The sequence below is a fragment of the Clostridiaceae bacterium HFYG-1003 genome (genome assembly GCA_024579835.1).
Classification (GTDB): domain Bacteria; phylum Bacillota; class Clostridia; order Clostridiales; family Clostridiaceae; genus JG1575.
This window is the reverse complement of sequence record CP102060.1, coordinates 3,341,797-3,399,467: the sequence shown is the minus strand read 5'-3', so window position 1 is coordinate 3,399,467 and position 57,671 is coordinate 3,341,797. Positions and strand designations below refer to the sequence as shown.

At 50.9% G+C, this 57,671-nt stretch carries 53 protein-coding genes and 4 pseudogenes (1 of these 57 running past the window's edge); 10 read left to right on the top strand and 47 right to left on the bottom strand.

Translation table 11 applies throughout. The features are described from left to right. From NQU17_15315 to NQU17_15290, 6 genes are all read right to left on the bottom strand, one after another. Positions 1–275: the 5' portion of a hypothetical protein gene (locus NQU17_15315; GenBank protein UUM11957.1), read on the bottom strand. 37 nt of this gene lie to the left of the window's left edge; only the first 275 of its 312 coding nucleotides appear in the window; the start codon lies at positions 273–275; its stop codon lies off the left edge, out of view. After that, entirely contained in the window at positions 259–750 is a 492-nt protein-coding gene (locus NQU17_15310) for an RNA polymerase sigma factor (GenBank protein UUM11956.1), read from the bottom strand. Before NQU17_15310 ends, NQU17_15315 begins: the two co-directional genes overlap by 17 nt. Before the next feature lie 175 nt (positions 751–925). Next, positions 926–1,555: a hypothetical protein gene (locus NQU17_15305; protein UUM11955.1), complete on the bottom strand. Its 630-nt coding sequence runs from the start codon at positions 1,553–1,555 to the stop codon at positions 926–928. 292 nt (positions 1,556–1,847) lie between these two features. Beyond that, complete coding sequence (locus NQU17_15300) at positions 1,848–2,795, bottom strand: nucleotidyl transferase AbiEii/AbiGii toxin family protein (GenBank protein UUM11954.1); 948 nt, start codon at positions 2,793–2,795, stop codon at positions 1,848–1,850. Beyond that, positions 2,788–3,558, bottom strand: a complete 771-nt coding sequence (locus tag NQU17_15295) for a transcriptional regulator (GenBank protein ID UUM11953.1) — start codon at positions 3,556–3,558, stop codon at positions 2,788–2,790. Before NQU17_15295 ends, NQU17_15300 begins: the two co-directional genes overlap by 8 nt. 78 nt (positions 3,559–3,636) lie before the next feature. Beyond that, positions 3,637–4,056 carry a hypothetical protein gene (locus tag NQU17_15290; protein ID UUM11952.1) on the bottom strand — a complete coding sequence of 140 codons (420 nt, stop codon included), beginning with the start codon at positions 4,054–4,056 and terminating at the stop codon, positions 3,637–3,639. A gap of 348 nt (positions 4,057–4,404) precedes the next feature. Here NQU17_15290 and NQU17_15285 point away from each other — a divergent pair, with 348 nt between their 5' ends. After that, on the top strand, positions 4,405–4,701 hold the full coding sequence (locus NQU17_15285) for a nucleotidyl transferase AbiEii/AbiGii toxin family protein (GenBank protein ID UUM11951.1): 297 nt from the start codon (positions 4,405–4,407) through the stop codon (positions 4,699–4,701). 131 nt (positions 4,702–4,832) lie between these two features. Here NQU17_15285 and NQU17_15280 read toward each other — a convergent pair whose 3' ends face one another. From NQU17_15280 to NQU17_15240, 9 genes are all read right to left on the bottom strand, one after another. Then, a complete protein-coding gene (locus tag NQU17_15280; GenBank protein UUM11950.1) occupies positions 4,833–5,513 on the bottom strand; it encodes an AroM family protein in 681 nt (226 codons plus the stop codon). Continuing rightward, on the bottom strand, positions 5,510–6,457 hold the full coding sequence (locus NQU17_15275; GenBank protein UUM11949.1) for a DUF1177 domain-containing protein: 948 nt from the start codon (positions 6,455–6,457) through the stop codon (positions 5,510–5,512). The genes NQU17_15280 and NQU17_15275 overlap by 4 nt, the downstream gene beginning before the upstream one ends. A gap of 31 nt (positions 6,458–6,488) precedes the next feature. Next, positions 6,489–7,748 carry a M20 family metallopeptidase gene (locus NQU17_15270; protein UUM11948.1) on the bottom strand — a complete coding sequence of 420 codons (1,260 nt, stop codon included), beginning with the start codon at positions 7,746–7,748 and terminating at the stop codon, positions 6,489–6,491. A gap of 91 nt (positions 7,749–7,839) precedes the next feature. Continuing rightward, positions 7,840–8,835 carry a dipeptide ABC transporter ATP-binding protein gene (locus NQU17_15265; protein UUM11947.1) on the bottom strand — a complete coding sequence of 332 codons (996 nt, stop codon included), beginning with the start codon at positions 8,833–8,835 and terminating at the stop codon, positions 7,840–7,842. Next, positions 8,816–9,841, bottom strand: coding sequence for an ABC transporter ATP-binding protein (locus NQU17_15260; protein UUM11946.1), 1,026 nt, complete (start codon positions 9,839–9,841; stop codon positions 8,816–8,818). Before NQU17_15260 ends, NQU17_15265 begins: the two co-directional genes overlap by 20 nt. Positions 9,842–9,846: 5 nt before the next feature. Next, positions 9,847–11,031: a M20 family metallopeptidase gene (locus NQU17_15255; protein ID UUM11945.1), complete on the bottom strand. Its 1,185-nt coding sequence runs from the start codon at positions 11,029–11,031 to the stop codon at positions 9,847–9,849. 18 nt (positions 11,032–11,049) lie between these two features. Further along, positions 11,050–11,949 carry an ABC transporter permease gene (locus NQU17_15250; protein UUM11944.1) on the bottom strand — a complete coding sequence of 300 codons (900 nt, stop codon included), beginning with the start codon at positions 11,947–11,949 and terminating at the stop codon, positions 11,050–11,052. Next, positions 11,949–12,911, bottom strand: a complete 963-nt coding sequence (locus NQU17_15245; protein UUM11943.1) for an ABC transporter permease — start codon at positions 12,909–12,911, stop codon at positions 11,949–11,951. Before NQU17_15245 ends, NQU17_15250 begins: the two co-directional genes overlap by 1 nt. Positions 12,912–13,006: 95 nt before the next feature. Then, entirely contained in the window at positions 13,007–14,629 is a 1,623-nt protein-coding gene (locus tag NQU17_15240) for an ABC transporter substrate-binding protein (protein UUM11942.1), read from the bottom strand. A gap of 317 nt (positions 14,630–14,946) precedes the next feature. On the opposite strand from NQU17_15240, the gene NQU17_15235 reads away from it, so the two are divergent. Continuing rightward, positions 14,947–16,566: a PucR family transcriptional regulator ligand-binding domain-containing protein gene (locus tag NQU17_15235; protein UUM11941.1), complete on the top strand. Its 1,620-nt coding sequence runs from the start codon at positions 14,947–14,949 to the stop codon at positions 16,564–16,566. A 117-nt stretch (positions 16,567–16,683) separates the two neighbouring features. Here NQU17_15235 and NQU17_15230 read toward each other — a convergent pair whose 3' ends face one another. The 6 genes and pseudogenes from NQU17_15230 to NQU17_15205 all read right to left on the bottom strand — a co-directional run bounded on the left by NQU17_15230 (position 16,684) and on the right by NQU17_15205 (position 24,519). After that, the gene (locus NQU17_15230; protein UUM11940.1) at positions 16,684–18,453 is read right to left on the bottom strand and encodes an IS1634 family transposase; all 1,770 of its coding nucleotides are present in this window, start codon (positions 18,451–18,453) and stop codon (positions 16,684–16,686) included. A 262-nt stretch (positions 18,454–18,715) separates the two neighbouring features. Next, positions 18,716–20,419 carry a glucosyltransferase domain-containing protein gene (locus NQU17_15225; GenBank protein ID UUM11939.1) on the bottom strand — a complete coding sequence of 568 codons (1,704 nt, stop codon included), beginning with the start codon at positions 20,417–20,419 and terminating at the stop codon, positions 18,716–18,718. 787 nt (positions 20,420–21,206) lie between these two features. After that, entirely contained in the window at positions 21,207–22,049 is an 843-nt protein-coding gene (locus tag NQU17_15220) for a transposase (GenBank protein UUM11938.1), read from the bottom strand. Continuing rightward, on the bottom strand, positions 22,050–22,226 hold the full coding sequence (locus NQU17_15215) for a hypothetical protein (GenBank protein ID UUM11937.1): 177 nt from the start codon (positions 22,224–22,226) through the stop codon (positions 22,050–22,052). It abuts the gene before it with no gap. A gap of 122 nt (positions 22,227–22,348) precedes the next feature. Beyond that, positions 22,349–24,043, bottom strand: a pseudogene (locus NQU17_15210) (type IV secretory system conjugative DNA transfer family protein). Further along, positions 24,040–24,519: a PcfB family protein gene (locus NQU17_15205; GenBank protein ID UUM11936.1), complete on the bottom strand. Its 480-nt coding sequence runs from the start codon at positions 24,517–24,519 to the stop codon at positions 24,040–24,042. The pseudogene NQU17_15210 and the gene NQU17_15205 overlap by 4 nt, the downstream one beginning before the upstream one ends. A gap of 176 nt (positions 24,520–24,695) precedes the next feature. Here NQU17_15205 and NQU17_15200 point away from each other — a divergent pair, with 176 nt between their 5' ends. After that, positions 24,696–25,289, top strand: coding sequence for a type IV toxin-antitoxin system AbiEi family antitoxin domain-containing protein (locus NQU17_15200; GenBank protein ID UUM11935.1), 594 nt, complete (start codon positions 24,696–24,698; stop codon positions 25,287–25,289). Then, positions 25,286–26,116 carry a nucleotidyl transferase AbiEii/AbiGii toxin family protein gene (locus NQU17_15195; protein ID UUM11934.1) on the top strand — a complete coding sequence of 277 codons (831 nt, stop codon included), beginning with the start codon at positions 25,286–25,288 and terminating at the stop codon, positions 26,114–26,116. The genes NQU17_15200 and NQU17_15195 overlap by 4 nt, the downstream gene beginning before the upstream one ends. 115 nt (positions 26,117–26,231) lie before the next feature. On the opposite strand, the gene NQU17_15190 is transcribed toward NQU17_15195, so the two are convergent. The 5 genes and pseudogenes from NQU17_15190 to NQU17_15170 all read right to left on the bottom strand — a co-directional run bounded on the left by NQU17_15190 (position 26,232) and on the right by NQU17_15170 (position 30,083). Next, positions 26,232–26,636 carry a DUF3846 domain-containing protein gene (locus NQU17_15190; protein UUM11933.1) on the bottom strand — a complete coding sequence of 135 codons (405 nt, stop codon included), beginning with the start codon at positions 26,634–26,636 and terminating at the stop codon, positions 26,232–26,234. 80 nt (positions 26,637–26,716) lie between these two features. Beyond that, entirely contained in the window at positions 26,717–26,899 is a 183-nt protein-coding gene (locus tag NQU17_15185; protein UUM11932.1) for a hypothetical protein, read from the bottom strand. A gap of 433 nt (positions 26,900–27,332) precedes the next feature. Then, a pseudogene (tnpA, locus tag NQU17_15180) lies at positions 27,333–27,794 on the bottom strand (IS200/IS605 family transposase). 277 nt (positions 27,795–28,071) lie between these two features. Beyond that, positions 28,072–28,440 (bottom strand): annotated as a pseudogene (gene tnpA / locus NQU17_15175) (IS200/IS605 family transposase). 38 nt (positions 28,441–28,478) lie between these two features. Beyond that, positions 28,479–30,083 carry an IS3 family transposase gene (locus NQU17_15170; GenBank protein ID UUM11931.1) on the bottom strand — a complete coding sequence of 535 codons (1,605 nt, stop codon included), beginning with the start codon at positions 30,081–30,083 and terminating at the stop codon, positions 28,479–28,481. Between the two features lie 249 nt (positions 30,084–30,332). On the opposite strand from NQU17_15170, the gene NQU17_15165 reads away from it, so the two are divergent. From NQU17_15165 to NQU17_15155, 3 genes are read left to right on the top strand one after another with little or no spacing between them, the layout of a single operon-like run. Further along, positions 30,333–30,812, top strand: coding sequence for a DUF6431 domain-containing protein (locus tag NQU17_15165; GenBank protein UUM11930.1), 480 nt, complete (start codon positions 30,333–30,335; stop codon positions 30,810–30,812). 27 nt (positions 30,813–30,839) lie between these two features. Further along, positions 30,840–32,228, top strand: coding sequence for a DDE-type integrase/transposase/recombinase (locus NQU17_15160; protein UUM11929.1), 1,389 nt, complete (start codon positions 30,840–30,842; stop codon positions 32,226–32,228). Then, the gene (locus tag NQU17_15155) at positions 32,221–33,021 is read left to right on the top strand and encodes an AAA family ATPase (protein UUM11928.1); all 801 of its coding nucleotides are present in this window, start codon (positions 32,221–32,223) and stop codon (positions 33,019–33,021) included. The genes NQU17_15160 and NQU17_15155 overlap by 8 nt, the downstream gene beginning before the upstream one ends. Before the next feature lie 109 nt (positions 33,022–33,130). On the opposite strand, the pseudogene NQU17_15150 reads toward NQU17_15155, so the two are convergent. The 3 genes and pseudogenes from NQU17_15150 to NQU17_15140 all read right to left on the bottom strand — a co-directional run bounded on the left by NQU17_15150 (position 33,131) and on the right by NQU17_15140 (position 35,047). Further along, a pseudogene (locus NQU17_15150) lies at positions 33,131–33,253 on the bottom strand (transposase). 206 nt (positions 33,254–33,459) lie between these two features. Beyond that, positions 33,460–33,660, bottom strand: coding sequence for a DUF3006 domain-containing protein (locus NQU17_15145; GenBank protein UUM11927.1), 201 nt, complete (start codon positions 33,658–33,660; stop codon positions 33,460–33,462). 25 nt (positions 33,661–33,685) lie between these two features. Beyond that, the gene (locus tag NQU17_15140) at positions 33,686–35,047 is read right to left on the bottom strand and encodes an MBL fold metallo-hydrolase (protein UUM11926.1); all 1,362 of its coding nucleotides are present in this window, start codon (positions 35,045–35,047) and stop codon (positions 33,686–33,688) included. Between the two features lie 455 nt (positions 35,048–35,502). Here NQU17_15140 and NQU17_15135 point away from each other — a divergent pair, with 455 nt between their 5' ends. Beyond that, positions 35,503–35,976, top strand: a complete 474-nt coding sequence (locus tag NQU17_15135) for a pyridoxamine 5'-phosphate oxidase family protein (GenBank protein UUM11925.1) — start codon at positions 35,503–35,505, stop codon at positions 35,974–35,976. Between the two features lie 189 nt (positions 35,977–36,165). On the opposite strand, the gene NQU17_15130 is transcribed toward NQU17_15135, so the two are convergent. The 12 genes from NQU17_15130 to nadA form a co-directional block, all read right to left on the bottom strand. Continuing rightward, positions 36,166–36,369, bottom strand: coding sequence for a DUF2922 domain-containing protein (locus NQU17_15130; GenBank protein ID UUM11924.1), 204 nt, complete (start codon positions 36,367–36,369; stop codon positions 36,166–36,168). 10 nt (positions 36,370–36,379) lie between these two features. Next, positions 36,380–36,601: a DUF1659 domain-containing protein gene (locus tag NQU17_15125; protein ID UUM11923.1), complete on the bottom strand. Its 222-nt coding sequence runs from the start codon at positions 36,599–36,601 to the stop codon at positions 36,380–36,382. A gap of 125 nt (positions 36,602–36,726) precedes the next feature. After that, entirely contained in the window at positions 36,727–36,930 is a 204-nt protein-coding gene (locus NQU17_15120; GenBank protein ID UUM11922.1) for a DUF2922 domain-containing protein, read from the bottom strand. Positions 36,931–36,940: 10 nt separating this feature from the next. Further along, positions 36,941–37,162, bottom strand: coding sequence for a DUF1659 domain-containing protein (locus NQU17_15115; protein ID UUM11921.1), 222 nt, complete (start codon positions 37,160–37,162; stop codon positions 36,941–36,943). Between the two features lie 236 nt (positions 37,163–37,398). Then, positions 37,399–39,180: a DNA/RNA non-specific endonuclease gene (locus tag NQU17_15110; GenBank protein UUM11920.1), complete on the bottom strand. Its 1,782-nt coding sequence runs from the start codon at positions 39,178–39,180 to the stop codon at positions 37,399–37,401. An 18-nt stretch (positions 39,181–39,198) separates the two neighbouring features. Further along, the gene (locus NQU17_15105) at positions 39,199–39,999 is read right to left on the bottom strand and encodes a caspase family protein (protein ID UUM11919.1); all 801 of its coding nucleotides are present in this window, start codon (positions 39,997–39,999) and stop codon (positions 39,199–39,201) included. Positions 40,000–40,443: 444 nt separating this feature from the next. Then, a complete protein-coding gene (locus NQU17_15100; protein UUM11918.1) occupies positions 40,444–42,330 on the bottom strand; it encodes an alpha-glucosidase in 1,887 nt (628 codons plus the stop codon). Between the two features lie 17 nt (positions 42,331–42,347). Further along, positions 42,348–42,743: a hypothetical protein gene (locus NQU17_15095; protein UUM11917.1), complete on the bottom strand. Its 396-nt coding sequence runs from the start codon at positions 42,741–42,743 to the stop codon at positions 42,348–42,350. A gap of 379 nt (positions 42,744–43,122) precedes the next feature. Continuing rightward, positions 43,123–43,683 (bottom strand): transcription repressor NadR, encoded by a 561-nt coding sequence (locus NQU17_15090; protein UUM11916.1) that lies wholly within the window; start codon positions 43,681–43,683, stop codon positions 43,123–43,125. 13 nt (positions 43,684–43,696) lie between these two features. After that, positions 43,697–44,524, bottom strand: coding sequence for a carboxylating nicotinate-nucleotide diphosphorylase (gene nadC / locus NQU17_15085; GenBank protein UUM11915.1), 828 nt, complete (start codon positions 44,522–44,524; stop codon positions 43,697–43,699). Positions 44,525–44,543: 19 nt separating this feature from the next. After that, positions 44,544–45,839, bottom strand: coding sequence for an L-aspartate oxidase (locus NQU17_15080; GenBank protein UUM13536.1), 1,296 nt, complete (start codon positions 45,837–45,839; stop codon positions 44,544–44,546). 18 nt (positions 45,840–45,857) lie between these two features. Further along, positions 45,858–46,763, bottom strand: coding sequence for a quinolinate synthase NadA (nadA, locus tag NQU17_15075; GenBank protein ID UUM11914.1), 906 nt, complete (start codon positions 46,761–46,763; stop codon positions 45,858–45,860). Positions 46,764–47,275: 512 nt separating this feature from the next. Between nadA and NQU17_15070 the strand changes: the two genes are divergently transcribed. Continuing rightward, positions 47,276–48,601, top strand: a complete 1,326-nt coding sequence (locus NQU17_15070; protein ID UUM11913.1) for an SEC-C metal-binding domain-containing protein — start codon at positions 47,276–47,278, stop codon at positions 48,599–48,601. A 175-nt stretch (positions 48,602–48,776) separates the two neighbouring features. Here the strand turns inward: NQU17_15070 and NQU17_15065 are convergent, their stop codons facing one another. Next, positions 48,777–49,988 carry an NADP-dependent isocitrate dehydrogenase gene (locus NQU17_15065; protein ID UUM11912.1) on the bottom strand — a complete coding sequence of 404 codons (1,212 nt, stop codon included), beginning with the start codon at positions 49,986–49,988 and terminating at the stop codon, positions 48,777–48,779. Continuing rightward, complete coding sequence (locus tag NQU17_15060; protein ID UUM11911.1) at positions 49,985–52,249, bottom strand: hydratase; 2,265 nt, start codon at positions 52,247–52,249, stop codon at positions 49,985–49,987. The genes NQU17_15065 and NQU17_15060 overlap by 4 nt, the downstream gene beginning before the upstream one ends. A gap of 212 nt (positions 52,250–52,461) precedes the next feature. Here NQU17_15060 and NQU17_15055 point away from each other — a divergent pair, with 212 nt between their 5' ends. Beyond that, positions 52,462–53,859 carry a citrate synthase gene (locus NQU17_15055; protein ID UUM11910.1) on the top strand — a complete coding sequence of 466 codons (1,398 nt, stop codon included), beginning with the start codon at positions 52,462–52,464 and terminating at the stop codon, positions 53,857–53,859. 283 nt (positions 53,860–54,142) lie between these two features. Here the strand turns inward: NQU17_15055 and NQU17_15050 are convergent, their stop codons facing one another. The 4 genes from NQU17_15050 to NQU17_15035 all read right to left on the bottom strand — a co-directional run bounded on the left by NQU17_15050 (position 54,143) and on the right by NQU17_15035 (position 57,160). After that, the gene (locus NQU17_15050; GenBank protein ID UUM11909.1) at positions 54,143–54,520 is read right to left on the bottom strand and encodes an aspartate 1-decarboxylase; all 378 of its coding nucleotides are present in this window, start codon (positions 54,518–54,520) and stop codon (positions 54,143–54,145) included. Beyond that, complete coding sequence (panC, locus tag NQU17_15045; GenBank protein ID UUM11908.1) at positions 54,520–55,380, bottom strand: pantoate--beta-alanine ligase; 861 nt, start codon at positions 55,378–55,380, stop codon at positions 54,520–54,522. The genes NQU17_15050 and panC overlap by 1 nt, the downstream gene beginning before the upstream one ends. Before the next feature lie 62 nt (positions 55,381–55,442). Next, positions 55,443–56,270 carry a 3-methyl-2-oxobutanoate hydroxymethyltransferase gene (gene panB / locus NQU17_15040; protein ID UUM11907.1) on the bottom strand — a complete coding sequence of 276 codons (828 nt, stop codon included), beginning with the start codon at positions 56,268–56,270 and terminating at the stop codon, positions 55,443–55,445. Further along, a complete protein-coding gene (locus NQU17_15035) occupies positions 56,270–57,160 on the bottom strand; it encodes a DUF2520 domain-containing protein (protein UUM11906.1) in 891 nt (296 codons plus the stop codon). Before NQU17_15035 ends, panB begins: the two co-directional genes overlap by 1 nt. Between the last annotated feature and the right edge of the window lie 511 nt (positions 57,161–57,671).

The window sequence follows — 57,671 nt, the reverse complement described above, 5'->3', positions numbered from 1 at the left end:
CCGTAACGGTCAATGAGTTTTCTGGTAAGCAGGACAGTCAATAATCCACTTACCGACAGGTAAATTCCCAGGAATACGAGACAGATAACACTGGCTAGCATGGAGTATGGGGCCAGCGCAAGCGCCAGAAGAGCAAGGCTGATCAGAAATAGATTGGACGCCGCGGCAAAAAGGAACATGCGCCGAACTTCACGGCGTTTTTGAAAAACAGCATTGAGCATCTGTTCAGTGAGTCTTGGTGGCTGGTATTGTTCAAAATCATAGCTCAATTTCATCGTTGATCATCTCCTTCAACAGCAGTCTGGACTTACTCAATCTGGACTTGACGGTACCCGGGGGAATATTTAAAATCGCTGCGGTTTCACCGATGTCGAGCTCTCTGAAATAGTACAAGACTACTGTCAGTCGAAGTTTTTCAGGAAGTCTTTTCACCGCAGCATGAAGGTCACTTAAGTCCTCTTTTTCTTCTGTGGCAGCTTTTTCAAGTACTGCGTCCTTCGCCTCCTGAGAGTCAAACAGGTCGAAGATCAGGCTGAGCTTTTTCTTTCGCAACTGATCCTTGTAGGTGTTAACGCAGATCCGTGTCAGCCAACCTTCAAATTCATACTCAGGGTTGTAGTGGTCAAATTTTTGATGGACCTTCAGCCAGGTCTCCTGGTACAAATCATCGGCATCATCAGGGTTTTGGCACAGTGTCCGACATAGACCATAAAGGCGCCTTCCATGTTTTTCTATGTAATCATCGAGCACTTTACCACCTCCCTTACTAACATATACGAATGCCGACACCAAACGGTTCATTCATTTTTGATTTTTTGTTTATATTTTTTGTTCAGAAGATGGGTATCAGGATAAAAAAGAACTGCCGGCCTCTTTGCGGCAGTTCCTTAAGATGCATTAGCCCTTCCGTCTTAATCATTGATGATTACCTTAGATCAACCTCAGTGATATAGTAATCTTTTCCGTCATACACTCCAGCGCGGATTTTCAGCCCGCCAATGGATGTATCCAGACGCGCTGAGATCCGCTGCGTCATATCATTAAAAATGGTATCAACCTGCAAAGTATCAAGGACAGGCGGATCCCATGATAAATCAACAACATATTGGTTCTGGCTTAGGCGAGTGGTCATGTCACGTTCGAGAAGATCCGGTGAATTGTACTCCTCAAAGATGTTGACTTTGTATTGCAGATCATCAAAGTCATTACCAAATGCTTCAGATATGACTTTACGAAAATAATCTATACTGCGGGCAGCCGCATATCGATCGATACGGTCCGCTTCATCCAGAGTCGAAGTGAATATTATTTCAGGCTGACTCTGCGAAGATATCCTGAATGAAAATTCCTTGCGCTTATAGTCGTAGCTTGAACTTACAATCTTAAAATCTTCATCATAACTTGTTTCATATGCCTTAATGATTGCTCTTTGCTGGCTGAATCGCTCAATGATGTTACCTGAAAAAGTCATATAGAAATAGAGCGCAAAGGCAAGCACCGTTAGGAGAAGAAATCCAATAACACCAATAATTATTCGCTTCGATCTCTTTTTCATATTTCAGCGCTCCTTTCTAATTTGTTCACCTCACGGCAACATATTCTTCCGTATTTATAAGTATTATATTACACCCATTAAGGTATAGGTTAATATAGTTACAAATAGACTCATGACAGGCAAGCTGGAGATGTCACAAAGACTAAACGCAGAGCTATTTTGCGGTATTTTGACCGTGTCTCTTAAAGGTAAGAATGCCGCTTAGGGTGGTTGCCGGGATGCGATGGCAATGTCATTCTTCACAGCAACTTCGAATGAAGATGCTTCAATATTTGAATTCCTGAGTCAGTATTTATTTTTGTGAGCACTTCCAGAGTGCCATAGGGTGGTTCCGAATACGTTCTACGATTTCGGTTGATTCAAAAAGCAGCTCCGGCTGATATGTCTTATTCCTAAAGGCATCCAGGAATTCCTGTTCGTTGTCCTCAAGCTTTAGAAGCGATTCAAGCCAGGCCTTGACTTGCATCTGAGCAGTCTTAAGATCAAATTTGTCCTTGTTTCGTAATACAGGATAAAGGTCTGTCTTGATACGATTCTGAGTGACTTGATCGATCGTGTTAAATTGGAACTCAAAAGGCGGAGATTCCGCGCCTATCGCGCTGTAAAAAACAACACACTTTCTGAGCATGGGCTCCTCTGATTCATCAATCAACCCAAATTTCACCAGGTTATAAATGTCATAAAGATCTCGGGGTGCCGTTCGATTGATCAAAGCAACGATTTTGCTTGCAAATATTTCAATGGGGGCCACACTAAAAACAGAAACGCCGGTTGGTTCCCAGGAAGATACAAAATGTCTTTGTCCAGTTTCAAGAACATGACAGCGAAGCATATAGTTGATTTCAACCTTAATGTTATCCTTCATGCCTCCTGAATTTGAGTATTCATAAACAAAAGAATCAAGAGCATGATATTGCTTCGATTTGGGACTTAACAAATAGCCGTTAGCTTTCATAAATTTTTCGATTCGGTCATTGATGATTGATCTTGTCGCCATCATTTCATCCCGAGTGACGTTTTTTGAAAAATTCAGATCAATATCAACAGACAACCTTGGCAAATTGAAAATTGTCAGGTTGATGGCCGTTCCGCCCTTTAGAGCCAAAGAGTTCCCTAGCAAAGCGTCATTTTCGAAAAACTTCAGTATATCAGTCAATCTGCAAACTTTCTCATATGTATCTCGCACAAAACCAAGTTCCTTAGCTTGTTTCCCCGACAATAACTTGTTCCACTCAGGCATTGAGATCAACCCCCTTACTGAGGATTGATTTAATATTCTCAGGGGCAAAAATCATCCAATCTTTATGTAGGACAAAGTGCTTGGAAAGGGCATCTTTTTCTGAATACAGATAACTTTTTGATTTGGAGATTTTACTCCTGCAGTAATCAAAAAATAGTTTTGTAAGACCCAACTGTTCAGCAAATTCCTTGAGTAAGAAGCCGGATTTCTGATACAAATTCACCTGCCCATATTCATCAAGATAGGTTATCAGCTTATCAGCTTGTAGTGCAGGGACCAGCAACAGACAACGGAGTAGTTCTTCCAAACCGCCAATTTTCTGAAAAGAATAGATACTATCGATGACAGTCCTTTCAAGATCCGTGACTCTGATTTCTGTATTGGTTGTAATTACTCCAGAATCAATTTTCGGAGAAACCCTGGTAAAGGTAATACCATCAAAAGAAAACTCAGTGAATCTGCTGGTTGTCGATACATAGACCTCATGAAAAACTTGATTAGCATAACCATAGTATTCAAATGCACTGTGATGCGAAATATAAGCATCCTCAGCAATATGAGTTGCTATTAAAAATCGGTTTGCGACAGGCTGCTTCGTTTCAAGGCTGATTGCTGTATATAGATCTCTTCGAATTCGATCAATATATCCGTTTTTGACATAATCGTTTAGTATTGAGTGTGCTGCTTTTTCGGTTCCGATTAGGTCAACAACTTCTTGCCGTGAAAAACAACCCAACTCAATTAGTTTGTCTAAATATTTCATTACAACACCTCCGTTTCTATTATTGCACAAAACATTCCTTTTTTCCAATGTTTTGTGCAATTTCAGAAACGTCCATTTTTAAATATGCACGAAACATTCCTTTTTCCCAATGTTACGCGCAAAATCAGGAATGGATTCTTCTGTTATCTTGTAGGGTTTTTCTGACCGTGGTGTTTTAACGGTCAGGATACCGCTTAAGGTGGTTGCCGGGATTCGATAGCGTTCAGCGATGGCAAGGTCGTTTTTCACGACTTCGTCGATCCGAGAGCCCCAGACTACGAGGACGTTGGAGCGTCTGAGGTAATCGAGCTCGATGTCCTGTCTGTCCTTATGCTCCTGGGGGATGCCGTCATCCATGAAGTTTGAAAGCATCAGGATGGGACAGATGGGATTGTAGCCAGCGTCGAAAACCTTCCGGCTGTATTTGGTTGCAATCTCTGTATTCTCAGTTGGATCAACGCCCCAGGAAGCGGTGATATAGGAGAGAGGTCTCTTCATTTGAAGGAACTCCTTTAAAAAAACGACTTGAAGAAAATTTGATGATAATGCTGGTTTCGCTGATGAGATGTGCACTGAAATCATATTATTTTGATTTCAGTGCAAGTTTGGCATACGATATTAGCACAGAAATCAAATTGAAGGTGGTAGCATGACTATGCCCGATGAACTTCAATCAGTCCTGAAGCAAACTGGCGGAATCGTTACTACTGCCCAAGCAAACGAAGTCGGGGTCTCAAACGAAGGATTGCGCCTGCTTGCTCACTCAGGCGATTTGGAACGAGTGACTACCGGGATTAATGTTTTGCCTGATGAACTTACTGACAATCGAATGTTAAGGCCGCTGCGATGGTTGGCATTGATGCGCGCACCACAATGGATATGGATGCAACGATCAAAGGGCAGGCTCAATCTAAGACAGAATTAACGGTGATCATTGAGAACATCTTAAAAACTCAGATTGACGACGATGCTGTATTTTCATTTCAAGGGATTGAAGAGATCCGAGAGGAAGCGGACTATCCGGGGTATCGTGTATCGATCGGAGTCGTCTTTGATAAAACGCGACAGATGCTGAAGATAGACATCACAACTGACCAAACTCATTTCTCTCTCTGGGACCGACTAAAATCTACGCTGAAATAGCCAGGTTCGATGGGCGAACCTGGCTATTTCAGCGTAGATAGTTTTGCTTGGATCGATCATTTACCTGCATAATGACCATTTGATGATTCAATCCGACGTTTAATCGCTCAGAAATTAATCGCTAGCCGGCTTTAGCTATCCCCGAGTTCACCTAATATCCGGGCAACCAGTGTCCTGGCCAGGATCACTGGTTTATGGGTTTCCTGTAAGACCAGTTGCTTCATCCCTGCTGTATAGCCGATGCAGTCCATGATGATGAGATCAAGGGAGGGATCACTGAACCCGGTGAGATCCGGCAGAGTGCCAGTCACTTTTTTATCGTAGGGTGACCAGGGGATCACACGGGCTTCCAGTCCTGCGTCCTTCCATTTTATTCGGGTCTGCTCGATCTGCTCGGGATCAGGAATCACCACCCCGATTTTTTTCGTGCCGGAGAGTTCCGGAACGATCCGGTGCAGGATCACCTGGGGGTAAATCAAGGGAACGCTGGCCCGGAAGATATCCGGGAATTTCCCGGTACAGATAAAAGCAATGGCTTGGACTTTTTTCTCTTCCAATCGATCGATACAGTCCTGTAGCCGTCCTAGAATATGCTTTTCCGCAAATTTGACTTCACGTCCATCCCGCAGGGTCGACACCAGCACATAGTCTCCCTGTTCTGGCTTAAGTGTTTGAATTTCCTCATAGGACAGCCCATCCAGTGCGCCAGCCTCCAGGATTTCAACCCACGTTCCGAGATACGGAAGCATTTCCGGGATCACGTCCTGCCGGGGAGACTGACCGATGGTAATGGTGCCCAGCCGGAAGCTCAAGCCCGGACGAGACTCCGGCCTAGCGTCTGAAACTGGTGCAATTCGCCGTACAGTTCCAGTAAATGGCCAAACTCAGCCTCGTCGTAGAAATTGCAATTGTGCCGGCCGAATTCTTTGGCGACTTCCAGGACAAAGCGTCCGGCCTGCTCCAGGTCAAACGGATTGCTGGCACCGGTGGCACATCCCGGCACGGCCGATTCCGTGGTGATGGCGATCCCCACTACCGGGGCTTTGGTCGCCGTCGCCGGCTGGAGGATGCTGTTCAGGTGATACACCCCATTGCCGTAGGGGGTGATGTCCTGGATGCTCAGCGGGAAAACCACCGGGAACTTTCCCGTCGTCGTCTGCATGATGTCTAAGAGCTGGTCACTGACTTTTAAGATATACCCCTCTTTCACCGTGGGGGAGATGGCAAAGCCGCAGTGATTGATGACCCGGTTGCCCTTGGTCGTATCCACCGACAGAATGGCATCCAGATCGCCGTTGACTTCTTCCTGGTTTACCGTGGCCATATCCACCGGAGAATCCATGAACGCAACCGGTTTATGGGGCTGCGTCGGTGCATCCGGGCAAATGTGGGTTGAAACCACGACATCCCCGTCCAGGTGATCCCCTTTATTCTGCATATCCAGGAGCTTTGCCGCAACAGCCAGGGCAACCAGGGCCCCGTCACCATCAGAGACCATGCCGATGCGCTCCGGGCGGGCACCGATGCCGCCTAGCCGTCCCAGTACGCCTAAGGTCGGGGCGGAGCCGCCCTTGGACCGGCCGTTTTTCCCGGGGATCGCCACCCGGATAAAATCGGTCTTGCCTTTATCCCCCGTGATGGTCTTAACGACCACATTCTTCGCACCGTAACTCTCCAGATATTTTTTTAAATCGTTGCCGCTGGCCGTTGCCGTGTCCACCAGCTCATATACTTCCATGATCTGCTTAATAATCATCGATAACCTCACAAATTTTTATTCTCAAAAATTAATTCACACCTAACAGGTCACATAAGGACATTAAGTAGATTTGACTGGCGTTCAGAACGTCTTCGATATCCACTGTCTCGTTGTAGGAATGGATCCCTTCCGTGTTGGACGGTCCGTACTGGATGGTCTGGATCCCCATTTCACGATAATAGCGCGCATCACTGGACGCCCACTGATAAGCTGGCAGAACATCGATGTGCCAGAGTGCCTCGGCATGTTTTTTGACCGTCTGGACAATGGGGGCGTTGATTGGCGTATAGTTGCCCGTGGCCTTCCAGGTGATCTCATACTCCACATCCAGCGCTCCGCTCTGGGCGATGATGCTTTGGATCTTCGCTTCGACCTCGGCCTCATCGGCCCCGATGGGGAGCCGGATATCAACCCGGGCTTCACAGTAATCCGGCACGACGTTTAATTTAGTGCCGCCGCTGATAAGGCCGACACTGGCTGTGACATGGTCGATGACATTTTCGATCCCCGGGGTTTCCAGTTTGTCGGCGGCAATCAATCGCGAGTTTTTGAGGGCCTGGGCTTCTTCCTGGGGGAATTTACCCTGAATCTCATGGAGTTCGCCGATGTGAGAGAGAACCTTCCCCAGTTTCAGGATGGCATTGTCCCCCTTATAGTTGCCCAGGCTGCCGTGGGCCGGTGTGCCGTGAGCTTTTAAGATCAGTTCATTGGATCCCTTCTGGCCGATCTCAATGGTGTAATTCGATGTGGGCTCCGCCACGATACAGGCATCAGCGCCATCGGCATGACCCTCGGTCAGGAGCCATTTCGTACCATACTGCCCGCCCGACTCTTCATCGGAGACGATGTGCAGACGGACGTTCCCGGTCAGCTCGGCCCCCGATTCATTCAAGAGACGCATGGCAAAGAGGATCCCGGCTACCCCGGCTTTCATATCCGACGTCCCCCGGCCAAGGATCCGCTTCTCCGTGACTTCACCGCCGAAGGGATCAAACTCCCACTTCGATAAATCCCCGGCGGGGACCACATCGACATGACCGTTTAAAATAATGCTGTAGCCCTCGTCCGAACCAATTTTCGCAAGGATACAGGGGAATTCATCATTGGCAGCGATCTCGGTGGCCGCGATGCCGGAGTCTTCCAGATATTGTTTGACAAAGTCAATGACCGGCCGCTGAGATCCCGTTGGGTTCTCACTGTTGATCCGGATGAGCTGCGATGTCAATTCGATGAGTTCGCTGCTCCTTCGGCTGGCTTGTTCCATGATTTCAGTTTTAGTTATACTCACGATGTTCCTCCTAGATTTTTTCCTGGAATTTTCATTCGAGTTTATTTGATGAGTGATTCAAGCTGTTAAAGTTGGTTTGATTCTTAAATCGTTAGGATCCGCTTTCCCTGGCGCTCTGGCTGTCATAGAGGTAACAGGCGACCAGATGATCCTTGGCGACTTCCGTCAGTTTCGGGGTCACCCTGCGGCACTTCTCCATGACATAGGGACAGCGGCTGGCAAAGGGACAGCCGATCTGTTCGCCGATGGGACTTGGGATCTCTCCGGTCAGCTTGATCTGGCTGTTTTTTTCAAACGGGCTCTCCGGCGGGATGGCTGACAAGAGGGCCTTCGTATAGGGATGCCTGGCATCGGTATAAATCTCCTCGGCATTGCACTGTTCCACCACCCGCCCAAGGTACATGATGGCGATGCGGTCGCTGACGTGCTTGATGACACTTAAGTCATGGGAGATGAAGATCATCGTCAGTTCATGCTGCTTCTGTAGGCTGTTGAGAAGGTTCAGCACCTGCGCTTGAACCGATACATCCAGAGCGGACACCGGCTCGTCACAGACGAGGATCTCGGGATCCAGGGCCAGGGCCCGCGCGATATTGATGCGCTGCCGCTGACCGCCGGAAAATTCATGAGGAAAGCGATGGATGTGGGATTCACTTAAGCCTACTTCGTTCATCAGCGAACGGACCCTGGCCTTGCGTTCGGGTTTGGACAGGAGGCCGTGCACGATCATGGGCTCCTCGATGGTCTCCCCCGCTGTTTTTCGCGGGTTCAGGGAGGAGTAGGGATCCTGGAAGATCATTTGAATCTCCCGGCGCAGCCCCTTTAAATCCTTCCCGGTCAATTCATTGATATCCTGACCATGGAGGAGGATCTGACCGGAAGTCGCCTGATGAAGGCGTACCAGGCAGCGGCCCAGCGTGGACTTGCCACAGCCGGACTCGCCGATGATCCCCAGGGTCTCCCCCTTATAGAGTTCCAGGTTCACTTGGTTGACGGCATGCAGGATCTTATGCGGCTCCCGAAATTTTGATTTTCTAAGCTTAAACTCTTTGTTGAGTCCGACGACTCTAAGAATCGGTTCTGCCATGGGATGCCGCCTCCTTTCGTTTCAGTGTTTCAGTCTTCGTCTGCCGATGGCAGGCGACAAAGTGATTCTCCCCCACTTCCATGAGCTCTGGGACGACCTCGGAGCAGATGGGCAGGGCGTAGGGGCAGCGCTTGTAGAAATTACAGCAGCCCCCCGTCAGCCGGAGGTCCGGCGGGGCGCCGGGTATGGTCACGAGCTCAGATTTGGAGGCCTGTGACAGTTTCGGCATGGAATCCAAAAGGCCCCAGGTATAGGGATGCCGGGCTGCACTGTAAAGCGTCTTTGCCGAACAATGCTCCACGGTCTTCCCGGCATACATGACCATGACTTCATCGCACATATCCCAGACGATGCCCAGATTATGGGTGATGAGCAGGATCGCTGTCTCGGACTTTTTCTGCATTTCTTTTAACAGATCCAGGACCTGGGCCTGAACGGTGACATCCAGGGCCGTGGTGGGTTCATCGGCAATGACGAGCTTGGGCTTGGCACTGATGGCCATGGCGATGATCACCCGCTGACACATGCCGCCCGATAATTCATACGGGTAGGACTCCATGCGGCTTTCCGGGTTGGGGATCCCGACTTTTTTGAGCGATTCGATGGATAGCGCCCGGGCTTCGGCTGCCGTCATCGAGCTGTGGGTCCGCAGCATTTCCACCATCTGATAACCCACTTTGAAAACCGGATCCAGCGAGGTCATGGGATCCTGTGAAATCAGGACGACGTCTTTTCCGCGGTAATCCAGGAGCTGGGCCTGGTTAAACCCTAAAATGTCCCTGCCTTCAAAGTGGATCTCGCCGCCGACGATTTTTCCGGTGTTTTTGGGAAGCAGGCGCAGGATCGACGAAGCCGTCATGCTTTTTCCCGAGCCGGATTCACCGACAACGCCTAAGGTCTTCCCTCGCTTCAGATCAAAACTGACCCCATCGACGGCCTTGACGACACCGCTGGCCAGGTATAAATAAGTCTGTAGATTTTTTGCTTCCAGAATCACTTCTGCCATTTTGATCACTCCCATCCGTACTGAGTCTTCATGCGTTGAAATGACTCTTTTAATTCGGTCTGCAACCCGGGATCGCTCATCAGCTCCAGAGCTGTCAGCGCCATAGCCTGAGCCCCGGTCCGGATCACCTGGTGACCCAGGGGACCGCCCACGGTCTCTTCAAATTCTGGGGTGTGTCCCCGCATCCCCTGGGCCACCAGAATATAGGACTGCAGAGCCGGCACCCGATGGGTCACATTGCCCACATCGGTTGTGCCAATGCCCAGCTCCTTGCGCCGGGGTCCCACGACTTCGCCCAGGGCGGTAAATTTCTCTTCAAGTATCTTCTCCAGCACGGGATTATTGCGGATCTCCTCATAGGTCGGTCCGGTGAACCGGTATTCAAAGCGGGTCCCCGTCAAGGCCGCCAGGCCTTCGCCCATTTTAATGAGCTGGTCTACCAGCTGGATGCGATACTGATTGTCATAGGAACGGACGGTGAAGGACGCCTGACAGTGATCGGGGATCATGATGGCTTCCTCGCCCCCTTTGGTGATGACCCCCAGGATCTTGCCCCGGTCGGCCACTTCCAGCCGTTGGGCTGCGATGAGGTTAAACAGCGCAAGGATCGGGGTCAGAGCGCTGATCCCCTCCTCGGGCCAGGTGGCTGCATGTGCTTTTTTTCCAAAGAAGTCAACGAGGAGGTCAGTCTTGGAATAACTGATGTCATTTACCACCGTTTCATTGGCCGGATGAAGGATCAATAACGCGTCGTACTCATCGAAGACGCCGTGTTCCAGCATGATGACTTTGCCGCCGCCGCCTTCCTCGCCCGGTGTTCCGATGACGCTGACCTTCCCGCCCAGCTCCTGAATCACGCTTTTTAGAGCGGCACCCGCCCCCACCGCCATGGCGGCCATAAGATTGTGGCCACAGGCATGGCCCATTCCGGGAACGGCGTCATATTCGCCTAAAAAACCGATGTGGAGGCCCGGCCGGCCTGAATCAAAGACCGCCCGGACGGCTGTGTCAAGCCCGCCCACGCCCTGTTCCACTTGGAAGCCCAGACGGGTCAGGATCCCGGCAAAAGCGGCGCTGGATTTGACTTCCTTGAAGTTATATTCCGGATGCTGCCAGATGTAGTCGGAGAGTGCGATGAGCTCAGGCATGAGCGCATCGACGGTTTTTTGGATTTTCTTTTGATCAGCCATTTGAGCCATTGCATTTACCTACTTTTTCATTTTCGGGTCCAGGACATCACGGATGCCGTCCCCCAGAAGATTGAAGCCAAGTACAGTGAACAGGATGAACAGCCCCGAGATCGTGGCTACGTGGGGCGCCGTATTGAGCGTTTCCTTACCGGCCCGCAGGATATTGCCCCAAGAGGCGTCAGGCGGCATGATCCCCAAGCCCAGAAAGCTAAGCGCCGCCTCCGAGATGATGGATCCGGCCGTATTGAGCGTGGCATACACGATGATCGGTGAAACGATGTTGGGCAGGATGTGTGAAAAGACGATGCGGGCGTGGGATGCGCCGATCCCCTTCACGGCGTTGCAGTATTCTTCGTTTTTGACGACGTGGACCTGGCCGCGCACGACTCGGGCAAAATTAGGGATGTTGGCGATGCCGACAGCAAGAATGACGTTGAAGACCCCGGGACCCAGGATGGTCATGAGGATGATGGACAACAGGATGAAGGGAAAGGCCATCATGCCGTCCATGACGCGCATGATTAGGGTGTCAGTGGTCCCCCCGACATAACCCGACAGGAGCCCCAAAAGGATCCCGATGGCCGCGCCGACAAAGGTGGCGCCTACGGCGACAAACAGGGAGATGCGGGAGCCAAAGATGATCCGCGATAAGAGATCGCGGCCGAACTCATCGGTGCCAAAGAGGTGCCCGGGGCTGCCGGGCTTTAAAAAGGCACTACCCAGTTTCAGGGCATTGGGATCGTAGGGCGCAAGGACTCCGGCAAAAATGACCAGGATCATCATGAAAGAGACAATGACCAGACCAACCATGGCGGTTTTATTGCGCTTGATCTTGCTCCAGGCACTGTTGGCCCGTCGTTCCTTTTCCAGCATGCGGCTGTGTGCTTCACTGCCCAGGAGATCAGTTTTCTGTTCCATCAGCTTTTCCCTCCTTTGCCTTCATAGCTGACCTTGGGATTGACGACCATGAAGATGAGATCCACAAATAGGTTAACAAACACGAAGGCCATGGCTGTGATCAGGACGGCGCCCTGGACGAGCATGTAATCCCGGTTTTCAATCGCACCGGTGATCAGGGTGCCCATACCCGGCCAGGCGAAAATCGTTTCGGTGAGGATGGCTCCGGTAAAGGCACCGGCCAGCTGAATGCCCACCACCGTCACGATGGGGGGCAGGGCATTTTTAAGGGCATGCCGGAAGATGATGATCCGTTCGCTTAAGCCCCGAGAGCGCAGTGCTTTGATGTAGTCGCTGTTGATGGTCTCGAGCATGCTGGAGCGCGTTATGCGGGTAAAGGTCGCCGTCGGGATAGTCGACAGACAGATCACCGGCAGGATCATGTGACGGATCACGTCCCCCAGACCGTTGCTAATAGACCCCATCCCCATGGTGGGCAGCCAGCCCAGACCGACGCTGAAAATCAGGACAAGCATGAGTCCAAGCCAGAATATGGGCATGGATACGCCCACCAGGGCAAGGACCATGGCCGTGTAGTCAAACACGGAATACTGCTTGACGGCCGACACAATCCCCAGGGGAATGGATACCAGGATCGACAGGATCAGGCTGGTGATGGACAGGACCAGGGTATTGGGCAGCCTCTCCAGGATAAGGTTCAAGACCGATTCGCTGTAGGAATAAGAATGGCCAAAGTTTCCCCTGACGATGTCCCCCAGGTAATTCAGATACTGCTGACCCAGGCTGGCATTTAAACCCATCTCGGTGCGCAGTTTTGTAATCTCATCCAGCGAAGCCTGCGGGCCGAGCATAGCCGCCGCCGGGTCGCCGGGGATCATCCGCGTCAGGACAAACGTGATGGATACGACGATTAGCAGCGTCGGGATGATCTGTAGCAGTCGCTGCAGAACAGTTTTTAACATAGTCTCCTCCTTTGCAGTCCAAGGGATGCGATATAAAAAGGAAAGGCCTTAAAATGGCATCCGCACACTTTTGGGGCCTTTCACCGTTGCAAATACTACTGAGCGATCCAGACGTTTACTTCTTCATTGACGAGGAAAATGCTGCCATCGGCGCGCTGTATCAGATCCTGGACTTTCGGTGAAACACCCCAGGTCACATTTTCATTGGAGTAGAAAACACCCGGCCGCTTGGCAATGATCGCTTTCACCGCCTGACTGTACAGCTTGGCCCGTGCGGCCTGATCCGTGATCACCAGCGCTTCGTTGAGGAGGCGATCGACTTCCGGATCATTGAATCCCTGGCCATTGCCTAATGAACCGATGGCGGTGGAATGGAAAATCTTATTAAGGAAGAAGTAGGGATCGGGATACCAGGTCCAGGACATGGCGAAGATATCGGCATTGTTCTTGGACGCGATTTCACTGAAGGTGCCCCACTCGGAGGTCATGATCTCCACATCGATATTGAGGTTCATTTTCCAGTACTGCTGGACGATGGTCGCCATACGGACCCGGGCCGGAGTATTGGAAATATAAAGCTTGGTTTTAAAACCATTGGGGAAGCCGGCTTCGGCAAGCAATTCCTTGGCAGCGGCTGGGTCATACGTCGGGACATCGGCTTCCAGGGTCTTATCGTATCCCCAGGATCCGGGAGGCAGGGGGAGGCTGGCCGGCTGAGCTTCGCCGTACTGGTAGACTCCCTTTACCAGTTCCTTGGTATCCAGGGCGCGGATCAGGGCTTCACGGACTTTGATGTCCGCAGTGGGACCTTTGACCATGTTGAAGTAGATATAGGCAAAGTGCAGTCCCGGCATTTCCAGGAGCTTGATGGACTGGTCGTCGCGGATGAGCTTGACGGATTCGCCGGTCAGGTTCGAGGCGAAGTCGATTTCACCGGTGCGCAGGGCATTGGCATTCTGGTTCATGTCTGTGATGACTTTGAAGACGACACTGTCCAGGTGGGGCTTGGCGGCCCAGTATTTTTCGTTGCGCACCAGGGTGGTGGCCTGATCCAGCTTGAAGTCCTTCATCATGAAGGGGCCTGTTCCGATGAGGTGATTGCCAAAGGCATCCCCCCAGCCTTCGACTTCTTCCTTGGGCACGATGATGTTGCCGGAATTCGTCAGCGCCGTTAAGAAGACTGCGCTGGGCTCCGGTAAGTGCACGATGATCTCAAAATCGTTGACGACTTCAACCGAAGTGATCATATCGAGCCGTTTCATGGCTGATTTTTGGGCAGAGCGTTCCAATGAATATTTAACATCTTCTGCCTTCATCTGGCGGCCGTTCTGGTAAGTTCCCGGATGGAAATACACATCCTGACGGAGCTTAAACGTATAGGCCTTGGCGTCGCTGGACACGGTCCAGGAAGAGGCTATGGCCGGAACGATCTTGGATAAGTCCATGCTGTAGGCCACCAGCGTGTCGCCGACATTCTGGATGATCTGTGATTCATAGGTGCCGGTATAAGTGACCGGATCAAGGTTCTTGGGCGAGGCCGTCAGCGCGACGGTCAGTGTTCCTCCATCCTTTGGTTCCCCCACCGGCACCGTAGCGCCTGCTGTGGTCGTTGTCTTCGTCCCCACCGCCGTAGTGGCTGGTGTCGTGGTGGAGCAGGCTGACAGGCTGAGACTCAAGCCAAGGGTCATTCCAACCAGAGACAAGATCTTTTTCTTCATTCTTAGTTCCCCCTCATGATATGTTATGTTCGTAGAATCCTGTAGGTTATCCTCAATGATTGTTCGTGCGTTCACCGTACCGATCTGTTTTTCGATATTCACTACCCTTCGCATTTTTATTAAGTATAGTGGAATGAAATCCATTTTCCTATGCGCTTAACTCATGAAACGAACGAGCTTCTTTTTATGGCAATCCATAAAGACCTGTAGTAGAATTTAAAAGACAGCCAAATATATGCGCCGATTCAGCATGAAACTTTCAGAAAATCCGCACGAATTGAAACAGATTTAAATCAAGACCAAAACAGGGAGACGCCATGGAATCCATCACCGATCGCTATAAGAAGCTTTTTGAGGAGCCCGCCAATGGCCCTTTGACGACACCCCAAAATAACTCCATCACCGTCAGGGAATACCTGGGCCTTGGAGCAATGCAGTCCACCCGGCTCATTGCCGGAAGTAAAGGCCTAGGCCGGCAGTGCACCTCCATCGTCGTCTGGGAGACACCGGATGGCCTGGACTGGCTTATAGGAGGGGAATTCATCCTCACGGCCGGCTATGCCTTCAAAAATGATCCGGCCATGCTGGACAGCCTCATCGATAAGATCCATGAGCGGGGTTGTGCCGGCATCGCCATCAAGGAGCAGCGCTTCTTGGAGGCGATTCCTCCCAGAATGCTGGAGCGGGCAGATGCCTTGGGCATTCCTCTTATCATCCTGCCGCGCCGGATGGTCTACACCGAGATCGTCTCCGCGTTTTATGAAGCGCTCTTCTATAAATCCAACGCTTATCTTCTGGAATCAAAAAAGACCCATGAAGAACTCTTGGATCTCGTCTTTGACAAGATGGATAATACCGGTATCCTGGAAGCCCTTGGCAACTTAGGGCGCCTGTCCCTGTTCCTGACCGGTCCAGAAAAACTGATCCGCACTAGTTTCCTGTTCCACGATATCAGCGGCCACCCGGTAGAAGAGGACGACCTCTCAGTAATGTTCGACGGATCGGCTTATTCCCACCTGAGGCTCCCCATCCGATTTGAAGATGGTCAATCAGGGCGTCTCCATGTCTTTTCCCTGACGCCATTCCTGCCCCTGATTCGAAATATGCTGGAACACAGCACCAAAAGCATCCAGTTGAATCTGTCCAAAGCGGACCAGGACATCTATAATGAACTTCGTAATAAACAGATGATCACCAGCATCATCCTCCAGGACCGGAATCTCACCGAGGACTTTATCCGGAACGTCGCCTCCAATATCGGCTGGGATTCCTCCCATCCCTCCTATGGCATCGCGCTCAAGTTCTATCCGACGGACGGGCAGCCCGTACCAGGACAGTATATCCAAACTGAGCTCAATACGATCCTCAACAGCTATGGAAAAAAGATCACCTACCTGCTCAGTGAGAGCAACGGGATCGTCGTGATCTACTTAAACAACCTCACGCAAAACAAACTTTATGAGTTCATTGATCTGATCCAGCGGAAATCCAATGTCCGAAACAAAGCACTTACCGTGTCGATCAGTGTGTCCGCTCCGTTCTGCGGTCTGTCAGAATTGCCCAAAGTGCAGGATGAATGCATTTTTGCAGCCCTGATCAATAAGCCGGGAAAGATCCTGACCTATGAGTCTCTGGGCATTATTCGCCTGCTGCATTCCCTGAAGGATGATCCCAATGTCCTTAAGATGTACTCAGACATTATGGTCCGCATCGAGACCTACGATGATCAGAATGGCGGCGTCCTGATGGAGACTCTGCTCCAGTACTTCCAGCACAACCTCAATAAAAAAGAAACGGCGGATGCCATGCACATCCACGTCGAAACCCTCCGCTACCGGCTCAATAAGATTCAGGCATTAACCGGTTGCTCCACCGCTTCCTCCGAAGGTCTCTTCATCCTGCAGATGATGGTCAACTTGACAAACATCATCCAATAAGAAGAATCCGCTCGGACCATAAAATCCCGTATCCGGTCCCTGAGTTTGGGAGTTGAGAATGTTAAAACCCTTGAAATCACTCAATTTGAGCGATTTCAAGGGCGTTTTTTTGTCCTGTTATTTTAAGTTCCTCATCAAATCGACCTTCGTTATACTTCGAAACTGGGTCAGGGTCATGTTCTTTCTCAAGGGTTTCAGTCCCAGGATCCGATGCAAGTCCAGGTAGATATTTGATACCTGGATGGGCGTCAGGATGATGTCAGGAAATGTGCCCAGAACCACGACCCGGGGCTCCTCAAGGGTATCCATCAGCACTCCGGCTGAGATCGGGGGCATCTCATGGTCCACCACCAGATACTGGGTGTAGCGGACCATACACAAGGCAAGAAAGCACAGGACGAAATGGCCTCTGATGTGCTTGTCAGTGTACACGTACGCCGGTCTTGCCTCCAAGTCGGACTTGAGCACCCGAAAGCTCTCTTCGATCTTCCACAAGCCGTGGTAGCACGTTGTGACCTCTTCGGTGGTCAAGGCCAGGTTGTTCGTTATGACGGCGTAGTAGCCGTCATATTGCTCAGCTTCTTTGACCTTTTCTTCACTGATCTTCCAGCCGGAAGTATCCAGTTCCATCTCCAGAAACTGGTTGACGCCTCGTTTGAGCGAGGCTTTCATCTGGTAGGGTTTATCCATTTTCTTGTGCAGCTTCTCCAGCATTCGCTGCCGATCCGCGTAATCTTTGCTCGCTCGGCTGGCGGTCCAGGTCAAGTGGATCTTGACCGAAATACTCTCCTCTCTCGTCTTGCGTGGCCTGTCCGGCTTGCTCTTGGCACTTTCCAATTCTTCCTCAGTCAGAGGCACTTTATACTTGAATTCCTGCGTCACGACCTTTTCTCTCCGCACAAGTTCACCCGTCTTTGGATCCACGATTTGGGTCCAGCCAACCTCATCCCACACCAGCTGCTTGAATTCCTTGGAAGATCGTTTCAGGGTGTAGCTGATAACAAAGTCATGGCCTGCTTTGCACAGGTATTCCAGATTCGGTCCCCCGTTGAGTCCGCGATCAGCGATGATGGTGATCTTCTCCATCCCATAGAGCTTGCGAAGGCGCTCAACCGATGTGATCAGAGTGCTCTGGTCCATGGTGTTGCCAGGGAACAGCTCATAGGTCACAGGGATCCCGTTGTTGTCGATCAGGAGTCCCATGACGACTTGAACTTCGTTGTTTTTGTGATCCTTGGAAAATCCAAACATCTTCAGTTCGCCCCAGCGCGTACTCTCAAAGGCGTAGGTCGTAACATCGTAATAACCACGGTTGCTTTCCCGAGAGGTGTTCTTCTCAAAGAACTTGGCCAAATGCGAGATGAGCTCATCCTTGGATTCATCCAGGACATCCAGCACGTCATAGAGACGGTCAAGTTTCATCTCAGCGATTCCGGCAAAGTTTACCTGATCCTTTGAACAGGCAAGGATACTGGATGGATCCATCAAGCGGTGAATCAGCAGATAGAAAATCATATCCAGGACCTCCTGCTGATCCCGTTTACCGACGGTTTTCGCAAACAGCTGGTCCAGTTTCAACGTGTCCCAAAGTCTCCGAATCAAGCTATGGCCGAAGTGGTAGCTTTGGGTGACTTCCGATTCATCCCCTAATTCCTGATTGGACAAAGATGCCGTCAGTGGGCGATTGGACTCTTTTTTTTCGAGCGTGCGCCTGCGCGCTTCTTCTTTTAATTTGGCAATGATATCGGGGTCTTGAGCCAACATCTGGTCGTAGTTGCCCAGGGTCTCAATGACATTAGTCTTTTTTTGATCGGTGCCGGGAATCCGTTTATCTTCCCGAAATTGGATGACTCGGTACTTGCCGGAACCGGTAATTGCCACGTACATGGGACACCTCCGTGCAGAGTTTTTCTTACTATCATTGTACCACAATGTAACAGGATATAACAGGACATATATATAAACAATTTGAGAACTTAAAAAAGTCTGCAATCCGCTCTGTTGAACGTTTTGCAGACTTGAAAACATGATTTTGTTGACGCTAACTCCCAAACTCAGGAAAAATTAACCCATAGTTATGCGTTATAATGTCGGTGACTAAACAAACATTATGGGGCACAACTATGAGTCATCTCCTAGTCATTCTCTTTTATTTCGATATATCTGATAGTTTAACCACAAGTACGTTATCAATAATTTCTATCGAACCATCCGATGGATAACAAGACATTAACTTGACCTCCTGAAGTTCACCGTATTTTTCACTTTCAGAAGACGTCATCACTACAGCGGGAAAATCATTATAATAATAAAAAAAAGCTCTTAGATTTCTAGTAACTGGATCATTATTATTTATGAGGGAATTTACTGGATAATTTTTGATATTTATTTTTTCCAATTCTCTATACTGTACATATGTTGACGCATCAAATTTGCCGACCAAAGCAATCGTCATTCCTGGTCTATAACCGTCCTCAGACTCAACTCGAGTAATTAGCCTATTATAAAATTGCTCAGCTTGCTCTCTATATATCCAAGATTTAAAATAAGCAGCATTGTTATAAATACAAAAATAAATAACAAAAAAAATTGAACAGCAGGTAACAAGAATCTTGATTCCAGAAAACAGGTGTCCGGATAGCTTAATGTTATTGTTTTGCAAAAAGCACAGGGGAAAGACAAATAGATAGACGAGACTATATGTCATCAGTGTATGGACTATTGATTCGCCACTTCCATTAGAAGAAAACAACTCGATTAACTGTATCACCAGCGGACTTGCCAGGATTAATAATATAAGCAGAAATTTTCTCAATAATGACTTTGTTTTCAAGATGAATAGAACAATATAAGTGGTAGAAGCCAAACACATTATTAACAAAACGATTTGAGTACTCTTTAAATAAAACAGGCCTTTATACCCATTTACGAACATAAAATAAAATGAATTATAGGAACGAATAATCCCAATTTTAATGTTATGGATACTGAATTGCGTCATGGAATTTAGTCCTTGATATGTGCCCATTTCTTCAGCATTTAAAAATAAGAAAATTTTATTAAGCAGCAAGTATAGCACTAATGCTATTCCAACTGCAGCTACTGAGATCACACATGTTCGTATCCACAAATAACAATCGGTATTATCGTCCATTAACCTGTAGAAAAAAAAGAAGAATATAAAACAGATTGCACAAACCAAATAAGGCTGATAAATACCCATCGTTAATGCAATTAATAGAATACCACTCGATGCATTGATGATTGCCTTGATCAAGGCAGAATTCTCATGAAAAACAAAGCTCCGCGTATTTTTATCACTTTCTCCGGAAGTATGTTTTTGTCTCTGTCCATCTAAAAAAACGTTCAATGCTTCTGTAATAAGATACCCACCTAGAATCGACGTAAGCAACGCGAAAAAATAATATGGTGCCGTAAACATGTATCCAAATGTCGCAGTAACCACTGGAAAGCATATCATTATTGAAGTAATAATCATTTGGGGTAATCTTTGTTTCACCTCAAATCTATAAATTATCAAAAAAGCGGATAGTGCGATAAACAACAGGGAAACAACACCATTAATCACCGGAATGCTAATGTTCATTCCGAAAACATTTTTTACTAAAGAGCCCAATAGACCTAACGCCCATCTACCAGACTTATAAGTTGCACCTACATCAAAAGTATGTCTGAAATCATCGTGCCAACTTATTTTATTAAAGAGCATAAAGGAATGTGCCAAAAATCCAAACACAGTAGCACTCAACAAACAAACATTTAATGTTTTTCTTACTTCCGTTCCTGCTTTAGATTTTGATAATTTTGAAATTAAGTTTTCTTCACCTTCCACTTTGTATCCCCTTTAGTTCACTATATGATTGTTCTTATAAGAGCTGACTTAAGTCCGTAATTACATTGTGTGACATGAACATCTATCTTCTAGCTCCCCATGTTTTTCGTATAGCATGCAAGTAGTGAAAAACTGAGTGTCTGCTTATAAGTAAAAGTACACTGCAACCTTTTAAAAAATCGAAAAATTTTAAAAATTATTTATAAAATCATGTAATTTTATAATTATATAGCCATAGTACAACATTAATCTGATTGAGTATAGACTGAAAATCAGCATCCATTTTTTGAATGCAATCAGGTACTATTTATTGTATCATACTCTCCAGAGTTTATCTTGATTGCAGAAATTTGCGTAGATGATCACCATACGAGCATATAAAAAAATCCTGTACAACAATCATCCAGGGTGAAGTTTTTTCAGTATTTTAGGGGTCAACTCAAAACTTCCAATTTTTTATCATCGTCATCTCACCTCTTGTATGTTAACCACCCAATGTCTTAATCGAAGAATCCCATCAATTGAAATGATGGATCAAGAAGTGATGTCCTGGGCTACAAGGCGAAATCACAATCAGAAGTCAGTGGACTGGCAATTCACCCTTAGCGATGCACGGTGTAGCTAAAGCATTTATACCCGATGATTATTACAAATTAAGATGTTACAAGGTACTAGTCGGTCCATCCCACAGAATTTGTGATTGACCCTTTTTTTTACAGCTTATTGATCAAACCTGAAACGGTAGAACGTAATGAATACACTTTAAACAAGGGTAAAAGATTATTTATCATAAGCTGAAAATGCTTTTTTCGGAGGAAATCAAAAGCCGGCTTAAATTCAACCGTTGCTTGATGTTGCCGAAGGCCTTTTCCAGCAGATCCTTATTCCGATACAGGGTCAGCGCCGTGATGGCATCCATCTTCTCATTGGTCATCAGCGCAAAGAATCCAAAATAGCGCTTCGTCTGATTGACCACATCTTCTTTCACGGTAACCTTGATCCCCCTCACCGGGGTATCTGTCACTTCAAAGTATTTCTTGTAGAACGTCTCATGATCGGGATTACGTTTTCCGCTTAGGATTTCCCCCTTCATCGACAGCAGTCGTCGATCAAAATGAGCTTCTTCATCCGCGTATTTCTCAATGTTGAAGTAAGCGTGCAGGTAGACCCGGCGTTTTTCTCGGATGACATCTTTCTTGTTGGGGCGTTCTTTTTGAAACTCCCAGTCAGTCAGAATGGTTGAGGAGTATAAGCCATATTGCTCATCCAGGTTTTCAAAGGATCGGATGCTGTCATAGATCCCGTCGATATGTCTTCGGATATAGGCCAGATGCGTGCCAGCGGCGATGATGAACTTGAGTCGCTCCCCAAGAAGCGCATTGATATTGGCTTCACTGTAAAATCCCCGGTCCATGACCAGTTTCACCTTATCGAAGCCCAGCACTTTGAAATCAGCCAGCAAATTTTTGATCGTGCTGACATCTGGAATGTTGCCAGAGAGCTTTCTGTAATAAAACGGCAGCCCTGAGTCTTGTCCAAAGACCAAGGCCAGGTTCAGTTGCGCCAGGGGGTCATTTTCTTTGTTTTTAACGTACTGGACCTGACGAAGGGTTGGGGAATAACTCGACACCTAGGTGGTGTCATAGGCCCAATACTCATCGGGCTGATGGCGCTTGGCAAGACAGCTGAAAAAACGTTGTTTGGACTCTTCCGAGATGCCCGCTAACAGCTCGCTGCTTCGCTTAGATGGGATATTGGCCCCATAGGGATGCCTTTGGAGCGTACTCCATTTTTCAAATCGAAACAAGGGGGAATCGCTCTCCAAAATCAGATAGTAGGCAATGGATTGAATCTGCTTGTAGAGAGAAGGAAAGCAAGCCTTGAGGTCCTCTGTGAGCCCGAGAGAGTCCCCGATCTGATCCAACAGATGGACAGGTATTTCTCGATGTTGAAGGCGTTGCGCGGGTCCGCATCGGAGAGGTACTTGTAGTTGGTATGTTTGGTGATGTCGTACTTGTTCGAGAGAAAAGGCCGCACCCCGCGCAGCTGCAAAATACACTTGCCGCCGTCCAGCACGGCCAGTTCATCAATGCTCATCAGCTCCTTTCCGAGTTTCTGGTAGTTCAGACTTTGGGAAACCTCACGGCCTCGGCTTTCCCCGGTGTTAAAGGTGTCGATGGTCTCCTTCCCAAGGGTTTCTGAAAGCTCCTTTAATGTGGTGCGTTCCTTGCCGCCCAGAAAGATCGTGCTGTCCATATTGCCGATGATGGTGTCACAGTGATCTTTATAAAGAGCCTTCAGCTGGGATTGGGCTTGCAGCACCAGACAGGCCGAGATCTCCCGGCTTCGGATGGTGGCCACCAGCTTTTCCAGCTTGGGAATTTGACCGATATTCGCCGCCTCATCAATGAGACAGCGCATATGCACAGACAGACGTCCACCATAGACGTCATCTGCCTTGTCGCACAGCAGATTGAAGAACTGCGTGTAAGCCATTGAAACCAGGAAGTTGAAGGTGTCGACGGTGTCGCTGACGATGATAAATAGCGCCGTTTTCCGATCATCCTGGGCATCCAGTTCCATTTCGTCATAGGCCGTCAGGTCTCTGAGCTCCTTGATGTCAAAGGGTGCCAGAAGGGCCCCACAGCTGATGAGGATGGATTTGGCGGTCTTTCCGGCAGCCAGCTTGTATTTCTTGTACTGCCGGACTGCAAAATGCTGAGAGTCACGTTCTTCCAGAGCGGCGAACATGAGATCCACCGGGTTCTGGAAATCCTCGTCGTCCTCCCGGACCTCTGAGGCATTGATGAGCTCGATGAGGGTCGTAAAATTTCGTTCGCTTTCCGGCGCTTCATAGTGGATGAAGCCCATGAGGGCGGTATAGAACAGGGTCTCCGCCTTCACCCAGAAATCATCTCCGGCATTGCCTTCACCCTTGGTGTTGGCAATAAGTGCCGTCATCAGCTTCAGGATGTTTTTTTCACTCTTGATGTAGGCAAAGGGATTGTAGTGCATGGATTTATTGAAGTTTATGGTATTGAGGATCTTGATCTTATAGCCTTCCCGCAAGAGAAGATGTCCGCATTCCACCAGGACGCTGACTTTTGGATCGGTGACCACATAGCTGGAATGGCACTGCATGAGATTTGGCTTGAGCCAAAACCGTGTTTTACCAGATCCAGAACCACCCACCACCATGAAGTTTTTGTTTCGTGCCAGCCTGGGGTCCTTTGACCGATTGTTCATGGTCAGGCGCTCCGTCTCCGTTAGGATGACATTGTTGCGAAAGGTTGGATCAATAAAGGGCTTGATGTCCTCAGGTCTGCCCCAGCGGGCTGAGCCTTATTCGATGTTTTTACGGTACTTCTTGGCGTTTCTGCCTTTCACATAGACTGCGAGCTTGATGGTGGCAGCGATCACAATGCCCAGGATCAGGTCCTGCGGAAGCAGGCTCGGCCAGGGGGACCGGAAAGCTAAAGCAAAGCCGTCCATGAGATGCAGCACTTTTGGGGAGATATCCAGTCCTGGAGAATATCGCCAGGCTTCACCGAGCTTCGTGACAAGTAGAGCAATCAGAACGTAGGGGAGGTTTAAAAGGAGCATCCGCTTGATTTTTTCGGTCATCGCGTCAGCTCCTTATCTTTGTTTTTTACCTTGTCCATAACCTTGGTTCGAAACAGTGCCTTGAATTTGGCAAGCTGCTCCAGGATAGAAGGCTGCTTGTCCTTTTTAAGGACCTTCGCTGTGTATTCTGCGAAGGCAGCAGTGAGGGCATCAGCATCCCGGGCTTTGAAGAAGACCAGATATTTGAGTTTCTCTCCGGTGATGTCCTTTTTGAGGGCATAGTCCACGCCGTATTTTCTGGCGACCTGCTCAAAGGACTTGATGTTTTTATCCGTGATCTCGATGTTTGAGACTCCGGCATTCTGACCGATGAGTTCCTTCACGGTCTGCTTGCCATGGTGGATCTGCGGCGGACTGTCCCGGCTCTTCTTCATTTCAGCCAAAAGCTTGATGAGTGCAGCCTTCAGAACACGTCCGGTCATTCGGGCGGTACTGACGGCCAGGGCGACGGTCCTTTTTTCCACTTCTTCCTGCATGAAAAATTCCTCCTTTACAAGTACTGATTATGGAAAAGCTCAGTTTCTAACAACTGAACTTAGAGTGTTAGCGAGAAAGTAGTTTTTGATCGTATTGCCGTGTCTTGATAAATTTATTTACAAATATACTTAAACGAACTACAATATAAGTATATTTGTAAAAAGGGGTGATGATGATGAATTACTTGGAAAAACTTGAAAAGCTCATTCAGAAGCAACACGGCACAGTTTTAAGTGCTGACCTGGATATATATGAAATTCCTAGAACCTATCTTCAAATGATGGTAGCCGAAGGGAAACTGGAAAGAGTGGATCGTGGTGTTTATGTTTCAATCGATGCCATTGAAGATGAAATGTATGCCATGCAAACGAAATATCAAAAATTGATTTATTCTCATGAGACTGCGCTCTATTTGCATGGTCTTTCTGACAGGACTCCTTTTGAGTATTCAGCCTCTGTTCCAAGTGGTTACAAAGTGGTGGGATCAGTCGCAGATCGATTCAAAATCTACTACATCAAAAAAGAGCTGCACGAGCTTGGCGTTGAAACGGTGAAGAGTTCACATGGCAATCCGATCAGGACTTACGATGTCGAGAGAACTGTCTGTGATTTGATCAGAAGCAGAAGTCGGATTGATGTCCAGATTCTAAACGATGCGTTGAAACGATTTGTGAAATTGAAATCTGCGGATCATTCAATTCTCTTGGAATATGCCAGGAAACTGAAAGTTGAAGCAGTACTAAAAAGCTATCTGGAGGTGCTGATATGAGCGGGAAAGCCATGAGCTTAAAAGCGAAAATCAGAAACTTGGCCAGGAAGAAAGATATGTCCGCCCAAGTCGTGCTTCAAAACTACATGTTTGAACGGTTCCTGGAAAGGCTTTCTCAATCAAAGTATCAGGATAAATTCATCCTGAAAGGCGGAATGCTGATTGCGGCACTTGTCGGCATCGATAACCGATCGACAATGGATATGGACGCAACGATTAAGAATTATCCTATCAACGTTGAAGCCCTGACCAAAGCGATCAATGACATCTGCAGCGTTGTCATTGATGATGATGTGTCCTTCTCATTTTCCGGGATCGATGCCATACGGGACGATGATGCGTATGGCGGTTATCGAGTGAGCATTATGGCTGAATATGATACCATCACTACCCCCATGCAGATTGATATCACAACGGGTGACGCCATCACACCAAAGGAAGTCCTCTATTTGTTCAAAATGATTTTTGAAGAAGGCAGCTTCGGAATTTGGGCTTATAACATTGAAACCGTCTTGGCTGAAAAAATGGAAACTATTCTGAGAAGAGGTGAGCTGAATACGCGCCCAAGGGATTTTTACGATGTTTATATCTTGGCGAAGACCCAGCGTTTTGAACATTCGATATTTGTAGACGCCCTGAAATCAACGTCTGCACATAGGGAAACGACTCACATCTTTACGAACATCAGCAGTCGACTGGATGAAATCAGTGGAAGCGACACATTGAGATCCAGATGGAGTAAGTACACAAAAGATTATCGGTACGCGGATGGGATCACATATGAGGATGTCATGGAGGCCATTAGGGGATTGGTTCAGACTCTCTGATTAATTTGACGTATTTACAAAAATACGTATCAGTCGAGTAAAGTAAGTATACTTGTAATTGAAAGTCGCCTTCTCAATAACAATCTCTTGAGAAGGCTTCTTCAATTCAAGTTTGCTAAATCTCAGGTTCCGTGGACTTCTGCTTCGGTTTGGCCATATGCAGCTCGTCCTTGGGCTTGATAGGAATGGCAACTATACGGCTGCCCATCTTCATGAAGATCTCCGGGTCGGCAAATTTCTCCCGATACTTTTCTGCCAGCTCTGGGGTGAGGGAATCGAAATCCTCTTCGCCAAGCCCGCAGACGATAAAGGTTCCGGCGATGATGTCGTAGTCCTCAAGTTTTCGGTTAAGTGGGAGTCCGATGAGCTTGCCTTCTTCATGGCAGACGATGGCAACCGGGTCATCATAGGGATAGACGGCTTCGATGTAGCCGCCGACAACCTGCTGCAGAGAGTTCAGGTCGCCGGTGATACTGGCCATACGCAGCGCTTTTTCAGGTTCAACAATCAATACGTCCATAGATTTCTTCTCCCTTTTTTTTCTGAAATTACACGAAACATTCCTTTTTTCCAATGTTTTGTGCATATTCAGGAATTATGCTATTTGGGGGTCTTCTGACCGTGGCTTTTAACCGTAAGGATGCCGCTTAAGGTTGTTGCCGGGATTCGATAGGGCTCAGCGATGGCAATGTCGTTTTTCATGGCTTCGTCGATCCGAGAGCCCCAGACTACGAGGACATTGAAGCGTCTGAGGTAATCAAGCTCAATGTCCTGTCTGTCCATATGTACCTGAGGTATGCCGTCATTTATGAAGTTTGAGAGCATCAGGATCGGACAGATGGGATTATAGCCAGTCCTGAAACAAAATGGCGGAATCGTTACTACTAGCGTCTCCACCATCAGATCCACGATTCATCTAGATGATCTTTATCATAACGCTGAACAATAAACTTATATTCGATTTTTCCCTGGATGGTCTCCTTGTTGGATTGAGCATCCAATCTCATTCTTCTCGATCGTGGCTTCACTTGATGGATCAGGCCTATAGTATGGACAGATAAATCACTGGAATTTATGTTATTTGCAAAAATCATTCAAAGAGCCAATCATAACCACCCGTACAACGGGTGGTTTGCTCCACGGCAATATGCCGTGTGAAACTAGCCAGCGCCTCAAGACGCTGGCTTTCACTTCGTTCAAGCCACCGAGGCACTGACTACGCTTTACCCGTAAACGGGTCTTTATATTCCTTCAGACTCAGCTTATCGGACAGCATATCCTCTTTCTCCTGTTCCTGGATATACTTTCGGATCGTTGCTTCATTGAGCCCGACCGTCGACACGTAGTAACCCTGCGCCCAGAAGTTCCGATTCCCAAATTTGTACTTCAGATTGGAATGTTGTTCAAAAATCATCATAGCGCTTTTCCCTTATAAGTACCCCATGAATGCCGCTACAGAGATTTTTGGGGGTATCGCCACCAGAAGATGCACATGATCTGGCATCATGTGCCCTTCCAGTATCTCAACCCCTTTGTACTTACATAACCGCTTGAAAATATCGATCATGTTCGTTCTGAGTTGATTATAAATAATTTTTCTTCTATACTTTGGAGTGAAGATGATGTGGTATTTACACATCCACTTCGTATGAGAAAGGCTATACTCTTTGGTGGCCATTGATGTCACCCTCCTTATTATTGAATTAGTGGCTTGAACACTCACTATTCTAATATGGAGGGTGACATTTTTGTAGAACTAGCTGACGCGCTCCCGCATAGCGGGAGGTTTATTGTTTCGCTCGTTCCGAGCTCAACCAACTAAAGTCCATAATCAATACCGCCGGCTTAGCCGGCGGTTTGACTATGCCCTATAAGGGCATTTTACCGGCCGCGCTCGTGAGAGCGCATGAAGCGGCTGTCAGCCGCCCTCTTTTCCCTCCTGCTGCTAAAGCAGCTTATTTTTTGGATCTTTCTACCGGCTCACCCGTAAACGGGTCAATGTATTCTTTGATGCTGATTTGATCTGCTACCATATCTTCCTGTAATTGATTCTTAATGTATTCCTCAATCCTCTTCGCATTTTTTCCGACAGTATCGACAAAGTAGCCCCTGCACCAAAAGTGCCTCGACCCAAACTTATATTTTAAGTTTGCGTGTCTTTCAAAGATTATGAGCGAACTCTTACCTTTTAAGTATCCCATCACATGAGAAACGCTGAATTTGGGTGGAATACTGATCAACATATGAATGTGATCTGGACAGGCTTCTGCTTCATGAATTATTACACCTTTCCTTTGGCATAAATTGTTTATGCCGGAACCAATCGTCCTATAGGGGGGTGCGGATATTTTTTTGGACCATATTAGCATTCGTCCACCGATATTCGGGGAACACTTAACCCTAAGCTTTTTCGATATTGTATTGGGCTCAAACCACCGAGAGATAGCTTAATTCGTTTGTCTTTATACCAGCAAAGATATTTGTTAACCTCATGGATGAACTGCTCAATCGATACATTTTTCCATGATCGACCATAGAACATTTCATTCTTAAGACGACCGAAGAAGCCTTCGCAAGCAGAATTATCGGGGGAGCATCCTTTTTTTGACATAGATCTTATAAGTCCATGCTGTTCCATTCGCTCGATCCAGCCTTGCCAGCGATAGTGTGAGCCTCTGTCACTGTGAACAATGGGCTTTTCATCATCCTGCAATGTTTCTATGGCGTCATCTAACATGGTATTTACGAGGTCAGCATTGGGCGATGTTCCTATGGTCCAGGTAACAGGCATGCCATCATAGCAGTCAATGATTGGAGATAGATAGACCTTTCCGGCTGGAATACCAAACTCAGTAATATCAGTTAGCCATTTTTCATTTGGTTTCTCCGAATGGAAGTCGCGATTAATGACATTATCTACAGCTGGGGTTATTTCGCCCTTGTAAGAGTTGTACTTTGAGTGCCGAACAATTGGAACGATGAGCTTTTCTTCTTTCATGATGCGCCGAACTACCTTCTCGGAAAGAACCACGCCCCAGGCTCTTAACTCTGCGTGGATTCGCCGGTACCCATAGGAGTGCCCAGATGCCTCAAAACTCTCTCTTACCTGAACACGGACCTCTTGATACTTGTCATAGCGGATTGCCGCTGCTTGATAACAGTAACTGCTCTTGGCCATCTGCATAACACCCAGCAGCTCAGCCAGGCTGTATGTTTTTCGAAGGGCATTAATAACGATAACCTTTTCACGGTTTGATAGTGATTCAATACTAATGCCCTCGTCTTTTTTTATTATTTCAGCAGCCTTTTCATAGATATCACGCTCTATTTTTAAGCGGTGGACCTCCTTCTTCAGATCATCACGTTCCTGTGTAAGTGCCAATACGGAGCTTTGCAGCTCGTCTACTTCTGCATTATTAGCCTTAAGATTTTCTTTATCCTTTTTCTTTGCCCTTGCTTTTGAAAGCTTCATTTCAACCGTCGGCTCCTTGATTAGGAGCTGATTATGCCAGTTGTACAGGTTCTCCCTGGTTGTCCCATAATCTGCCGCAACCTCTTTAGCGGTCTTTTCACGGCTACATAGGGCTATTACGGCTTGCTCCTTATAATCTTGGGTATATCTTACACCAGGCCGGCTGGCCCTACAAAGTTTTTTCTCTTCGGGAGCAAGTTCCCTGAGCCATTTGTCTAATGTTTCGCGATGGGGATACCCTAGTATCCGACATGTTCTACTTAAATTCTTTCCATGTTGAAGATAGTAGTCAACTGCTGCCTGCTTCTGATCAGGAGAGAACTGTTCCCTTATAGGAAACTCTTTGCTTAAGTTACCCTTATCCCTATACTCGTAATACCACCTCCGTAAGCTACGACTATTGGGGTATCCTAATTCTCTAATAACGGCAGCATAACTCATGTCGTACTTTATCAATAACTCTACTGCTTTTAACCGTTGCTCATATGAATACATGCGGGCCTCCTTGGATATTATTTATAGTCCAAGTTTTTGTCCGCATGCCCTAGTAGCCAGCCTTGCCTGTCCGTAAATAGACGGATATAATGTCCCTAATAATATTGTGGAGGACAAAAAGAGATCCTCCCTGACTCTATGGTTCGCGCCGAGTCATCAGGGAGGATCCTTACTAAGTTATTAGCATGATCAGTATATCAAAATACATTTTAGAATGGAATCCCGATCAGGGTGTTTTTTGTTCGGAGTATGGAGAAAAGCATATGTCCCATCTGTCATCAGTCGCTTAAGGTCATTGGCTCCCGCAGGAGATCAGTGATCAACGAGAATGGGGATGTCATGATCCTGGTGCTTCGTCGCCTGCGCTGTACCAACCCCGGTTGCGGGAAGATCCATCACGAACTTCCGGATCTCTTAACTCCCTATAAGCGGCAGACCACAACGATCCTGGAGCAGATCATCACCGGTCAACATGAAGCGGTGCCCGTTGAGAATTCGACCATTCGGCGGGTCCGAGCCTGGTTCAACTCCAGAGCCCACGCTTTAGTCGGTGCTCTGCTCAGTACATATGCTACAGTCACTCAGGACTATGGGGTCGACTTTTCCGATCTGCCTCAGTCCATACTCGAGAGGATTTTCTTCTTTGTAGGCGAGCCTGCGGGCTGGCTGAAAAAGGTTGTCCGGATTTTAGTCAACAATCACCGATGGCCACATACCCAGTTGGCATAGGTGTCCACCGAGGAGTCCTCTAAAATCATGTCATCACTCGAAATTGAATGGAGGCATGACATGAAGGACAAGGAAAAAGCACAGGAAATAGCGACGCAACGGGCGATTCTACTGGCGCCCCTTCTTTCCCATGACTTGGACAAGGGGCAGATCCGGGTGCTTAAGGAGCAGATCTGCCGCGAGGCTGGGATTTCCGAGCGGACCTTACGGCGATATCTGAATAGTTATCAGCAGAAGGGATTTTCCGGACTGATACCGCAGGCGAGGGTATCGCAGGATTCAAGAGCCATCCCGGCGCTGGTGTTGGACGAAGCCGTGCGGCTGCGCAAAGAGATCCCGTCCAGAAGTGTGGCTGAGATCATTCGAATCATGGAATGGGAAGGCCTCACCGAAGCTGGCTCGATCAAGCGAAGCAGCCTGCAGGAGAAATTGCAGGAGAAGGGCTACAGCGGGAAGCATATGGCCATCTATGCCGCTGGCGGGGTAGCTACCCGCCGATTTCAAAAACGCACCCGCAACAAACTGTGGCATTCGGATATCAAGTATGGCTGTTACCTGCCGATCGGTCCTGGAAACAAGCCGCAGCAGGTCTATCTGGTGGCGTTTTTGGACGACGCTACCCGGATGATCCTCCATGCCCAGTTCTACTCGAACCTGGAGCAGAGCATCGTTGAGGATTGCTTCCGCAAAGCCATCCTCAAGTGGGGAATTCCAGAGCAGGCATACTTCGATAACGGCCGCCAGTTTAAAAATAAGTGGATGTCCAGAGCCTGCGCAAAGCTTGGCATCCGGCTGATCTTCGCAAAGCCCTACTCTCCGGAAGGCACCGGAAAAATAGAAAAATTCAATCAGAATATCGATCGGTTTCTCGATGAGTATAAATTCGATAACTCGGAACGATCCCTCGAGGTTATGAATGAGCGGTTCTGGATCTGGTTGGAAGAATGCTACCAGAACAAACCGCATACCGCACTCAATGGAACGACCCCGCATCAGGCGTATAATCTGGATCCCAGGCCCTTGAAATATCTGCCAGCGGAGAAGGTCGCCAACGCCTTTTTGCACGCTGAGACCAGAAAAGTCGATAAGAGTGGCTGCATCAGCTTTGGCGGCGCGAAGTATGAAGTTGGGCTACCCTATGTGGCTCGCAGCGTGGAAGTGGTCTATGACCCCAGTAACACCGAGGAATTGAGCATTGAGTATCAGGATGACAAACCCTTTGTGGTGAGAAAGCTGGTCATTGGGGAGCGGGTGGCGCCCAAGCCTCAGCTGCCGGAGTTCCTGACTCCAGTCAAGCCAACCTCTTCCCGGTTACTCGATGGTGCCCAAAAGCAGAATCAGAAGCGAAAAGACAAACAGCAGTCTACGGCCATCTCTTTCAAAGACATAAGAAAAGGGGGTGGCAGTGATGTTTGAAGAGTTTTATGGCTTCAAGAAAACTCCATTCTGTCGGGATCTGCCGACGACGGAACTATTCCCCTCCAATACGCTGGAGGAGTCTCTGAGCAGATTATCCTATGTCGCCGAACGGCAACTCTTCTGTGTACTCACCGGAGAGTGCGGCACTGGTAAGACGACCACCATTCGCCGATTCCGCGATCAACTGGATGACAGCAGATATACCCTGATCTATCTGGCAGACTCGAAAATGACGCCGAGAAATTTCTACAAAGGGATGCTGGATCAGCTGGGGGCCGAATCAAGATTCTATCGAGGGGATGCCAAACGCCAGCTGCATAAAGAGATCGAGCTGATGAAAGGACTCCACAATAAGCGTCCGGTGGTCGTTGTCGATGAGGCGCATCTGCTGGATCGAGAAATGCTTGAAGAGGTACGTTTTCTCCTCAACTTCCGGATGGATGCCGTCAGTCCCATGGCACTGGTACTGGTGGGCCAGGTCGAGCTATGGGAGAAGCTCCAGATGCAGTCCTATACGGCGATCCGGCAACGGATCGACATCCAGTGCAAAATGCAATTGATGGACCACTCACAGGTGAAGGGATACATGAAACGCCACCTGGAATATGCCGGGATCGACCATGAGCTCTTCTCAGATGAGGCTACTGAGGCAATCTATCGATACTCCGGTGGATCCGCCAGGCTAGTCAACCAAGTGTGTACCAGCACCCTGATTTTTGGTTACCAAAGTGGAAAGCGAATCATTGACGACCACATGGTCAAACTGGTCATCAATGGGGAACTGAGCTAAACAAAATGGCAAGTTGAAATTTCTCTCAACTTGCCATTCTTTCCAGCAATTCCCGGACAAGAAATACCATCAACTTCTGGACAAGGAACAATAGCAGTAACAATAAATCTCTTAATATCTGCCCGATTTCGATCTTGAGTTGCCCATATATAACTCTTCTCCGATATTTTGGTGCGAACACAATGTGATACTTACAGTTCCAACTGGTATGTGCTAAACTATTTTTGTCCACTTTTGGACACCTCCTGTGATAATTTAGAGTTCGGTTGACAGCCTGACAATATTTTATCACAGGTTTATTATCTTAAAGCTAAAGCTATATTTTCCTCCCCCTGCATAGCAGGGGGTTTATTTGTTTCAATTGGAACAATTGAAACGCACTAATAGTGCACCAATAAAACCAAAAGAGCGCCCTAAAGCGCTCTTTCGATTTCCTTTCTAATCATTGAAAAGTTGATTCATCTTTCCTTCAATTCTGGCTTCATCAGCAGCCTGAGATGCTGCGTCTAAATTTATACTAAGCTTCGATCCTTCCTGCGCACCTGCGGGAAGAAATGCTTTGGGGAGGTTTGCAAAAGTCATGTCTTCCATTTCGCAGACTGCATAATCCCCTTCAAACCGATCAATTGTTACTACCATAATGTCACTCCTTCTTAATTTATAATCAATGACATACACTGCAAGGGGTAAGTCCTGACGACTTGGCCTTTGACAGGGTCATTGCTATCTTACTTTTTGATAGGTATCGGCATCCAGCTTCGTGGTACTTGGAACCGGTTTTCGTACCATAGACTATCCGGTCTTTCGTCGTTGTCGGTTTACTTTCCGGTGGTTTTGTTGAGCTGGGTTTTGTTGATGGTGTCGTTGTTACCGGACTGCTTGCCACAATCTTAGCCGGAGACTTGTTTACTGCAATTTTACTTCCGTCTGTCGTAATAATTATAGTTCCGGATTGATCTGTCCGATAAACTTTTGATCCAACTGAATTCAAATTCCCTAAAGCACTCCGTGTGGGATGTCCATATCCATTAGAACCCACCGAAATCACGGAATATTCAGGATCAATTCTTTTTAGAAATGTCAAAGGGGAGGATGTGTCCGATCCGTGATGACCCACCTTAAGAACATCCATGTCCATTGACGTTACCTTGGATAATGCAGATGTCTCTGCGTCTCCAACAAATAGAAAATCCGCTTCTTTATATTTGATTCGTATAATCGCAGAGTAATTATTCAGGTTCGTCCCACTCACTGAACTTGAAGGACCCAGTATGTCAATATCCAGATCTGCGGTATCTAGGAGAGAAACACCGGCTTTGGCTTCCGTTACCTTAATCCGGTTGGAAATCAGTGCATCGAGCATTGCCTCAAACGTTTTGGTTGTATGCTGTTTTCGAGGCATGATAAACCGTTCAATGTCGATTGAATGAATGACAGAAGTCATTCCTCCTATATGATCAGCATGTGGATGAGTCGCAACCGCATATGTTAATTTAGATGTCTTACCACGAACATACTTTGCAACTTCAGTTCCGGCTGAAGATGGCCCCGCGTCAATCAGCATCGTCTGATCATTCGGCAGCTCGATGAAAATCGCATCGCCCTGTCCAACATCGAGGAAGTGAACCTTCATGGTGCCACTGTCTTTGCTGGTATTTTCCGCAATAACTGGGGTAGTGGGAGCAGACGAGACACTGGTTACAGGTGGACTGGTTGATGGAGTCGTTGTGATGGCTGCCGTCGTGGATGGAGTCGTAGTTACAGGCGCAATGGTTGATGGTGGTACGGTAGTTGATGGTGGTACGGTAGATGGAAGTTTTGTTGCGATTGGCGCAGTTAGCCTTGTCTGAAGAGCTTGAGTGGAAGTAGCAGCACCCGTTGTTATTGAAGAAACCTGGTTGGCTTTCGTCAATGATGCTTTGTTATTTTCCGCTTCCAATGGAGATGGCGAAAAAAGTTGTCCCACAATACCCAATCCAAATAAAGCCGGAATGATTCGACGCACCAAAAAATTCCTTTTTTTCAAAAATCTTGCCCCCCCTTATTATTTCCAAAACATTCTATAAAAAACACTCAGGTTTTAATAAATTATATTTTTATTTTTTATATGATTTATACGATAATTCTATCTTAGCATAAACTTTTAACTGATGGAACCATAGGGGTGAAAAGGGTTACAGGTTCAATATAGATAAATTCAATATTTGCTGAGTCTTGACTGCGAGCACGAGCACGAGCATCAAAATTGTCATCATCGATCTCCACAATTTTTGATGACATTCCTCCGTGAAAGTTTCGGTAAAAGAACAATCCGCAGAATTCCAAAGAATTACGGTTAAACAGAAAGTAATAACTAGGAAGGTTCTGCAATCATTGAATATCAATGATTTACAGAACCCTCTTAGTTCTATGCTATGATAAAACCAACATGAATTTAAAAATTCCATTACGCCCGGAATATTAAGTCGCGGAGGAACAATCATGCAATTTCGTATGAAAACCCATCAGCTGAACCAGGATCAAATTGAGAACCTCTTAAACAATGTCCAGACCGGTACCCTGGCTACCATACGGCCGGATGGTACTCCTTATGTAACACCGATTCATTTTGTCTTCTTTGATGACCAGCTGTATTTCCACGGATTGCCTCTGGGGCAAAAGATCGAGAACATCAAGAACACTTCCGCGGTCTGTTTTGCGGCTTACAACATGGAAAAGTTACTGCTTGACCCGGCTGAAAATCCCTGTGACACAAACACCCAGTACCAAAGCGTCCTGATCCAGGGTGACGCTTCCCTGATCACAGATCTGGAAGTTAAACGTCTGATTCTGAGCAAGATCATTCAAAAGTACACCCCTCACCTGGCAGACAAGCCTCTGCCGGAGGGGATGGTCAAAGGAACCGCCGTCCTTCAAGTCAGCTGCCGCGAGATCACCGGAAAGTACTACGAATAGGACATATTGTAATGCTCTGTGACAAGACGGATCAGCATGTGTCCCTCCAATGGCGAAGACTCCAACGGCCGAAACTCCGGTGAGGAATTGCTGGCTCACCTTCCGAGCTTCTGCTTACCCCAAAGCCTAGCCCAAAACAAAAAATTCCACAAAAAATAGGACAGGACCGGGCAAGCCCGGTCCTGTTTGTTATGCGAGAACTGTGGATGTGTTGAATTCATTGGACTGAATCGATGCCAGCTCCTGATCCCCCACATAGAAGATGTTGGAGGAAATCATCAGATCCATCAGTCCGTTGACCTCTTCGGCCGTCAGGCCGGCCTTTACATTGGGAATCCGCATGCTGACGGACTTTCCCGCTTTATTCTTGAATTTGCAGACAAGTGTATTCATGGGTTACCTCCTAGGCTTGTGCCAGTTCAGATGAAACAGTGACCTGATACTGGGTGAAGCTGCCCAGCGAGATGGCGGCAATGGCCTTGGCCACGGTCAGGATGGCATCAGGGGTGGCTTCTCCCTTCAGGTTCTTGAACCGGCGGGTTTCGAGAACCTGCTTGCCGGTTTCACTCACGGATTTGAGGAAAATAAGTTCCAGAGACTGGTTTTTCGGTTTTAAAATAGACATAACATCAACTCCTCTTTTTTAATTGGATCTGGGATATCATACATTTTGCCAGGCAGAGCAACCAAAACCTTTCGATTCTGGCAGCTCCTGTTGCCTGATGCGGTTCTTAACAGGACGGATGCCGGTTAGCCCAGCACTGTAGAAGTATTGAACTCATTGGACACAGCCGAAGCCAGTTCCTGATCCCCCACAAAGAAGATATTGGAGGAAATGATGAGAGCCATCAGACCGTTGACTTCTTCCGCCGTGAGGCCGTCCTTCACATTGGGAACCCGCAGACTGACTGCTTTCCCCGCTTTGTTCTTAAATTTGCAGACAAGAGTGTTCATTGGCTACCTCCTAGGCTTCCGCCAGTTCGGATGAAACAGTGACCTGATACTGAGAAAAACTGCCCAGGGAAATCCCCGCGATGGCCTTGGCCACCGACATAATGGCATCCGGGGCGGCATCCCCCTTCAGGTTCTTGAACCGACGGGTTTCAAGAGCCTGCTTTCCGGTGTCGCTGACTGTTTTGAGAAAAATCAGCTCCAGTGATTGGTTTTTGGGTTTAAGTACTGACATATCATCAACTCCTTTCACTCAATAAGTACGCAGCTGGACCCAAAGGAGCAAATCTTCCTCTCACTTTTTTAAGGTTTTCTCTCCCCTGCATTAAATCCCGAGTCACATGAATGTCCTCTGATCCGATGCTCCAGTCGTTTCTCCCCTTCCGGGATCTGACCCCAAAGCGAATCCCCCAGCCTGAATCGAGCTTCAGGCTGGGGGATCTGCCGGTATGAGCGATCTTCAATTCTTTCCTATAGATGCAGACTTCCCGGACCTTCCACCCGGAACGCACTGGCCTCGAGTCCCTGGATGGGATCATGGTCCCGCAGCGTGCCGAAATCAAGGCCGGTCAGGGATTCGATCTGGGTAATGGGAACCTGGTACGTTTCATACTCGCCATAGGCAAATTCCAGATCGGTGATCAGATTCTTCTGAGTCTGCAGGTAAGCCGTGGCCGACAGGGCCTGGCCTTCCCGCACAATGACAGCGACTTTCCAGAACTCAGCCGGAATCCGGTATTCTCTGCGATAAACCATGTCATCGGACCGGAAAACCGGTCCGGTGAACACCACCACTTTCAGCCGGTGAGTCGCCGCGTTGTTCAGAATGTAGTCCTCCAGATTGAGCCAGGTTTTCTGATTCAGATTCTTATGCTGCGGCGAGCAGTTCGTAAAATGGAAGGTATCCTCATTGGCGCTGGCCGCATCACTGCCCCAGACCGGATCCAGCCGCCGCACCAGATGGCCGCGGTCCAGCTCATTTTTGCTGTAGAGGGCCGGTCCGCACTGGAACTCCTGAGAGATTCTCGGATCATAATACCATTTGTCGCCGCTGCGCTTCAGATTCTGCCGAAGTTCCCCGTCGATATTCGAAGCGGTGTAGAACGCCAGTTTTCTGGACTGACTCATGACAATGGAGAAATGCGTGTAATGGAGCACTTCCTGCCCCTCCTGGGTCCGGGCAATGTCAGGCTGGAGTTCCTCCGACAGTACGGGCAGCGGCACCTCAAAGCCCTCCCCCAGAAAAACGGGATCATAGCCTGTTGCCTTCTCATACCACTCCTGGCCCAGTTCGCCAATCTGCATGAAATCATCCCGAGGCGATTCAGGCAGGGTTCCCCCTAAAAGTTCCTGCAATAAGGCTCTGGCATCAAGGCCGAGTTCATCGGCTCCGGCCGCCAGCCGCTGGAAGATGGAACTGATCCTTACCCCCTCATTGGCAATCCATTTCGACGGGTCCTCCGGATCCGGCACACCGGCATGATGCAGTGCCACCACGATCCACTGGTCATTGAATACCGGTGAACCCGAGGAACCCGGCTCCGTATCCGTGACATAATGGATGAAATCCTCCGACAGGAACCGCACCTGGTTCTCCCGAACCGTCACGGCCTTCTGTCCGCCCTGGGGATGCTGAATAATCGATACATACTCGCCCTCCAGGATCTTCCCGGCAACAGGCAGCAGCTTCAGGCAGCCGAAATCCGAAAGCGGACAGACCGTATTGGATGACTCCTGTACTGCCACCAAGGTGAAATCCAGCGCCTCATCCGTGAGGAAGAACCGCCCCGGATCCAGCCGGTAGCTCACCGACTGACGCGGCATGAACTGCTCGTCATCCTCGTAGTTGAATTCCGCCAGGCTGAACTGGGCGGTCTCCGCCGTGTTCAGGACATGGTTATTGGTCAGAAGCAGGGAGGGTGATACCATGAATCCCGTACCGTAGCCCAGCACCCGTCCTCCCGGCCCCTTCACCGAGATCCGGCAGACCGCCTTCCCGGCATTGAACCCCAGCTGCAGATGGGCGATCGGAAACAGATCGCTTTGATTGATGATCCGTTCGATGGCCAGCCCGTCATAGGGATTGATAATGCTGCGCCGGGTCCTCATCCGGTCCGGAGTCACCAGGGGACCGCGCGCGCCCCGCCGCTGTTTGTCCAGTTTCTGATACCGCCGCTGCGCCGCCCTGACCACGCGGTCATACCGCTCGATCCGCTCTTTTTCATCGGCTGCTTCTTTTGTCCCTCTCCTCATATTCATCCCTCCCGCCTTTCATTCAAACACCTGCTGCTTTTTCAAAACCGTTTTCCCCTCCAGCTGGGGATGCTGAGGATACCCGGCAGAGCGCAGCGAAGCATTGACCTTTTTATGCAGCTCCTGGAACGTCAGCTGATAATCCGCTTCCTTCATCGCCTGCAGCGCGTAGTAAGTCATCGCGCCATGGTAATCACCGTCAATCAGGGCATCATACGAATATTCGCTGCTCTTGCAGCCGCTCAGCAGCAGATCCAGCACCTTGGTCCGCCGGCTGATCTTCCGGCCATTGGCTTTGGCCCGGAAGGGATTGTCCAGCGTGGCCCGCTTCAGGAACACCGGATTCAGGAACCGGCAGCGCCTCTGATCCGGGGTATCCCCGATCAATGCCTTGCGCAGATCCCCGGAGTGACATGAATCCGAAATCAGGAACATCCGCACACCCGGCTTGAGCCAATCGAACCGCTCCCGAAGCTCATCATCCAGAATCAGCTGCGACTCACAGTCATACGGACAGATCGCTTCGTCGTATTTGTCCTGCTCTTCCCCACTCTCATCCGCCACATAGGTTCCATGGGACGAATTGGTGAAAACCAGGGTATCTCCCTCGACGCCGTCTTCGATCATCTGATCCAGCTCCGCCAGAATCGCTGCCTTCGTTGCTTCCTGATCCAGCAGTATCTTAACATCCGCCGCCGCAAAGCCAAAATGATCCGTCAGCAGGGCGGCCCAACTTCTGGCATCATTGACGCATCCCTTGAGATCATTGCCCTCAAAGGGATAATCATTGATTCCGACACACAATGCTTTTTTTGCCATTTTACTCTTCCTCCCAGGTCTTTCGGTCAAAACAGAAATCCATCGAAAAAGAAGAGACTCACGGCACAGCTTCCTCCATTGACAGCGGCAGACACCTCAATGGCAGAAACTGAGAGTGAGTCACTTCAGTTGGTTATTCGGTTGGGTTTAACAATAATGATTATCCTGTCAAAATTGAGCAGTAATTTGTTATTCTGACAACATTCAGCACGAATTGGTTACTCTGTCGACCACCGGGAGTAATTGGTATCCTGTTTGTGCGTGATCGGCAGTTGAAATCGTTATTCCGTTTGAACTGCCCTGTTATTAATTCCATTTTATCACTCAAGCGAACAATATTATACAAAGCTGATATGAAAAATCGGACTTAATATACGAATAAACATCATTATCTATTAATAGTTACTATCTTTTTATATACGATAGTGATAATCTTCCATTGGATTATTGTTTTCTCTTTGTCTCCTGCTTCCACAGGATGGCTTCATAGGGTCGCAGCCAGCCCTGCGGCAAATCCGGATAATTGGAGATCAGGCGATGACGGCTTCGGCTGGAGATCCGCCGCCGAATCCGACGGCTCGAGAGATTGCATTCCACGATCAGGGTTTCCTCGGGACTGACGCGGTGATACAGGAACAGGTTCCGAGTCTTTTTGAACCGGATCCGGATCTCGCCGTAGACCAGAACAGGGTGCGATCGGCGCAGCCGGATCAGGCGCCGGTAGAAATTCAGGACGGAATTCGGGTCAGCACTCTCCGCTGCGGCATTCCAGGTCAGATAGTCCTGGTCCTGAGCAATCCAGGGCTCCGCCTCGGAGAAACCGGCCTGGCGATCGCTGTTCCAGGCCATGGGCACCCGGGCATGATCGCGGGTACCCGTCAGGATCTTGCGGCGGGCGGTCTCTTCCCCCATAGTTTTCCTCCAGGTTTGGTACAGATTCAGGCTTTCGACATCGCGCAGCTGGTCCATCGACGTAAAGTTCTGGTTGACGCGACCCAGTTCCTGACCCTGGAACACGAAGGGTGTGCCCCGCAGCGTCATCTGAAGCAGCGCCAGCAGCTTGGCCAGGACCTTGCGCACCTGCGGTTCCGGATTCACTTTGGAGATCATACGTGGATTGTCGTGATTCTCATAGAACAGCGACATCCAGACCCCGCCGGGATCCTCCATCCAGGGGATGATGTATTCCTTGTAGTAATTCAGGTCATACCGGTAATCGTCCCCTCGAACCTTTCCCGGATTCTCCAGGTGGTCAAAGTTGAAGATCATGTCCAGCTCGCGGCGCGGGGGAGCTGTCAGCAGCTTCGCCGTCTGCCGGCCGATTCCCGGAGTTTCCCCCACAGAAAATGCCTCATAGGGGTCTAAGGCCTGGCGGCGCAGCTCCCGCAGGTACCGATGCAAATTGGGACCGTAGAAATAATGCTCAAAGCCGCGAAAGCCCGAGATGCGGGCCAGACATTCATTGCCCGGCGGCAGTCCTGGCCGCTTCGAGATATAGTTGATGACATCCAGCCGGAAACCGTCCACGCCCCGATCCAGCCAGCTCCGCACCATCCGGAAGATCTCTTCCCGCAGGGCCGGATTGTCCCAGTTTAAATCCATCTGACGCTCACTGAACAGATGCAGAACCCACTGGTCGCGCTGCGGAATTCGTTTCCAGGCGCTCCCGCCGAAAAACGACACCCAGTTATTGGGGTCGTCCCGGAAAAAGTAATAGTCCCCTTTCGGTGAGGAGGGATCCCCCATGGCTTCCTGAAACCAGCGATGCTCATCCGAGGTGTGATTGACCACCAAATCCATGATCAGCCGCATGCCCCGGCGATGCAGCTCCTGGATCAGCGCGTCAAAATCCGCCATGGTGCCATAAGTTGACAGAATGGCCTGATAGTCCCGGATATCGTAACCGTTGTCCGCCTCCGGGGAGTCATAGATCGGAGTAAGCCACAGGGCGCCCACCCCCAGATTCTGCAGATAGTCCAGTTTCGTGAGAATTCCGCCCAGGTCTCCCACGCCATCGCCATCGCTGTCCATGAAGCTTTTGGGGTAGATCTGATAGAAAACCGCTTCCTTCCACCAGGCCGCCCGGCCCGGTCCCGAACCGATTCCGGGCACATCCGGCTCGCTGTTTAACAGCTCCAGAACCGTTGCGACAAAGCTCTCATCCACCTTCCCCCCGGTCAGGCGCGGCAAATGAGACAGCCGGATCCGCCGGATCAGCGGATGGCCCAGGAACCGCCGGCTGATTCCTATCTGGAGCAGGAGCTTATGAAGGATATCCTGACCCAGCGGGTGGTCCATTACATCCCCCACGGTATGATTCTGATTCAGCATGATGAGCTCCCCTCCTCTCAGTCAGCCTGACGATCGCCCCGGTTCCTCCGATCCGAGCCAGGGCCTGAACCAGCCCAGCGGGTCTGGGTTTTGTCCACCAGCCCCTTTCTCATGAGATCCTTGACGGCATCCAAAATCCAACGCAGCGTCCGCACACCGGTCATGGTCCACACCGTTTCATCCGGCATATCCAGCACATCCGTCAGATCGTAGAAGAAACACCTGCTCACCAGCGGTGAGCGCAGGGCCCGACCAACGGGACCCAGCCCGAAGGCAAATCGGCTTCTCCTGACATTTTCCATCTCCTGCCCCTCCTGTGTCATCATCCGATCGCAGTTCATGAAACCTTGTCTCAAATCTTCTGCCGGGCGGTCCGACCGGGGCAGTCGGATCCTTCTCTTTGCCTTCAGCATAGCACAGCCCTCCCGGATCTTCTATCATCTTGGCAAACAGTGTTTTTATACAATTCCCCCAAAAATCCCAGCAATCAGATCCCCTGCCCAGAAAGGTGAACCATCGCCGCTCCGGATGATTGGAACATCGTCGCTCCGGAAGGCTGGAACCTTCTGGTCCCTGGAACGTAGACAGGCCCTCCGGCGAATCTCGTCGCCGGAGGGCCTGTCTCTTGTCATTCATCTGATTGTCCGGTCATGTTACATGTGATTGTCAGGTAATGATTCCTGCGACTATTATGCCATCGGGTACCAGGTGTATTAAGCCCGATTCAGCGGCAGTTCCGGTGCCGAACGGCTCCGGTCTGATCCGGCAGTTCAGGTCAGCTGCCAGGCCGCATTACCTGGTCTGATCCGGATCGTCCCCCAGCAGGTGACGCTCATAGTCCAGCACCGGTGCCAGGAAGCCGTTCTGTTTCAGGCGGGCGGCGATGCCGTCCAGGATTTCCTCCGAAGCTGCCTCCACGGTGTGGAAGTGGTAGCCCGAGGTCATGTGCATGAGCAGAGAGGAGTTGCCGGAGGAGATTTCATGGACCAGGTGGTCAATGTCGCGCCGGGACCGGATCTGCATGGGCGTACGGATCACGCCGTAGACCCGGTGGTTCACAAAGACTTCAACCACGGTGCCGCCGCCGTCGATGATGGTCTGAAGCTCTTTGCTGGTATGGTCTTCGCTGTGGTGCACCTTGAAGACCCGGCGGCAGGATGTCGGCCGGTCCATCCGATAGCCGCGGATTGTGGATTCAATTTGGTAATCGGCTGCCCGCAGGAGCGCAATGTCCTGCACGATGACCTGACGGCTCACCGCAAAGCGGGTGGCCAGGGTCGATGCGGAGATGGGCTCCTCGGAGTTTCGGATCATCTGAATGATCTGGTCTCGTCTCAATTTCCCGGTCGACATAAAATTTCCTCCTCTAGTCGATCGCCCTCAGGTTCTTCATCGAAAAATCCAGGATCGGCGCGGAATGCGTCAGCGCGCCGACTGAAATGTAGTCGATCCCCAGATCCAGGTATCGGGCGATATTTTCCTTTGTTACGTTGCCGGAGCATTCCGTGGCGGCGCGCCCGGCAATGAGTCGGACGGCTTCCTTCATCAGCTCCGGGGACATATTGTCCAGCATGATGATGTCTGCTCCCGCCTCGGCGGCCTCCTGAACCATGTCCAGGGTTTCCGCCTCCACCTCGATTTTGTAGACATGGGAGGCGTAGGCCCTAGCCCGCTCCACCGCCGGACGGATCCCGCCGGCCGCCGCGATGTGGTTGTCCTTTAACATGATGCCGTCAGACAGGTTGAAGCGGTGGTTCTTCCCGCCCCCAACCTTGACCGCGTACTTGTCAAACAGCCGCAGCGTTGGCGTCGTCTTGCGCGTATCCAGCAGCGCGATCCCGGTGCCTTCCAGCACATCGGCCACACCCCGGGTGTAGGTTGCGATGCCGCTCATGTGCTGCAGGTAGTTGAGCGCGGTGCGCTCCCCGGTGAGCAGAGCCCGCAGGCTGCCCTGAATCCGGGCAATCACCTGCCCCTGCCGGATCGCTTCGCCGTCATGGACTGCAGCGGCGCACTGCACCTTCGGATCGAGCAGCGCAAACACGCGGCAGAAGACCTCGATCCCGGCCAGAACTCCGTCCTGCTTGCAGATCAGCTCCACGGTTCCCTGCCGGGCGGGATCCACCACAGCGTTCGTGCTCAGATCCTCCTGGGTGATATCCTCCGCCAGGGCCTGTCTGATGTGTTCATCCATCTTGATTCTACCTGAAAAACTATATTGCATGAAGCTGCTCCCCCATTTTTTCCCGGACGGTCCGACGATAGCGCTCCATCAGCGAATCCTCCTGATATTTCTCGAAATCCGGCAGCGCCAGACTGCCGCTGCCCCTCTTCTCTATCTGGGTTCTGTGACTTGCCCCGATCCGCCGGGCGGCCCGGCGGGCAAACACCAGGCTTTCCAGCAGCGAATTGCTGGCCAGCCGGTTGGCTCCGTGGACCCCGTTGCAGCTGGTTTCGCCGATGGCATACAGCCGGGCCATGGAGGTCTGGCTGTCCAGATCCACCTTGATGCCGCCCATGAGGTAGTGCTGGGCCGGCACCACCGGAATGGGCTGGGTCAGCACATCGATGCCGCGCTGGCGGCAGGATTCGTAAATATTGGGGAAATGTGACCGGATCACCTCTTCCCCCAAATGCTGCATCGCCAGATAGACGTGGTCTGTCCCCGTCCGTTCCATCTCCGCCCGGATCGCCGCTGTCACAACGTCCCGCGGTGCCAGCTCATCGGTAAAGCGCTCGCCCCGTTCATTCAGAAGATGCGCCCCCTCGCCCCGGACGGACTCAGAAATCAGCAGACACCGGCTCGACGAAGGATCATAGAACGTGGTTGGGTGCATCTGCACCGCGTCAACCCGCTCTGTGGCGATGCCGTGCTCCAGAGCGATGGCAATGGCATCCCCGGTAATGTGCCGGTAATTGGTGGAGAACTCAAACAGCCCGCCGACACCGCCGCAGGCCAGTATGGTTGAGTCTGCCTGCCACAAGCGCAGCCTGCCGTCTGTTCCCCGACTGATGACGCCCCGGCACTCCGCCTGCTCCACCAGCAGGTCCACCATGGTTTCATATTCATAGATTTCAATGTTGGACCGTTCTTTCACCCGGGCAATGAGCCGGGTCATGACCTCCCGGCCGGTGATGTCCTGATGATATACGATGCGGGGACGGGAATGCCCCCCTTCTCTGGTGCAGAGCAGATTCCTGCCCTGCCGGGCAAAGTCCGCCCCAAAGCCCACCAGATCCTCGATCACCGATCGGGAGGATTCAATCATCAGGGATACCGCCGCCGGATCATTCTGATAATGGCCGGCCCGCATCGTATCCTCATAAAAACTCTCGTAATCCGACTCGCCCTGGGCCACACAGATTCCGCCCTGGGCCAGGTAGGAGTCGCTGCGCTCGAGCCGGTCCTTAGTCAGGATGACGACCCGGCAGCGCTCCGGAAGGTTCAGGGCGCAAAATAATCCCGCCACGCCGCTTCCGACGATTACAATATCCGCCTTGCTGTTCACTCCATTCCCTTCTTTCAATCAATTCGCCAGAAGCAGCATCCGTTCCAGGGTAGCTGCCGCCTGCTCCGTATTGCCGTCCATAATCCTGATTTCATTGCTGCCGCCGCGCAGCACCTCCCGAATCTTCTCCAGGGTGACCTTCTTCATGCTGGCGCAGACCCGCTCGCCGGGGAAGACGAAGGTCTTGTCCGGACAGGACCGCTTCAGTTCATCCAGAATGCCCATCTCCGTACAGATGATCAGCTCAGACGCGGTGCTTTCCCCAGCCCGCTTCAGAATGCCGGATGTGCTGCCGATATAGTCGGACAGCGCCAGAATCTCCGGCCGGCACTCCGGATGGGACAGCACCTCGGCGTTGGGATAGTCCCGTCTGGCCTGCTCCAGGTCCGCCGTCCGGATCCCGGTATGGACGCAGCAGGAACCGTTGTGCAGGATAAATTGTTTCTCGGGAACCTGCTGCGCGACAAAGCCCCCCAGGTTCTCATCCGGCACAAAATAGATGTTGCGCTGAGGCATTCCCCGCACCACCTTCACCGCGTTGGCGGAGGTAACGCATACATCGGACTGACCCTTCAGCTCCAGGGTGGAATTGACATAGCAGACCACCGCCAGATCCTCCACTTCCTCCTTGAGCCGGCGGATTTCCGCCAGATCATACATTTCCGCCATAGGACAGCCGGCGCTCAGATCCGGCATGAGCACCGTCTTGTCCGGATTAAGCAGCTTGACGCTTTCCCCCATGAACGTAACGCCGCACAGCACAATGGTCTGCTGCGGTAGCTCCGTGGCCAGCCGGGCCAGATAGTAGGAATCTCCCACATAGTCAGCGGCCGCCTTCACTTGATCCTCCACATAGTAATGCGCCAACATAACCGCGTCCTTCTCTTTCTTCAGACGTGCAATTTCTCCCAACAACTGATTCATACGCTTCCCCCGTAAACTATCGTTCGTGCCCCAGCCTGAATTCTCGCTGGGGTTAAGACGTAAAGTGTTATAACATGACGGTTTTCACCTGTCAAGGGAGGTGACAAGACACCCATTGATAAAAAATAGTAATCCAGCAGCCCCAGTCTTGGTTTTTGAGATAAAGCCTCCAGATCCTTATCCTTCTTGCAGATCTCTTCCGCAGAATTTGACAGTTCCGTTTCCTGTGCCAGGCCTGAAAAGGTCTCTGAAGCCTACGATAAAACGGTTGCGCTCCTGCCGCCCCCGAACCAATTCCTGAACAATTTTGGCAGCGGAATCCGCATCCCCAGTCTCCGACAGGAGACGTCCAAAACCAATGACTTAATTCCCCCTGTCTTCTGACCGGATCATCCGTTTCTCCCATGCGGCTATTTGGGTTATAATTGACTTGAGCATTCACCTGTACACGGAACATCGGAACTGAGTGGTGCGATGTCCCACTGACTGCAGGACGATTGGAGAGATGAACCATGAAGGCTGAGAAAGCAACCAGACTGTTTGAAAAATACAACCCCACTTCTGACATTGTACGCTGTCCCTATGGGAAGGGTCCCTGGAGGACGCTTCTGGACACCTATGCCCGGGCGGCGGTGAATCTGTATGGCGTGATCGATCGGGATGAACTGGCTGATATTATCAACAGCCAGAATGAGACCCCAACCAGTGGAGAGGAGATCTACCGGCTGCTCCTTCCCCTGATCCACAAGAACGCTCCCTATCTTTTCTACCAGCAGTATCTGGTTGACGCCTCCTTCCTGGAGGATTTCGATGAGGTGACCCAACTGCTGGTGGAACAGGGCCAAAAACCCCGCTATATTCCGGAGAAGGAGGAGTTTCTCCGGTTTGTGGATGATGACCATCGGATCGGCCCTCAAATCCAGGAACTTAATCGCTTTTTAAAGCGGCTGTTTGGCCCGGTCACGCAATCCCCCGACTTCTTATTCCTGCTGGACCGCTGCATTTTCGGACCAATCAGCTCTTTGGACGTGTTAATGTCCGTCTATGATCTGAACTTCTCGGAAAAAAACCTGGAAACATTCTTCCAATTGATGATGGATACAAAAAACAATACCCGAATCTGGGAGAATAAGGGCCATTCCCCCGAGGAACTGTTCCACCTGATGAAGCAGGAGGATGATCATACTCCGATTGTGGCAAAACCGAAAAAGATCGGTCGGAATGATCCCTGCCCGTGCGGCAGCGGCAAAAAATACAAGCGCTGCTGCGCCAGAACAGAGGACCTGAAAACTGCCCAGCTCCAACAAGCCGACGCCCGTGAATTCTTTCAGATCTGGTTTGGCCTGATCTCTTTCATCAACTTCTTCGGTCCGGATGCCCCCGAGTATGATCTGGAATACTCAGCCAACTCGAACCTGGAAATCTATAAGCTCCGGACTCTTCTCTGGGAACACCCCGAACTGATTGATGATTACATCAAAGCTGCCGATCTGCCTAAGGAGCACGTCGAAATCCTGAAGCTTTGGAAATCAAATCACATAAAAAACAAGTTCTTGGTGATGCGATATGAAGAAAACTACGCCGTACTGCTCGGCTCTAACGAGAAAGCGAAGGATGTCCTGTATGGTGTCGTGGGCATCAGTCAGCCGGTTTCTACCGTGCTGCTCCAAAAGCTTCCCATCATGGTCGATACCGTCCTGCTTCCCTTTAAAGGCAAGATTATCTATGACAGTTTTATGAACCCAATGTCGGTCACTTTTGGCCCAGGAGCCCAAAAGATGTTTCAGGATCAATATGACAAGGTAATCCAGCAGGGGATCATCACCACGCTGGAGTAGAGTTCAGGCCATTGAACGTTCCTGAGTCAACTGGTGATCCGAAAGGATTCAATCAATCGAATATCCTGCCATTGAGAGGAGTCGCTTCCCGCCGGAAGCGACTCCTTTTCCATACACTGTATGATTTTGGTTCAAATTCACTGTTTGTTCGCTCCTTCGGGTGGGGGGTGGCGCCTCACTGCAGCTTGTCGGTCAGGGCCCTTCGGATCGCACTCAGGAACGTTTCGCTGTCGACGGCGTGAGCCGGTCGGGTACTCAGATGAGCCAGATCGGCGGTCATGGTGCCGGATTCAATGGTTTCCAGCGTCGCCTGTTCCAGGGCGTCCGCGAAGCGGATGAGCGGCGCATTGCCATCGAGCTTGCCGCGCTGGCGCAGTGCGCCGCTCCAGGCGAAGATCGTGGCCACCGGGTTGGAGGAGGTCTTCTCGCCCTTCCGGTGCCGATAGTAATGCTGGGTAATGGTGCCGTGAGCGGCTTCAAATTCATAGCAGCCGTCCGCGCTGACCAGTACGGAAGTCATCATGGCCAGGGACCCGAAGGCGGTGGACACCAGGTCGCTCATGACATCGCCGTCATAGTTCTTCAGTGCCCAGACCATGCCGCCCTGGGAGCGCAGAATACGGGCCACGGCATCATCGATCAGGGTATAGAAGTAGGTAATTCCGGCCTGCGCAAAGGCCGCGCGGTAGGTCGAGTCGTAGAGGTCCTGGAAGACTTCCTTGAACCGTCCGTCATACTGTTTCATGATGGTGTCCTTGGCCGAGAACCACAGGTCCTGTCGGGTGGCCAGGGCATATTCGAAACAGGCAGCGGCGAAATGCTCGATGGAATCATCCTTATTGAAGCAGCCCTGGAGAATTCCCGGTCCTTCAAAGTTATGGATGGTTTCCCGGAACATCTCACCGTTCTGACCGGTGAACAGAAGCTCGGCTTTCCCCGGTCCGCTTACCCGGTACTCGGTGTCCCGGTAGATGTCGCCGTAGCTGTGGCGGGCGATGGTGATGGGCTTTGTCCAGTGCGGGATATAGGGCCGGATGACCTTGGTCAGGATGGGCTGGCGGAACACGGTCCCGTCCAGGATGGCCCGGATGGTTCCGTTGGGACTGCGCCACATCTGGCTCAGTCCATATTCCTCCATGCGCTGGGCATTGGGCGTGATGGTGGCGCATTTGACGCCGACCCCGTGCCGCCTGATGGCGTGGGCCGCTTCACTGGTGATGGCGTCCCCGGTCTGCTCGCGCCGGGGCAGGCCCAGATCATAATACTCGGTTTTCAGTTCCAGGAACGGCTCCAGTAGCTCGGTCTTCACCATCTGCCAGAGCACCCGGGTCATTTCGTCGCCGTCCAGCTCCACTAAAGGGACGGTCATCTGAATTTTTCCGGTCATCTTTTCTCTCCTCCCGCCGGGGCAGCGTTTTGGGCGTACCAGTTCATCAGGCAGCCGGCCAGCACCAGCTCCCGTTCGGCCGGACTGAAGCCGGTCAGCAGCAGTTCCATGGGCTGGACGTCTGCATCGGTCACAACCCACCCCTGGACCCGGTCTGCTCCGCTTTGCACGGCTTCCCGGATGCCGGGCACATACACCCAGTCCCCGGGGGCATAGTCAAAGGCCGTATCAGGCGCAATGGTAAAGGGGAGCATGCCCCAGTTGACACAGTTGGAGCGATAGCGTTTCGTGGCATAGGTCCGGCAGATGTTGGCCAGACCCCCCAGCACCCGCTGGCAGGAGGCTGCCTGCTCCCGGGCTGAACCATCCCCCGGGCTTTCGCAGAACAGCACCGACCCGATCATGGTGTCGGAAAGGTCCGCCGCCTGACTGCCCAGACGCTCCAGGACGCTGTTGACTTCCGCCGGTACCTCTCCGCTGCGTCGCTGCTTCTCCAGTTGCTGAACCGCCTGACAGCGCCCTACATAGGCCGGTTCCCGGCGGCTGAGGGTAAAAGAGGCCAGTTTCATCGGATTGGACCGGTAGCTCGAAGTTTCTCCCGAAGGAATCAGCTCATCGGTGGTGGTGACCGGATCATGAATCACCGCGGTCAGGCGCAGCAGCAGATGGTCGGCCAGAGACGGAATCGCCGGCCAGGGCGCGATGTTGGGTCCGTAAGGCAGGATCGTCTCCGGACGGGGCTGGCCAAAGCCCTGATACACCCGATTGCGGTAAGGGGTGGCGTCATAGGACCGGGGCAGACTCGATTCATCCTCGTATTCCAGACCCAGGGCCGAGGTCAGGACGCCCTGATGGCGGGCGGTGGCCGCGATGGACCGCGCATCCATCAGAATGACGGAGGCCAGCTGGCCGTCTCCCGGGCGGGAACCTTCCCGGCTGGGGAAGTTTCTGGTGGTATGGCGGATGGACAGCCCGTTGTGGGACGGCACATCGCCCGCCCCAAAGCAGGGGCCGCAGAAAGCGCTCTTCATCAATACGCCGGCTTCCATGAACTTCGCGGCAATACCGGCGCTCAGCAGTTCCAGATTCACCGGCACGCTGGAGGGATAAACCGACAGCGAGAACGGTCCGGAGCCGGTGCCAGCCTCGCCCAGAATGGCACTGGCCGCCGCCATATTCTCGAACATGCCGCCGGCGCAGCCGGCAATAATGCCCTGATCCACCATCAGTTTGCCGCCTCTTATCTTATCGGTCAGACGAAAGTCCAGACGTGCTCCGAATTCCTCCTGGGCAGTACGCTCCACCTGGCGCAGAATGTCACCCGGATTGGCGATGAGCTCGCGCAGGGCTACCGCCCGGGACGGATGGAACGGCAGAGCCGCCATGGGTTCGATCTGATCCAGATCGATCTCAATGAGCCCATCGTACAGGGCCCCCTCCCCGGGCGTTAGCTCCCGGTAATCCGCCGGCCGGCCGTGGACGGCGTAGAAATCACGGATGACCTCATCGGTCTGCCAGATGGAAGACAGGCAGGCTGCCTCCGTAGTCATGACATCAATACCCAGGCGGAAGTCCACCGATAAATGACCCACTCCCGGACCGCCGAATTCCATCACCTTGTTTTTGACAAAGCCGTTGCCGTAAACCGCTCCGGTCAGAGCAATGGCAACATCATGCGGGCCTACCCCCTGTCTTGGCTTTCCCGTGAGCCAGACCAGAATGACTTCCGGCGTCGTGCTGTCCCAGGTACTGCCCAGCAGCTGCTTGACCAGTTCCGGTCCGCCCTCCCCCACCCCCATGGTGCCCAGGGGGCCAAACCGGGTATGGCTGTCCGAGCCCAGAATCATCCGGCCGCAGGCGGCCAGCTCTTCCCGGGCATACTGATGAATGACAGCCAGATTGGCCGGCACATAGATGCCGCCGAACTTCTGCGCTGCCGCCAGCCCGAAGGCATGGTCATCCTCGTTGATGGTGCCGCCCACGGCGCACAGGCTGTTGTGGCAGTTGGTCAGGACATAGGGCATCGGGAACTGCTTCAGCCCGCTGGCCATGGCCGTTTGAATTATCCCGACATAGGTAATGTCATGGGAGATCAGACGGTCAAAGCGCAGCGACAGACGCCCTGCCTCCTGGCAAGAGTCATGGGCGTTAAGAATCGTATAGGCAATGGTATGATTGCGGGAGGCTGCGGCATCGAGCCCCGTCGTCAACTGGGGTACTCCCCCCCGGAGCATCACCGGTGCGTCGGTCAGTCTGATCATGGGTCCACCTCATCTTTAGTTAGGATTTTTTTCAGTATACCATTTTCATCGAATATTGCAATATCTGATGTGCCTAAATTTCATTTTGGATGACATTCAATCATTTATCCCCCTAAAAAATCCTTCAAAATGAAATCATTTGACTTTTAACTTGCAAAAACCTTTCAGTTTCGGTATACTACAGAAAAATCCTGTAAAGGGCGGGGAAACAAATGAATCTGAATCAGTGCGCCATCAACGGCACCCTCACTTCACTGTGCGGGGATCTGCAGAAAGAATACAGCATCGACTACCATTATTTTGAAGGGGACATGGTCAAGCGCGGCCTGCGCAACGCGGACGGCACCGGCGTCATGGCCGGCGTCAGCAAGATCGGCAGCGTCCAGGGCTACTATATGCGCGACGGCGAACGAGTTGCGATCCCGGGGGAACTATACTACCGGGGCATCAACGTGATGGATATCGCGGAGAGCCATCAGCGCGAGAACAGTTTCGGCTACGAAGAGGTGGCCTACCTGCTGCTCTTTGGCAAGCTTCCCGCCAAATCTGAATACGACTGCTTCCGGGAAATCCTGTGCCGGACACATAAGCTGCCGGACCGGTTCTTTGAGGACATGATCCTAAAAGCCCCCTCCAAGGATATTATGAACAAACTCGAGCGCAGTGTTCTGGCCCTGTATTCCTACGATGACAACCCGGATGATACGTCCCTGGAGAACGTCATGCGCCAGTCCATCGAACTGGTCGGACGGTTTCCTTCCATTGTAGCCAACGCCTATGCCGTCAAGCGGCACGTGTTTGAAGGGCATTCCCTCTATATCCACCATCCCAAGGAGAACCTGTCGGTGGCTGAGAATTTCCTGCGGATGATCCGTCGGGACAAAGTCTACACCGATGAGGAAGCCAAACTGCTGGACCTCATGTTCATCCTGCACGCCGAGCACGGCGGCGGAAACAACTCCGCCTTCGCCTGCCGCACCGTCTCCAGCAGCGGAACCGACACCTACAGCGCCATCGCCGCTGCCATCGGCTCGCTGAAAGGGCCGCTCCACGGCGGCGCGAACGCGAAAGTCACCCAGATGATGGACTTCATAAAGGCAGAGGTCCAGGATCCAACCGATGACGCCCAGCTGCGCTCCTATCTGGCCAAGCTCCTGGCCGGCCAGGCCGGAGACCGGTCCGGCAAGATCTACGGACTGGGTCACGCGGTCTATACCATCACCGACCCCCGGGCCGTTGCCATCAAAAAATATGCCCGCAGCATGGCCCAGGCCAAGGGCCGCATCCAGGACCTGGAACTCATCGAAAGCGTGGAACGCCTGGGCATCCCCCTGGTATTCGAACGAAGCGGACGGAGCATCTCCCTGTGCGCCAATGTGGATCTGTATTCCGGTCTGGTCTATGACATGCTGGATATACCCAAGGACCTGTTTACCCCCCTCTTCGCCATCGCCCGCATCACCGGCTGGTGCGCCCACCGGATCGAAGAGCTGGTCAACGGCAAGCGCATTATCCGTCCGGCCTACCGCTCCGCTCATCAGATGGCCAGCTACACCCCCATGGAATATCGGACAGAACCGACTGCACCCATCAAAGACTCCATGGATTAATCCCACCTGAGCCGGAGGGTCTGACCGCTTAGGACTCTGTCGATGGATCCCGCAATCGAATGAATCAAATTGTATTGAATCAACAATATGCCAAAAGGAGCTGCCGCTCCCCGGGATGTCCGGGTGAGCAGCAGCTCCTTCTGGCTTGAGATTGACATGACGCTGGCTTTGACATGACGCTGGCTTTGACATGACGTTGGCTTGGCTAAGCTTAGCTTTGCAATTCATTAGCTATGGCCTGGCAATGACTTGGCCAGGCCGGACTGTTGCTTCAACAGCATGATCAGGCTTCGTTGTATTCGTAGTTCGTGATCCGGTCAATGGAATTGTCCGAATTGACAAACACCACTTTGGGCTTCCAGGCTCTGGCTTCCGCTTCATCCATCTGGGCATAGCAGATGATGATGACAACATCGCCGGGCTGAACCAGTCGGGCGGCTGCGCCGTTCAGGCAGATGATGCCGGAATCCCGGGTTCCCGGAATGACGTAGGTCTCCAGCCGGGCTCCGTTGTTGTTGTTCACGATCTGAACCTTCTCATTCTCAATGATTCCGGCCGCGTCCATCAGGGTCTTGTCGATGGTAATGCTGCCCATGTAGTTTAACTCCGCCTGGGTGACCGTGGCTTTATGGATCTTGCCTTTGAGCATGTTGAGCAGCATTATCTGACCTCCTGTTCCGGGCCAAACACCACATTGTCAATGAGCCGGGTGGTGCCGAAGAACACGGCAACCGCCACCAGCACGGGCCGCGTCATGGGGCCCTGAACCGGACGCAGATCCTCAAAATCCACCACTTCGACATAGTCGATTCTGGCCAGCGGCTCCGCGGCGATCTGATCGGCCACCTGCCGGCGAATCAAGTCGGCGCTGCGCTCGCCGGATTGCATGGCCTGCAACGCCCGGCTCAGACTTCTGTTCAGCACCAGGGCCGCTGCCTTCTCCTCTGCGCTGAGATAGGCGTTTCTGGAGCTTCTGGCCAGTCCGCCGGCTTCGCGCACAATCGGACAGGCAATGACATCGACCCCGAAGTTCAGGTCCCGGACCATCCGCCGGACCACCGCCACCTGTTGGGCATCCTTCTGGCCAAAATAGGCCCGGTCGGGATTCACGATGCTGAACAGCTTGCTCAGGACCAGGCAGACGCCGTCAAAATGACCCGGCCGCTTGGCGCCGCACAGGACATCGGTCAATCCGGTGACATGGACCGTGGTGGCCCGGTTGGGAAGGTAGAGCTCCTCCGGATCCGGATGGAACACCGCGTCGACCCCGGCACTCTGGCACAGGCTGTAGTCCGTCTGGATGTCTCTTGGATACGAGGCGTAATCCTCATTGGGTCCGAATTGGGTCGGATTGACAAACACGCTGGCGATGACCCGGTCGTTTTCCGCCACCGCCTGTTTGAGCAGGCTCAGATGGCCCTCATGAAGCGCTCCCATAGTGGGCACAAATCCAATGGAGCAGCCCTGTTTTTTCCACTCTCGGACGAGTGCCCTTACCTCTTCGATGGTTTTGATCAGCATAATTTCCCCCTCGCTAATTCTTGCTGCGCTCATGCCTGTCGGATCATGAGCCTTGCGGTTAATTAATATAATTTTTCCAGCAGCTGCTCGCTGATTCTATATGTATGCTCCGCTGCCGGAAACTGGCCCGTCTCCACTTCGTGGATGTAGGTACCAATCGCCTCAACTATTATACTCCCGATATTGGCGTACTGCCTGACAAATTTCGGAACGAAATCCTGGAACAGACCGAGCATGTCCTGATACACCAGAATCTGGCCGTCGCAGGCTTTTCCCGCTCCGATTCCGATGGTCGGAATTGCCACCTTTCGGGTGATCAGCTCCGCCACCTTCTCTGGGATTCCTTCCAGAACAATCGAAAAGACCCCGGCTTCTTCCAGCGCGGCTGCATCGTCCAGCAGCTGCCGGATGGCTTCCTCGCTCTTTCCCTGGACCTTGAAGCCGCCGAAGGCATTCACCGACTGCGGGGTAAGCCCCAGATGACCCATCACCGGAATCTGTGCCGCGACGATCGCCCGGATCTGGGGAAGGATATTTCTGCCCCCCTCCAGCTTGACCGCGTTGGCACCGCCTTCCTTGACCAGGCGTCCGGCATTTTCCACGGCCTGTTCCACCGAAACCTGATAGGACATGAAGGGCATATCGCTCACGACCAGCGCATTGCCGGCCCCCCGTTTTACCGCCCGGGTATGATAAATCATTTCTTCCATGGTGACTGACAGGGTGTCCGGCTCCCCCTTAACCACCATGCCCAGGGAATCTCCGATCAGGATTCCGTTGATCCCGCTCTGATCCATCAGCTTCGCCATGGTATAGTCATAGGCGGTCAGCATGGTCAGCTTCTTTCCTTCGGCTTTCGCCTGGCGAAAGGTCCAGGTTGTATTTTTCATCAGTGCTCTCCTTTCAGACAACGTTCCATTTCCTCATATGCCCGGGCCTGTTCCACCCGCTCATTTTTCCTGGCCAGCTCCAGCAGGCGCAGGGACAGATTCCGGTACAGCCCTTCATCCTCGGGCCGAACCACCGCCAGGTGTCGCCTGACCGTCTGTGCATCGCCCCGCGCCACCGGACCGGTCAGAGAATCCGCAAAGCCCTTTTCACCGATGCTTCGAATGTTTCCTTGGATGAGCGGCAGCATCGCCGCGATGGCGTCCGGTTCGGAAAGATCCATCGCTGTCAAATAGGAAATCCCCGTTTCCAGTAAGGCCAGGGTCAGGTTTGACACAAACACATTGGCCAGATGATAGGCCGCGGCGTCTTCCTTCTTCCGGATGAAGTACGGATTGCCCAGAGTCCGGAGCAGACCCGGCACAGAGTGGGGCATTCGGTCCGCCGCCAGTGAATCATCTTCAGTCAGGCCATCGCCTTCTGCTGAAAAATAGATAGAACTCAGATCCTGCGGCGGAGTCTGTCTGGAGGAGAAGGCATAGATCGGATGCAGTGAACAGACCGTCGCTCCGGACCTCCGGGAACCTTCCAGCGCGTCAGACGTCAGTGAACCGCTGGTATGGCAGATAATCTTGCCGCGCAGCTCCTGACGGGCGAGCTCTGCATCCACCATCGCAACCTGGTCATCCGGCACGGTAACAAACAGCAGATCACTGGCGAAAAGGATGTCCTGCAGGCTTTCAAAGCAGACCGTACCGGTCAAACCGGCCGCATCCCGGGCATGGCCGAGGCTTCCGCCGAAGAATCCGGTCACCTGAATTCCCTGGTGGATCAAGTAGCGAGCCAGACTGACGCCTACTTTCCCCGGACCGATAAATCCTGCTTTCATCATCCTTCCCTCCCTCGGACTGATCCCGGCTTTAATCCGGACTGCTGAGCCAGATCCCCAGCCTGACAGCATCTGCATCGTTTCCCCTTCAGTGGCTCCGGCTCATTCCCGTGGAACTCCTGACGTTTCATCCGGAACCTGAACTCATGGGTTTTTCCAATCCTAACTTTAACACAAATCCCAGGATAAGCTAAAGATGCAAATTTGGTCAGGGTATCAAATATCTTGCCTTAAAGCTTGACTGAATATCTTATGGCAGCATATTAACCTTAACTTCCTGAATTTTGGGTCAATCAAAAATCCCTGGAAACCGCTCTAAATGACTCGTTCAATTAATTTACGACTTTTATCCCATATCAAAAGTAATTTAACTGCATATAAACTTAATTTATGATTGCCATTAGATAATATGATTGATAAACTAATCGCAAAGAATGGTAGAAAAATCATGCAGAATCAAAATTGGCGACTTCTTAGCAAAATAACAAGAGTCGGATACCTTCTCACTGAATCA

Bases quoted from the DNA above. Each gene is read 5' to 3' on its own strand.
- NQU17_15070 (UUM11913.1), top strand. From the start codon at position 47,276: ATGAAGGCTGAGAAAGCAACCAGACTGTTTGAAAAATACAACCCCACT.
- NQU17_15200 (UUM11935.1), top strand. From the start codon at position 24,696: ATGAATTACTTGGAAAAACTTGAAAAGCTCATTCAGAAGCAACACGGC.
- NQU17_15165 (UUM11930.1), top strand. From the start codon at position 30,333: ATGGAGAAAAGCATATGTCCCATCTGTCATCAGTCGCTTAAGGTCATT.
- NQU17_15305 (UUM11955.1), bottom strand. From the start codon at position 1,555: ATGAAAAAGAGATCGAAGCGAATAATTATTGGTGTTATTGGATTTCTT.
- NQU17_15195 (UUM11934.1), top strand. From the start codon at position 25,286: ATGAGCGGGAAAGCCATGAGCTTAAAAGCGAAAATCAGAAACTTGGCC.
- NQU17_15290 (UUM11952.1), bottom strand. From the start codon at position 4,056: ATGAAGAGACCTCTCTCCTATATCACCGCTTCCTGGGGCGTTGATCCA.
- panC (UUM11908.1), bottom strand. From the start codon at position 55,380: ATGCTGATCAAAACCATCGAAGAGGTAAGGGCACTCGTCCGAGAGTGG.
- NQU17_15170 (UUM11931.1), bottom strand. From the start codon at position 30,083: ATGTATTCATATGAGCAACGGTTAAAAGCAGTAGAGTTATTGATAAAG.
- nadC (UUM11915.1), bottom strand. From the start codon at position 44,524: ATGGATGAACACATCAGACAGGCCCTGGCGGAGGATATCACCCAGGAG.
- NQU17_15115 (UUM11921.1), bottom strand. From the start codon at position 37,162: ATGTCAGTACTTAAACCCAAAAACCAATCACTGGAGCTGATTTTTCTC.
- nadA (UUM11914.1), bottom strand. From the start codon at position 46,763: ATGAATCAGTTGTTGGGAGAAATTGCACGTCTGAAGAAAGAGAAGGAC.
- NQU17_15090 (UUM11916.1), bottom strand. From the start codon at position 43,683: ATGTCGACCGGGAAATTGAGACGAGACCAGATCATTCAGATGATCCGA.
- NQU17_15205 (UUM11936.1), bottom strand. From the start codon at position 24,519: ATGCAGGAAGAAGTGGAAAAAAGGACCGTCGCCCTGGCCGTCAGTACC.
- NQU17_15245 (UUM11943.1), bottom strand. From the start codon at position 12,911: ATGTTAAAAACTGTTCTGCAGCGACTGCTACAGATCATCCCGACGCTG.
- NQU17_15155 (UUM11928.1), top strand. From the start codon at position 32,221: ATGTTTGAAGAGTTTTATGGCTTCAAGAAAACTCCATTCTGTCGGGAT.
- NQU17_15145 (UUM11927.1), bottom strand. From the start codon at position 33,660: ATGGTAGTAACAATTGATCGGTTTGAAGGGGATTATGCAGTCTGCGAA.
- NQU17_15250 (UUM11944.1), bottom strand. From the start codon at position 11,949: ATGGAACAGAAAACTGATCTCCTGGGCAGTGAAGCACACAGCCGCATG.
- NQU17_15050 (UUM11909.1), bottom strand. From the start codon at position 54,520: ATGCTGCTCAACATGCTCAAAGGCAAGATCCATAAAGCCACGGTCACC.
- NQU17_15055 (UUM11910.1), top strand. From the start codon at position 52,462: ATGAATCTGAATCAGTGCGCCATCAACGGCACCCTCACTTCACTGTGC.
- NQU17_15125 (UUM11923.1), bottom strand. From the start codon at position 36,601: ATGTCTATTTTAAAACCGAAAAACCAGTCTCTGGAACTTATTTTCCTC.
- NQU17_15105 (UUM11919.1), bottom strand. From the start codon at position 39,999: ATGGCAAAAAAAGCATTGTGTGTCGGAATCAATGATTATCCCTTTGAG.
- NQU17_15285 (UUM11951.1), top strand. From the start codon at position 4,405: ATGGTTGGCATTGATGCGCGCACCACAATGGATATGGATGCAACGATC.
- NQU17_15110 (UUM11920.1), bottom strand. From the start codon at position 39,180: ATGAGGAGAGGGACAAAAGAAGCAGCCGATGAAAAAGAGCGGATCGAG.
- NQU17_15190 (UUM11933.1), bottom strand. From the start codon at position 26,636: ATGGACGTATTGATTGTTGAACCTGAAAAAGCGCTGCGTATGGCCAGT.
- NQU17_15275 (UUM11949.1), bottom strand. From the start codon at position 6,457: ATGATTATTAAGCAGATCATGGAAGTATATGAGCTGGTGGACACGGCA.
- NQU17_15160 (UUM11929.1), top strand. From the start codon at position 30,840: ATGTCATCACTCGAAATTGAATGGAGGCATGACATGAAGGACAAGGAA.
- NQU17_15235 (UUM11941.1), top strand. From the start codon at position 14,947: ATGGAATCCATCACCGATCGCTATAAGAAGCTTTTTGAGGAGCCCGCC.
- NQU17_15035 (UUM11906.1), bottom strand. From the start codon at position 57,160: ATGATGAAAGCAGGATTTATCGGTCCGGGGAAAGTAGGCGTCAGTCTG.
- NQU17_15120 (UUM11922.1), bottom strand. From the start codon at position 36,930: ATGAACACTCTTGTCTGCAAATTTAAGAACAAAGCGGGGAAAGCAGTC.
- NQU17_15095 (UUM11917.1), bottom strand. From the start codon at position 42,743: ATGCTGAAGGCAAAGAGAAGGATCCGACTGCCCCGGTCGGACCGCCCG.
- NQU17_15300 (UUM11954.1), bottom strand. From the start codon at position 2,795: ATGCCTGAGTGGAACAAGTTATTGTCGGGGAAACAAGCTAAGGAACTT.
- NQU17_15065 (UUM11912.1), bottom strand. From the start codon at position 49,988: ATGACCGGAAAAATTCAGATGACCGTCCCTTTAGTGGAGCTGGACGGC.
- NQU17_15185 (UUM11932.1), bottom strand. From the start codon at position 26,899: ATGGACAGACAGGACATTGAGCTTGATTACCTCAGACGCTTCAATGTC.
- NQU17_15060 (UUM11911.1), bottom strand. From the start codon at position 52,249: ATGATCAGACTGACCGACGCACCGGTGATGCTCCGGGGGGGAGTACCC.
- NQU17_15135 (UUM11925.1), top strand. From the start codon at position 35,503: ATGCAATTTCGTATGAAAACCCATCAGCTGAACCAGGATCAAATTGAG.
- NQU17_15240 (UUM11942.1), bottom strand. From the start codon at position 14,629: ATGAAGAAAAAGATCTTGTCTCTGGTTGGAATGACCCTTGGCTTGAGT.
- NQU17_15260 (UUM11946.1), bottom strand. From the start codon at position 9,841: ATGGCAGAAGTGATTCTGGAAGCAAAAAATCTACAGACTTATTTATAC.
- NQU17_15295 (UUM11953.1), bottom strand. From the start codon at position 3,558: ATGAAATATTTAGACAAACTAATTGAGTTGGGTTGTTTTTCACGGCAA.
- panB (UUM11907.1), bottom strand. From the start codon at position 56,270: ATGAAAAATACAACCTGGACCTTTCGCCAGGCGAAAGCCGAAGGAAAG.
- NQU17_15100 (UUM11918.1), bottom strand. From the start codon at position 42,330: ATGCTGAATCAGAATCATACCGTGGGGGATGTAATGGACCACCCGCTG.
- NQU17_15265 (UUM11947.1), bottom strand. From the start codon at position 8,835: ATGGCAGAACCGATTCTTAGAGTCGTCGGACTCAACAAAGAGTTTAAG.
- NQU17_15255 (UUM11945.1), bottom strand. From the start codon at position 11,031: ATGGCTGATCAAAAGAAAATCCAAAAAACCGTCGATGCGCTCATGCCT.
- NQU17_15230 (UUM11940.1), bottom strand. From the start codon at position 18,453: ATGTACGTGGCAATTACCGGTTCCGGCAAGTACCGAGTCATCCAATTT.
- NQU17_15130 (UUM11924.1), bottom strand. From the start codon at position 36,369: ATGAATACACTTGTCTGCAAATTCAAGAATAAAGCGGGAAAGTCCGTC.